The organism is Thermanaeromonas sp. DSM 22490, from assembly GCF_056378755.1.
This window is the reverse complement of the sequence record NZ_JBJHHE010000001.1, coordinates 227501-285171: the sequence shown is the minus strand read 5'-3', so window position 1 is coordinate 285171 and position 57671 is coordinate 227501. Positions and strand designations below refer to the sequence as shown.

Here is a 57671-nt window from a genome sequence, read left to right as displayed (position 1 = left end):
ATGCCCTGGCTACCAACCTTTCCGACTTGCTGCGTTACCAAAATATGCTTTGCCGTTATGACCCTTATGCTTTAAAATCCCTGGATATTTTCTCCGTCCATGGCTTCCCTGTAGGATTAATTCAGTGTGAATCTAACTTGCTAGGTATTACAGCTGGACAATCTGGAGTCAATATTGGCAGCGGTGGCTGGACCAATATTGTCGACAAATATTTAAAAGCTAAACTGTATTGCCAGCATCCCTTTGAAATTAAACATGTTAATGGTCGCAAACGTCAGGTATGGATTACCGGAGAATGGATCGGGGAACGCCGGCCCGGAACAATGGAACAGCGAGAAGTAGATCTCCGGTGTGCTAGCTCTACCCAGGCCCAGCTAGCTTCCCAATCCCTGGATGCTGTTTTGACTGATCCACCCTATTTTGCCAATGTCCAGTATGCCGAACTGATGGATTTTTGTTATGTCTGGTTAAGGCGCCTCTTAAGTGGTTGTAATCCTGTGTTTGCATCCCCAACAACCCGCAATCCGGAGGAGCTTACCGGTAACAATACTATGTCCCGAGGCCTCGATTATTTCACTGAGGGACTAACACGGGTGTTTATGAATATGGCAGCTGCATTGAAACCGGGCGCGCCTTTTGTATTTACTTATCACCATAATAGAATTGAAGCTTACTATCCGGTAGCCGTGGCCCTGCTTGATGCAGGTTTGGTCTGTACGGCCTCATTACCTTGTCCGGCTGAAATGGCGGCGTCCATTCACATTAACGGTACCGGTTCCTCAATCATTGATACAGTCTTCGTCTGCCGAACTACAGGTATAATATCCCGGCGCCTTTTAGTTAGAGAGCCAGCTAAAATTGCCCTACTCATAATGGAGGATCTCCACGGGTTAAAGAAAGGCGGTATACCCGTCACCAGAGGCGATATACGCTGTATTATTTACGGGCATTTGATCCGGCTGGCCGTATGGTATCTACGTCAAGGCTGGGATAGGAATTTAAGCTGGGAGACAAAGTTCCAGCTAATTGCTAAAATGATTAATGACTTGGGTGGGCTCGACGCGGTAGAGGCCCAACTACAGCAAAATGGTGTCGAGTTTACAAATCTACGTGAAGGCATAGTTTGTGAGGATGAAACTGGATATGGAGACCACCTCTATGAAATATCCTTTTGAAGCCACCTTTTCAGAGTTACAAGCCAATCTCGATACGTATGTAACTGTTGTTTTTTCATGTTTGGAATCCGAATTTATGGTTATACCAAAAGGTCGAGGTTTCATTGAATACCCGGATTTTGCTAGGGCTTATGAAGCCCTTAAACAAGCTACTAGCGGGTTCCTTTATCTAAACCCTGGTGTAGTTTTGCCGGTGGTAAAGCAAATACCACTTTCACTGATAGTTCTGAGGACTATCTTGGGGTTTACACCACCAGAATGGGCTTATATAACCACCCAGAGAACCGGTATAGTGGTTTCCCAAGGATTTAGCCGGGCCCTCGACCGTCATATACGATTGGCTCCCTTTACTCCGCTGAAACTTTCCCCTCTAACACAACGGCGAGTAGTTGCCATGCTGGAAACCGCCTGCGAACTGCTCACCACTGGCGCTCCTGAAGTTGAAGGTAATAAACTTCATCGCCTGGACAAAGCTGATACCCGGGAAGGACTGGTAGGTATCAGACACTTGGCCAGTATGGGTGTCCCTTATCCCATGCTCCTTTATGAACGTTTTCTTGGCCGTCCCTTTGCTGGTCACCGCGATTCTGTTTCGGAGCTTGTGGGCAACGTACTTGAAGTTGCTATTGAAGAAATTCTGGTAACAGCGGGTATTAGCTACCGGAAGACTAAAAGGGCCGAAAAAGTCCCGGGTTTCGACCAGGCGCCGGATTTTATTATCCCCGATGAATTTAACCCTCAAGTGATTATTGAAGCTAAAATTACCGAAGACGACGGTACAGCCCGCGATAAAGTTACCCGGATTCAACATCTGGGGGAACTAAGTATGGCTGGACAGTCTAATGGAATACCCAGATTTGAAGTAATTGCCTGTATTGGTGGGCGAGGTTTTGGTGTTCGGAAAGAAGATATGAAAAAGTTGCTCTTGGCAACCCGGGGTAAGGTTTTTACCTTGAAAACCCTTGACCGCATGTTAGAATGTACACGGTTACGGGAGTTTAAAACTAAATAGTTTTCCATGAAAAACGTTCTCTGACAAAATAACTGGTCTAACCCTAAATGAGTCATTGTTCCGCTCGTCGCAGATTTTGGTGGTGGCCGTTTTCTCGATTTTGAGCTGTTTTCACCTTGCTGAGTGATTTTGTAACCCATTTTCCGCGCCCTTTAAGTAAGAGAAAATAATTTTTACAGAGGTCTGCAAGAAAAATTTATAAATTTCACTGTGGCTTCACAAAAGCCACAATATTTACGAAGACCCTGTTCGCTGCGGCTTAACTAGAAGGGGAGTTGAAGCGGCGATGATGTGGAGATGGTCTGGGAAGTCCAGCGAAATGGATTTAGCGAAAAGCTGGTGTTAGTCTTCCCTTTCTGTTATAATTTTACTGTAATTTAAGTTGCCAAACATTACAGGTGGTTAGAATGCCCTCATTAGTTAGAATCAACCTAGACCAGGTGGTGGCCCTGGTTCAAACCGTGCTGAAGAATTTTCCTCAAGTGGCTGGAGCCTATTTATTCGGTTCCAGCCTGGGTCTTTGTCGCCCTGACAGCGATATCGATTTAGGTCTTATCCTGGAACCTGAGATAAAACCGGATAGTAAAGAGGGTGACAAATTAGAAGCAGATATCGCCCTTTATCTGCCACCCGTAGATGGACATCCTTTTGACATAGTTCTCTTGGACCCCGATAAACCTCTATTCACTTTTCGCGTCGTTAAAAAAGGGAAGCTGATTTACTGTCGTAACATGGAGCGAGTCACTGATGTAGTGGAATACGTGAGCCGCAGGTATGCTGATTTGTATCCTCGATATATTCGAGCCCTGGACGAGGTTATCTCCGAGGTGATGGAAAGTGGCTCTGGATCGCCAGCGCATACTATCTAAGATTAGTTATATCCGTGAGCAAGTGACCGGAATTAATGAATTGCTGGAGAAAAAGACAAAGGAAGAGATACTGGAAGATCCTTGGTTAATAAGGGGCTTAAAATATTCCTTACAAACAGCCATAGAGGCTATGATCGATTTAGCCTATCACATCTCGGCTAAAAAGTACGGTCATGCTCCTACTGACGCCCGGGACGCCATGCGGGTACTTCTCGAACAAGGTGTAATTTCCCGGTCTAATTGGCGAACTTATTCCTCCATGATCGGATTTCGTAATCGCGTGGTACACGTCTATCAGGAAGTATCTCCCGAACGGGTATATGAAATGGCCAGAAACGAGCTAGGCGATTTCGAAAAGTTTATTCAGGAGATCAAAGCCGTTCTCTCCTCTGAACGTTCGACTTAAATTATTTTTAAACTTCATCTGTCAACCAAACATTATCCTGCAAATGGCCACGGCGGCCAAAAGGCTGGAAACATCTGCTATCAATCCCAAGGCCAAGGCATAGCGATAGCGCCGGATGCCGACGGAACCAAAATACACCGTCAACACGTAAAAGGTAGTGTCAGTGCTGCCCTGCATTACCGAAGCCAGGCGCCCGATGAAGGAATCCGGGCCATAGTTGCTGATGAGCTCGGCTGCTACGCCTAAGGCACCGCCGCCCGAAAGCGGGCGCAAAATAGCCAAGGGCAGGACTTCCCCCGGCACTCCTACTAGGCGCAATACAGGGTCTAGCAGGCGGGCCAAGAGGTCCATGGCTCCTGAGGCCCGGAAGACACCAATGGCCACCAGCATGCCCACCAGGAAGGGGATTATTTTCACCGCCACCCTAAACCCGTCCTCCGCCCCGGCCACGAATACTTCATACACCCGAACTCCCCTAAGGTAACCGCAGGCAGGGATAAAAAAAAGAAGAGCCGGAATGGCCCAACGAGAGATTTCAATTATTATGTCGGTCATTTTTTCACCCCCGTGGACCATAAAGGTGGCGGAAAAGTCGGTCGGCAATTATGGCCGCTATCATACTGGTTCCGGTGGCCAAAATGGTGGGCCCCACAACAATGGTGGGGTCAGAAGAATTAGCGGCTGCGCGGATGCCTATAATAGTGGCCGGTATGAGGGTAAGGCAGCCGGTATTTAACCCCAAAAAAGTACACATGGCAGGAGTTGCTTCCTCGCGGGACTGGTTCAGCTGCTGGAGCTCTTCCATGGCTTTGAGGCCAAAGGGTGTGGCGGCATTGCCCAGTCCCAATATATTAGCGCTTAAATTCATTAAGATAGCTCCGATGGCCGGATGATCCTCGGGTATTTCAGGGAAAAGATAGCGGGTTAAAGGTCGGAGCGCGCGGGCCAAAAGTGTCACCAACCCGGCTTCCTCGGCAATTTTTAACAGACCCAACCAGAGGGCCATAAGGCCTATAAGCTCCAAGGCGAGGTTTACGGCCATCTGGGCCGCCTCCAGCGCTGCCTCAGTTACTACTTCAATTTTGCCCTGGCTAGCCGCCACAGCTATGCCGCTTAAGAGCATCAAGATCCAGATAAAATTAACCATGAAAAATCCCTCCATAAGCCACCTTGCTAGTAAACTTATGAAGGGCTGGCAAAAGATAGAACTAGCTTTAATTTAAGCGGAGCCAAGGGAAATTGAAAATACCCACAAAAGCCTGAAGAAAAGTAACCCACCAGGGTCTCCGGGCTACATCCTGGCCCGCAACCAGGTCCACCGTTATCTTTTGGTCCCGCCAGGTAAAAATGAGCCTGCCTACTTTGTCACCCCGCTTTATAGGGGCCTTAAGTTCAGGAAATAGTTCTATCCTCCTCTGCCACTCGACTCTGGCTTCCTTAGGGATGGCTGCTACTGCCTCGCTGGCCGTGACAGCAGGTACCGTAGCCTTAAGTCCCTTTTTAAGGGGAACCAGGGTGACGAGTTCTCCCTCCGGCATTAAAACCTGGCGGGTAAAATGATCAAAGCCGTAGTCCAGGAGCAGACTGGCTTCCCGGTACATATTGGGCGAGTCCATGACTACAGCAATCAGCTGCCGGCCTTCTCGGGTAGCGGAAGCCACCAGGACCTGCCCCGCCTCTCTAGTATAACCGTTTTTAACCCCATCAGCTCCTGGATAAGCGTAATAGCCCCAGAGAAGCCGATTATTATTGACCAAAAAGCGGTCCCACGGCTTTCCCGGCCAGGGAATTATCCGCTCTTTAGTAGCTACTATCTCGCGAAATTTAGGAATTTGCAAGGCATAGCGGGCTATAAGGGCCAGGTCATAGGCGGAAGAATAGTGATTAGGTGCAGACAAACCGTGGGGATTGGCATAATGGGTATCCCGAGCTCCTAGTTCTTGCGCCTTTTCATTCATGAGGGCCACAAAATTTTCTTCCGTGCCGGCTATATGTTCGGCAATGGCTACCGCCGCGTCGTTGGCGGAACGGAGCATCAGAGCATACAGCATTTCTTCTAAAGTGAGGGTTTCGCCTTCCTCCAGGTAAATGGCCGCCTCCCCTACTTCCGCTGCTTTCTTGCTGGCCCTCACCATATCCTTCAGGTTGCCCCGTTCTAAGGCCAGGATGGCTGTGGTAATCTTGGTGGTACTGGCCTGGGGCAGTCGCTGGTGCGGATTCTTGCTCCAGAGGACTTGTCCCGTCAAGGCATCCATCAGGACAGCGCTCCTGCCCTGGATCTCGGGCTCCATGGCCCAGACGTTCCCGGGAAAAAGTAAAGAAAACAATAAAAAGACCCCGGCAGTCAACACCCAGGGGTTCAATTTACCGAATACCTTGCTAAACACCATTTCTGTAAACCCCCCGGCTTTTTTATTCGCCGGAGAGGGCTAATTTCCTTCTACTGGGGTCGCAATATGGTTTCCGAACGCATTACCGGTTGCTCTTCCCTCTTGGTTTCTTTTTTGCCCCGGCCCAGCAATTCTTGTATACGCTCCAAAACCTGAGGCGTCAAGTCGATCAAGCGGTCCACTACAGCATTACCATCTACCGGCAGCAGGCGTATCTGGTTTTTTCCTACTACCAGAAAGCCCACCGGTTGTACGGAAACACCGGCACCGCTGCCACCGCCAAAGGGTAAACCCTTACCGCCTTCGCCCCCCTTTTCCTCCTGACCTAATTCATATTCTGAACCGCCGGCAGCAAAACCAGCGGTTACACGGGAGACGGGAACGATTACCATACCATCAGCCGTCTCAATGGGATCGCCTACTACTGTATTTACGTCCACCATTTGTTTAATGCTTTCCATGGCTGTCTTCATCAGTGCTTCGATGGGATGGTCGCTCAATTTCATCTTGCGCCCCCTTTTGTTTGCGGCATAACCTCGTGTATGCCTTATAAGCCAATAATTGCCTAGTTCAAGTTCGGTGCTAATAATATGGCTCAAGAAAAAGGCAAATATGCATTTCCTGTAATTCCCCGGTTAAGATCTCAGGCCAGACAGCAGCAGATATCGCGACAGGCAATTTTAAGCCCCCTTTTTTCGGCCAACCGCATAAGCAGCGCTGAAGGGTAGGCCACGGCGTTAACTCCGGCCAAAAGTGCGTAGATCTCCATGCGCTGCGCATACGATCCCCCGGGCCTGGCGCAACCCAGACGCAAATTGGCTTCTGGTGCGATAATCCTGGCAGCAGCCACTACCTTTATGGCGGAAGCCGGTTCTGGCGGAGTAACCCCCTCCATGGGAGTGCCCGGAAGGGGTTTGAGCACCACGAACACCACATCCTTGAGGCCTCGGTTCAAAACCCCGCATACCGCCTCTAACTCTCCCTTTAGCCCTCCAAAGTGCAGGCCCAGGATCACGTGGGGAACAACCTTGAGCCCCTGCTCAAGAAGGACATCCAGAGTGTTCCAGTAGGGTACTGCTCCCCGGGCGACCCCGCAGACACTGCGGGCAGTCTCGTCATCGCCGATGACGTCCACCAAAACCCGGTCAATGCCGCAAGACCTCAGGGCCGCTGCAGTCTCTGAGTCGACAATCCCAGTATGAACTACAACCGCTAACCCCAGATCTTTTAATCTAGAGAAGGCCTCAAAAAACGCTGTAAGGGGAACCCTTCCTCCATGGTCGGACCCGCCGCTCACCAGTAAACCCATGCATCCCCGTTCGGTTAACCGCTCCCCCAGTTCTACAAGCTCTCCGGGAGAGGATACATGATACATATCCTCCAGGATCTTTGCCCGGCAGTGGAGGCACTGGAGTTCACACTTAGTACCGGTGAGACTGACCGCTGGAAAAATATATCTGTTATTCCGGTGCAAGCCGTTATCGAAGTGTTTGGCCCCGGGAGCGGCTACCACGAGCTCTGGGGGGAAATTGGTCTCGCGAACTCGCCAGGCCGCGGCAAGAAGTTCTTTAAGGGGCAGGCGGATAAGCTCGGTAAAAAGTTGGCGTAGTTCCAATCCGACTGTCAGCTCTCCTTTCCCCTTTCCTGGTTCCTTTTGCTGACGCATAAGCCGTAGCCTTAGCGCCATGACCTCTACGACCACAATTGTCTACGGATGAGGAACAGGTCCCGTTCCTCGGGCGGGAAGGGAAAATTGCGTATCAGTCTGGACGGCCGCTCGTTACCGTAAGGACGGTTACAGGCGACGGTACGGCCATCCCTGCCGGGGCAACCTGAGGTCATGAACGGCACGCCTGTATTTATAACCTCTTCCAGCAGTCCTTCCCCTATCCCGAAGTCCACCAGGCGCCCCGTGGAACTAAAGCGCATACCCTCGAGCTTCGCTAGGCCCTCGTTGATGAGGTAACGGGCGAGCTGAATTCGGCGATACCGCCCCAAGGAAGGCGGCCTGTGCCCTTGCATGAGGCTCCCCGGTTCGGGGAAAAAGCTGAAAAGATGCGTACGGGCACCCAGGTCCTGGGCCCGCTGGATGGCGGCTACCAGCTCATATTCTGTTTCCCCCAGCCCTACGATCAGGTGAACCCCTACGCGCCCTGCGCCAAAAACACTAACTGCCTCTTCCACACCCGCCCAGTACCGCTCCCAGCGGTGCGGACCTCCTGCTTTTCTGCCCCGCAAGGCCTCAAAAAGTTCCTTTGTAGCACAGTCCACGGCGATGCCCGCCATATCTACACCGGCTGCCTTGAGCTCTTCAAGCTCTTTTCTGCCCACACAAGTAGGAGTTATGAGGGCGCTGACCGGCAGGTCAGTCTCTCCTCTCATACGGCCGGCAATATACAGTAGGTCCCCTATAGCGCGCCGGTGCGTCTGCATGGCCACGCACACCCTTTCTAAACCCCGACCATCCGCTTTCACCCGGGCAATTACCTGGTCCAGGGGAACAACAGGCCAATCGACCCGGATGAATGATGGGTCCCCAGCCGACTGCCTATTGCCGGCCAGGCCGCAGTAGGCGCAGCGACCGGCGCAACGCTCATCGTAGGTCAAAAGAAGGTTTAGGCCCCGAAGCCTCGCCTCACGGTGAAAAGACCCTTTAGCAAATCCCAAGGTGATGGCAGCAGCGGTACTGATCCTGACCCAGCAGGGACTCGTGCGGCTCACGCGTAACTTCCCCCTTCCCTCCCACGAACCTGTAGAATTTCTTAAGCCGGTTGGCAATCCGTGTGCGAAACGACCTTGGAGTGAAGTGTCCCCAGTTCGCTAACAAACGTGAAAGTATAAGAAATCGGTGCGGTTTACTTCCTCAACCGTAAAATAGCCCATCAAGCTTGCTTCCCTCACAACTGCCACGCCTCCCTCAAGAGTGAAGTAAGCGCCTGCGCATCCTCACTCCATCCGGCCTCCATGCGCCTGCGGTGGCTTACAGCCCGGATCAACGGGGGCCTAAAGAATTCTCGCCACTCCTCATCGTAGCTGGACAGCGGGGTTGCATCGCGGAAATACCGCACCGCTGCCCGGCCCGCGAGTTCTCCGCTCTGCACGGCGGACAGGATACCCGCCCCGGTCACCGGGTGCGTAAACCCGCCGGCATCGCCGCACAGGATAATCCCGCCTGAACAGCAGCTCCGGTACGGCCCGCTTACGGGTATGAAACCTCCCGTGCGCCTGGCGATCCTTCTCTTCTCCCACCCCAGAAAGACAAGAAACCGACCCAGAAGACCGCCAAGGTCCGGCCAACGCCCGTCCGCCCCGCCCCCGGTCACCCCCACCCCAACATTAGCCGTAGGTCCTTTGGGGAACACCCAGGCGTAGCCGCCGCAAAAGGCGGGGTCAAAATATACCCGGGTTACTCTCAGCGGTTCCGGCAGCTCTACCTCAACCTGGTAGGCCACCGCCAGCCTGTGGGGCCGGTAACCCACGGCCCTGGCCACGATCGATCGCGGGCCATCGGCCCCCACGACTACCCGCCCCTTTACAGTCAGAATCCTGCCTTTTTTTCTTACTATAACCTCGTCTTCGGCTAAAGCCAGGACGCAGGTGCCCGTCCACACCTCCGCCCCAGCCTCTACCGCCTGCTGGGCCAGGGTAGCATCAAACACTTCGCGATGGAGAAGATATCCCGGGGCGCGCACAGTAAAAGTCGTGCCATCGGGAAAACGGGCTTCCATTCCTTCTACCCTCAGGGCCACCGCTTCCCCCGGGATTTCGACCTCTAGGTTCATAAGGGCCGGCACGTATTCGGCACATTGGACCGGGAAACCCGGCCGCGTCTTTCGCTCGACGATGAGGACCTTAAGACCTGCATTGGCTGCTGTCCGCGCAGCAGTACTGCCAGCCGGTCCCGCTCCCACTACTATAACATCGTACTCCCGCATCTAACCTCTCGCCCTTATATTCTCGCTGCGCTACGTGAAGGGTCGCGCTTATATATTGGGAGTGGTCACCCCGCTCGGATACGGCGCAAGCCTCGCCATAAGAAGCTCAAGGAGGTCCAGCTTAAGTCCCGTCTGGTTCTCAAAGCGCCCGGCATGGGCAGCGCCTTCCTGTTTCAATTCGTAGCAAGTAGAACTGTCCAGGTCTACCAGGACGCCGGGGAGCCCTATGCGCTCGAAGTCACGGCGGTGCTTAGTGAGGAAGGCCTCGCAGCAGCTCCCGAGAAAGGCGGGAATGCCTTCGCTTTTTAGGCGCCGCAGGACCCGGGAAAGCATCTCGTAGTTCTGGATAGTCACCGGCTTTAGGCCGTATTCAAGGGCCAGGCGGTAGGCCTCCCCCACGTCGCAGCGGCCGCAGAGGCTACACCCCTGGCGAAAGCGGTAACGGCAGGTGACCAGCTTGGCGCAGTACGGAAGGAGCACTACCGGCGCGGCGGTGATGCCCGCAAGGGTCCCTACCACGGTGCTCACGTCATTTACCCGGTCGGCCGGGATCCCCCAGGCAGGGTAATCCTTCTTGCTTAATGCGTCGCGGAGCACGGAGGTAAAGTCGGCAACGGTTATGCCCGGGAGGCGTGCCCGGCTCCTGTGAAAAAACTCCCGCACTGCGTCGGCCGCCGCGTCCGCGGAGGCCTCTATCCCTCTGAGGCTCGCTTCCAGATCGTAGATCGCTCGGCGGGGGTGGGCGAAGAAATCGCCGGTGAAATAGACAGCCTCGACTCGTTCCTTATCGGCAGTCAATACCAGGGAGCAACGTAGGAAGCCGCCACGGGTCTTACGTCCTGCTTTAAGTACCAGCTTGTCCCCCGGCGTCCTCACCGCGTTGATCCACTCGTCGGATTTAAAATAGGGCAGGCGACGGGCTAGCAGCGCTTCCTCGTACTCAGTGAGCCCCGCGGGGACCAGGTTCATCTTGAGCTCCCTGGCCAGTTCCTCCGCGATGGCCTCCTTTATGGTGTTCAAGGGTGGTACCCGGCCCAGCTCCCATTTGAGGCAGGTAACCCGCTCTTTAAGAGAATTTATCTCCTTGGCCTTGAGCTTCTCGGTAGGGATCTTGAGGACCTTAAGCATGGTCTCTACGTCGAAGTCCACCAGGAGCGTTCCCTGGTAAAGAAGAGCGCCGTGCAGTTCGGTACCACCGGTCCCCGAGATCTTCCGTCCCCTGACCTCAATGTCGTTTCGTGGGCGATAGGCGGCCGGTGCCCCCAGTTTCATCAAGGCCCTGGCCACCGCGCCGCAAACTTGTGCGTACAGGCGCTCTATCTTACGCTCAAGGCGGGGGTTATCCCAGGTGGTAACTATCTCCCAGCCGAGCTGCAGCGAGTCCCAGTAAAGGGCGCCACCTCCCGTCAGGCGCCGGTTTATCTCTATGCCGTGGCGGTCGCAGAACTCCAGCCTTACTTCCTGCTCCACTACCTGGTGATAACCGACCAGGACACAGGGCGGGTCGAACTGCAGAAAGCGGAGGGTGTCCGGGATGGCCCCCTCGGACCTGGCGATGAGCAGCACCTCGTCCAAGGCCATGTTCTCGGCCGCCGTCCTCACACCCGTGTCCAGAAGCCGCCATTCCGAATGCATGGTCACCAACCTGCCTTATCCGCCGTCTCGAGCTGCGCCAGAAAACCCTGCACCTCCCGGATAAGCTCTCCTGGATTGCAGGGACCGGCGGCGGCAAACTTTATCTTGCGCGAATCAAGTCCGGCTTCGGCAAGTCTCTGACGTAACCCTTCCACCCGTTTGGCGGCCCGAACAGTTCCGTACACATGCTGGCAGGCGCGGCGGCGGCAGCCCAGCACCATAACCCCGGAAGCTCCCCGCTCTAGCATAGCCAGCACCGTCTCCATATCCACAGAGCCAGCGCAAGGAACCGGCACCCACGCGATATTTTGGGGTAAAGCCAGGGCCCTTTCTTTCGCTTCTTTGAGCGAACGCCAGGCTGAGTGCTGGCACAGAAAGGCTATCGCGCCTTTCCCGTTGCTCCCGATGGCTTCCATAAGGCCTGCGGGTGTCATATCGCCGGAGGCCTCCAGACCCCTGGCGGGGCATTCGGCTGCGCAAAGGCCGCAGCCCCAGCAGGACTTCTGGTAGACCAGAGCCTTGCCCTCCACCGTCACAGCTCCGTGAGGGCAGGTACGCGCGCAGGTAAGGCAGGCGGCGCAGTAACCGGCCTCACGTCGGCTTGCGGCACACTTAAGGTCACTCTGGGCTCCATACGCCGTGCCAGAGGCAACCGCCAGCGCGGCCCGTGCAGCCAGCAGAGCCTGCTCCCGGGCGACCTCCTGGTTCTCGGGAGCAAGGCCAGCTCCCGCCAGGAAGACCCCACGCCGGGAAGTAACGACGCCTCCTCCCGAGACTGCTTCGTCCACGTCCGCCGAAACACGTGAGAACACCGCCCGCCAGATCTGCTGGGCTTCCGGAGGCAGGGACAGCTCTTCCCCCACAATAAGCGCTGAAGGGAAAAGCTTAACCTCCTCTGGCCGGCCTTCCACGGAGGTGGTGGGGTCGGCGAAAAGGAGGTTTTTCCCATCCCAGGCGGGACGACCTGCGGGCTTAACGAAAACCACTCCTGCCTCCCGCAGCCTCCCGTACAGGGCTTCCAGGTGAGGAGCCGCCCCTACTTTCACCTGCCGGGCCAGGTAGTAGATTTTCACCTTTGATCCCAGGTTCTCCCGTACAGCCCGGGCGTTTTCCAGGGCCAGGGCGTGTACGGCCGGAGGGGAACCGCTATTTACATCCAACCAGAACACCACCGGCCCGCCCGTCTCCGGAACGGAAAACGACCCGGTGACAAGGTCCTTGGCGAGCTCCGCCTGGGTCGTTGCCGGTACCGGCGCGCGGCTTACAAAGCGCGGGGCTAGGATAACGGCCTTAAGTTTAACCACCCTAACTCCCTGACCCGGTACCTTAACCCAGGCCTCAAAGTTCTCCGGCTCTCCGTTAAGCTTAATTAACTCCGCACCCTCCCACAACAGGAGAAAGCCCTCTCGTCCCCCTGCTTCCCGCCAAAGCTCCTTGGCCATGAGGCCTGTAGGGTCGGCCGGGTCCCAATTGCCGCTGTCGGCAAGCATGAGGACGGAACACCCCGCGGCGAGCACCTCACGGGCAACGAGCAACCCTGAGGATCCGCTTCCCCAGACCAGCACGTCAGCGGCATGCTCCCGGGACTGGGCGATTCCGCCACTTGCGCCGGACCGGAGAACGCTTTCGGCCGCCTGCTCACCAGCCGCGCGCCCGTCCAGCACCGCTGTCTTGATGTCCATGGGACCGCGGCAAGAGCCGGCCAGGAAAACCCCTTCGCGAGCTTGCTGCCAGAAACCGCTAATATAGTGCGCCCCAAGCATGCCGGGAAGGGGATTGTCAAGGGACGGAGCCAGGCCCACACTAAGCACTATGTGATCGAACTCGGCAGCCTCGATCCTGCCGACCTCGAGGTCTTCAAAGCGGAGAAGAAGGCCGGCCTCCCCTTTTCTCACTTCTGCAGGAAGGCCGCGCACGAAGCGGAGGCCATAAGTTCTAAGCTCCTCGAACACCTCCTCGTCCCGCTGGCTATTGAACTGCAGGTCCATATAAAAGATCGCGGCCTCATCCACGAGCCCCAAGGTATACAGGCGCAAGAGCAGGCGAAGGCTTACCCCGCAGCAGAAGCGCGAGCAGTAGTCCCGTCCGAGCCTTCGAGAGCGCGAACCGGCGCACTGGACAAAGGCCCACCGCCTGCCTGTAAGGGCTTGCCAATCCTCGGCGGCAAGAAACCGCTCCAGCTCCAGGGTGGTCAGGACCTCTGGATAACGGCCCCAGCCGTACTCGGGAAGAAGGTCAGGCTCGGGTGAGGAAGCGCCGGTCGCCACCACAATGGCTTTCGCTTCCACGGTTCCGACTTCATCTGCCCCCACCTTTACGGCACCCTGGGGGCACACTTCGGCACAGGCCCGGCAGCCTCCATTGTATGCCCTGCACCTGTGTCGCCGGATGATGAGGCCCTGGCGGGTACGCCGCGGGAGCATACTGATAGCCTTCTCCGGGCAGGCATCAATGCACCTGCCGCAGAAGGTACAGAGTCGGGGGTCTATGGAAGGAGAGGTTCGTATTAGGCGAATCTTAAAGTCGCCCGCCGTACCAAGTGCCTCACCGGCATAAGAACCGGTCAGCACCTGGACGCGGCTTTCGGACTCAAGCTCCTCTAGAAGCTCGAACCCCAGGCATATATTGCAGGAACTGCACTCTTGACCTGCCTTGCAGGCGTATTCAGCCCAACGGCCGCCGATAAAAGCCTCTTTTTCCACCAGAAGGACTCTAACACCGCGAGAGGCGGCGCTTACTGCCGCGGCCATACCGGCCGGCCCGCCGCCGAGCACCAGAACATCGCAGGTATAACGCAAGGGCTTTACACCCCCAGTTTTTCCAGCACGCTGTCCGCAGGAACCTGGTTTAGCTCCAGGCCCAGCTCCTCATCAGGGTTAAGTCCCAAACTTAAGCCCAGGAGCTGGGGCAAATAGAGCACGGGCAGTTCAGCTTCGCCCTGCCCAGCGCAGAGCGCGATCCCGCAGGCCGGACAGGCCACCACCATGCAGTCCGCACCTGCACGCCAGGCCTGTTCTACCTTGGCCGCTGACATCTTTGCCATAAGGTCCGGCCTTAGAGCCATTAATCCTCCCCCGCAGCAGTCCTCTTTTCCCTCATAATCAATGCTCTCCGCTCCGGTGGCCACCACCAGCCGGTCAAGGATCCCCTGGTTACCAGACCACCCGTAGCCCTCCAGCCCGTAGGCGCGGTATGCTTCCGAAGGCCGGGCGAAGTGGCAGCCCTCGTGTACGGCCACCTTAAGCCCTGCTAGGGGCCGCCGCACCAGCTTCTCGAAATCAAATCCCGCCAGGACCCGCAACAAATGCAGCACGCGGGTCCCGCCTCGGTAGCTAAAACCTGCCATTTCTAACTTCTGCCGTACCTCGCGTCCGAGGCCCCCATCATCCGCCAGTAACAGGTCCGCCTCCATAAGGTTGGAAGCGCAAGCGTTGCACAGGGTCATGATAGGGATGCCCTCGTCTCCAACCTGAGCGAGGTTATAGGCCGCGATCAAGAGGGCCGCGTTCCTGTCCAGGCTCTTAATGGGATAACCACAACAACGAAAACCGGCTACTTCTACGAGTTCTACCCCCAGGAAATCCATGAGCTTCCTGGCCGCCAGCTCATACCCCAGGGCCCTGACCGGGGCACTGCAGCCGGGGAAAAAGGCGAAGCGCTTCACCCCTACTCACTCCCCGCCAGGCCCGCGGCCCTTATGATGTCGGCAAGTCTCCCAACTTCCTCATCCAGGGGTGGCAGTCCCAGTTCCTGACGGTACTCGTTGTGAAACTCATCCACCGGGTAGATCCGCCCCTCATCAACCAGTACCTGAATAACCTGTTCCAGACCCTCCGGGGCGAATCCTCTTCTAAAGGCCAGGTTTCTAAGCTCCAGGATAACCTCGGCCGTCTTGACGTCCTCCGGGCACCTTTCCTGGCAGGTCAAGCACCCCAGGCAGTACCAGAGCTTCGGCTCCCGCGCGGCTTCCTCCTCCCGCCCCGTCTGTATCAGCCTGATGTACCGCCGCGGATTATAACCGGCGTCCAGGGCGGCTACCGGACAGCCGGAGGTGCACTTGGCACACTGATAGCAAACCATCTTGCCTTCATCCCCATGCCCTCTGCTTATATATTCGGAAAATCGCGGCCTGATGGTCTATCCACAGAGGGGGTACTAGCACCGGCACCCCCGGAGCCTATTTCTTATGCTTGGCCGCCTCCTTCTCGATGAAGGGAACAAGCGTTTCCCCCTGCATGAGCGTTGTAAGCTCTGAGGGATCATCAATCTTGAGCCTCACCATCCAGCCGGACCCGTACGGGTCCTCATTCAACAGGCGAGGGGCGGTCTTCAAGGCCTCGTTCACGGCCACCACCTCACCGCCGACCGGGGCGTAAACCCTGCCTACCCACTTGGCCGACTCCACCGAAGCCAGGGGTTGCCCCTTTTTGACCTTCTTGCCTACCTTGGGTAGCATCACATGCAAGAAGTTGCCGGCGAGCTTCTGGGTGAAGTCCGTCAGCCCCACTACGACCTCCTGTCCCTCGACCTTAGCCCAGCCGTGCTTCTCGTCGTAGTACAGTTCATCTGGGAAATAAAATTCGCCTATCTGCATTCCCTGATGCCTCCAACCTATTTACAAGTTGCCGAAAAAGGCGTCACCGCTCTTACCGCCCAGTCCCGGATGGGCGTCGAACCGGACTGCTCCCACGACGGCCTTCCCTCCTACCGCCCGGACCACCCGGGCCACTCCCTCGTGTCCGAACCCGCCACAGAGCTCGATGGCCGCCACTCCTTCCGCTACCAGGTCCTTGGCCACCTTCTCGGCCGCGGCGTAATCCGCAACACCTATCACCACAAGCTCAACTTCAGGGGTGTCCACGCTAGCCCGGTGAACCGCCGGGTCGGCGCCAGGTGCCACAAACACGAAAGCAGCTTTGAGGGCCATGCGTCCAACCTCCTTTTATTCTTCTTCAAAGGCATCCAGGCAGTCCTGGACAAGGGTAGCGCAGTAGGCCGTGGCCGGGGAGCCTCCGAAGGCTATGGCCTCCGCGGCCGCCTCCAGGATCTCCTCCCTGGTGGCACCCGCCTCCAGAGCCTTTTTAGCGTGATAGGCAATACAGTACTCGCAGCGGGCATAAACTCCTATGGCCACAGCTATCAGCTCTTTGTACTTAGCCGGAATAGCCCCTTCAGCAAAACACCAATTAGTGAGCCTCACAAAGGCGTCAGCCACTTCGGGGAGGTCGTCACCCAGACGGCCGAGGCCAGAAGTAAAATCTTCTAAGAGCTTATTGGGGTCCTTACCGTTCATCTGCCACTTCCTCCCAGCTGCCGTTATTGGTCTTAATACTACCTGATATCGGCACTATATATGCCGCCAATGCTTGACGCACTATAACCCGACCAGGGTATTATTCAAAGGTCAGATGAAGATCTTATGGGGCTTTTCAAGGATTTCTTTGAGATAGGTCAAGAAAGCTGCAGCAGGGGCGCCGTCCACCAGACGATGGTCGAAGGAAAGGCTCAAGGTGCAGAGCGGCCTTATGCAGATCTGCCCCCGGTAAACAGCAGGCGTGTCCACCGTGCGTCCTACACCCAGAATGGCCGTCTCCGGCGGATTAATTATAGGGGTAAAAGCGTCCACCTCGTACATCCCCAGGTTAGATAGGGTAAACGTACCGCCGCCCATGTCGTCAGGGGTGAGCTTCCCCCGCCGGGCCTTGCGGGCGAGCTGCTTCACCTCAGCGCTTATCTGCATAAGGGTCTTGCGATTGGCTTCCCTCACCACCGGCACGAACAGGCCTGCTTCAGTAGCCACGGCCACGCCTATGTTGATCTCCTCCAGCTCCTTCACACCCTGAGAACAGAGCACGGCATTCATATAAGGGTAACGCTCCAGGGCGAAGGCCACTGCCTTGACCATAAAATCAGTCACCGAAACTCTCTCCCGTTCCGAGAGCCCCTCGTTGACCTTGGCCCGATACTCCTGAAGCTCTCCCATATCCACGGCAGTAGTGATGGTAACCTGGGCATTGGTGAGGTGGCTCCTCACCATGTTTTCGGCGATTATGCGGCGCACCCCTTCAAAGGGTGTAACCAGTCTAGCCGGCCGTTCGTCTACCGGTACCTCGAAGGCCTGGGCAAAAGAAGAGAGAGCGCCGCCAGTCGCAATCTGAGGCCCTTCCGCTGCGGGTGCTTGAGTCGCCTGCCGTTTCTTCTCTTCAATATACCGCTCCACGTCTTCCCTGGTGATGCGGCCTTCAGGACCGGTGCCGGTAAGTTCGGCGAGGTCGATACCGTGCTCTTCGGCAAGCTTCCGCGCAATGGGCGAGGCCTTAAGCCGTTCTCCGCTCGCCGCGCGGCCAGCGGGCACCGGCGCCGCACCTCCTGCCTTTTCAGCCATGGGCGCAAGCGGTCTTACCTCGGCCAGCAAGGGTTCAATGTTTTCCTCCGCCCCCGCGATTATTCCCAGCACCGTCCCTACCGGGACGGTGAAACCCTCGCCTACCAGGATTTTTCGCAGCAGTCCGTCGGCCTTCGCCTCCACCTTAGCGATAATCTTGTCGGTGATGATCTCGACAATAACCTCGCCCTTCTTGACCGCCTCGCCTTCCTTCTTAAACCACCTGCCCACCTTACCCTGCTTCATAGTCAAACCCAATTTAGGCATGAGCACTTTTTCAGCCATTAGCTTCGTCCTCCTTGGTTTGTCGACCGCTTCCAGTCCTCAGCACCATCCCTACATCCACCACCCAGGGGCCGTCGTCGCGTAGCTTCACCGCATACTCCCGACCGCGTAGTTCTATCTCCCGCTCGCCGTCTAAAGCCAGCACCCCGCGGTCGGCCTTCACCTCAACCTCCTCCCCCGGCCGGAGGAGGCGCCAGCGCCGCACCGTCACCGGCACCACTAGACCGGGAGCTATAGGGGCCAGGACTTCCTCCCCCGGCGCTCCCACCTCTACCTCCATTCCCATAGGTTCAAAGGCGTCTATGGGAAATAACCGTGCCCCTATAGAGGAAAGCCCAATATTCATGGCCTCCGAGCGGGTGAGAACGAGCTGGCGGAGCTTTCCCGGGTCCCAGACAGCGCGGCTGCCAATAAAGCTGTCGGTTATGACAGCCACGTCCACCAGGGCCATATCAACCTCCAACCCGTTTTTGAGCACGACCAGGCGCTTGCACCTTTTCACCAGCCCCTTGCCGAAGGCTTTGCGCGTGGCCATCAAGCCGGCCGCCAGACCGGCGATGGTACCTTCCAGCATCTGGGGAAACACGTTATTGGTGCCAGTAGAAAGAGGGATGAGCGGCACCTCCTCGCATCCCTTGGCCACCACGCGATTGGTGCCGTCGCCCCCCAGGGTGATAATGCACCTTACCCCCAGGCGTGCCATCTCCTCGGCTGCCCGACGCGAATCCTCCGGGGTACAGGTTAAGGAAAGGGGCAGCGGGACGACCCTCAGGTTCAGGCGGTGCTGGGAATAGACGCTCTCCTGGGCTCGCGGTACGATACCGAAGTATTCGGGCATATACCACACTTCTTGGACACCAACGGCCGCCAGGCCCAGGAGGATACGCTTGACGATGTTAACTTTTTCCATATTATCAAAAACAGTACCGTAGGCCACCAGGCGGCGGATATCCTTACCCGCCGCCGGGTTGGCGATTATGCCTACCGAGCCCAAAATGTCCGCGCTCCCCTCCTGTCGGAAGTAAGCTCCTGATCCGGTTATCTGTTGACCACCGCTTGGACCGCCGCTATGATCTTGGCCTCGTTGGGGAGGTAGGCGTCTTCCAGGCGCGGGCTGAAGGGTACCGGCGTGTCAGGAGCCGTCACCCGTTTTATAGGTGCATCGAGGTAGTCGAAGGCTTCTTCGGCCACTATGGCAGCGATCTCTCCTCCAAAACCGCCGGTGCGGACGGCCTCGTGCACAATTACCAGGCGGTTGGTCTTCTTCACCGACCTGATAATGGTTTCCTTATCGAGGGGTACCAGGGTCCTTAAGTCAACAACTTCTACCTCAATGCCTTCCCCAGCCAGGACCTCGGCCGCAGCCAAGGCCTTGTGCACCATCCAACTCCAGGTAACGATGGTAACATCTTTGCCCTCCCGAACCACCGCAGCCTGGCCCAGGGGTACGGTGTACTCACCCTCAGGGCATTCGCCGGTCAGGCCATAGAGCTGTTTGTGCTCGATAAATATTACCGGATTATCATCACGAATGGAGCTTATAAGGAGGCCCTTAGCATCGGCCGGGGTAGACGGCATAACCACCTTGAGGCCAGGAATATGCGCGAAGAGCGCCTCCAGCGACTGGGAATGCTGGGCAGCGGCCCGCATGCCCGCGCCTGCCGGCGTGCGGATTACTATAGGTAGTTTCGCTTTGCCGCCAAACATATAGCGCATCTTAGCTGCCTGGTTTAAGATTTCATCCATACATACTCCCATAAAGTCGATAAACATTATTTCTACACAGGGCCTTAGGCCCGCCGCCGCTGCCCCCACGGCGTGCCCAACGATGGCCGTTTCACTTATGGGGGTATCCTTTACTCTGGCGGGGCCGAATTCCTGGTATAGTCCGTGAGTCACTCCAAAAACTCCGCCGAAAATTCCCACATCCTCTCCCGCAATATAGACGGTGGGATCCCGGCGCATCTCCCAAGCCAGCGCCTCGCGAATGGCTTCGGCATAGGTAATCTGCCTCATGTTCTATCTCCCCTCCTTTTTATGCATATACATCCTCTAATAATTCGCTCTCTTCGGGCTCCGGACTGCTTTCCGCAAACTCTACCGCTGCTTCTATCCGGGCTTTAGCTTCAGCCTCAATAGCGTCCAGTTCCTCCCGGGTGGCGTAATTCTTCTCTATAATCTGTCTGGCCAGTCGCGTGATAGGATCTTTAGCCAGCCACTCTTCTTGCTCCTTGAGATCCTTATAAACCTGCTGGTCGCCTTCGAAGTGGCCGCGATGCCGCCAGGTCTTGGCTTCTATGAGGCTGGGCCCGTCGCCGTGCCTGGCCCGGGCAATGGCTTCGGCAGCAGCCTCGTAGACGGCCAGCACATCGTTCCCGTCTATGCTCACCCCGGGGATGTTGTAGCCCCCGGCCCGGTCGGCAATATCCGCTACGGCGGTGCTATTGCGCTGGTAATTGGATATGCCATACATATTGTTTTCACAGACATAGACTACCGGAAGCTTCCAGATAGCAGCTAGATTAAGGGCCTCGTGGAAGGTCCCGCGGTTAGCCGCTCCGTCTCCAAAAAAGCACACGCTGACCGCTCCCTCGCCCCTCGTTTGGCAGGCCAGGGCGGCGCCGGCAGCTATGGGCTGGCCCGCGCCCACGATACCGTTAGCGCCCAGGATCCCCAGGGATACGTCGGCTATGTGCATGGACCCGCCTTTGCCCTTGCAGTAGCCGGTCTTCTTGCCGAAGAGTTCGGCCATCATCAATTTCACGTCACCGCCCTTGGCAATAAGGTGACCGTGGCCCCGGTGGGTACTGGTTATAAAGTCTTTGGGCGTTAGATTAGCGCATACACCCGTGGCCACCGCTTCCTCCCCTACATACAGGTGGACAAATCCCGGAATCCGCCCTGCCGCGAAAAGTTCCGCTGCTTTGAGCTCAAAATTGCGGATGGTTACCATGGTCCGGTAAAAACTTAAAAGAAGTTCCTTAGTTATTTCCATAGCTTCTTAAATCCCTCCTTAAACTTAAGTTGTGGAACTACTTTGAACATACTAGCAAAAAATATGCCAGCACTTCGTCTGAGGCAGTGCTGGCTTTTGTAGTTGGCTTTACCTTAATTTAAAGCGCATGCTCGTTGTTCTACTGTAACGATTTGGAACGTTAGATTTTGGAACACATTTATCTGCTAATCTCAATCATCTAACCCCGTGAAGCGCTGCCTGGCAGCGTAAGCCGCCGCCTGAGCCCGGTTGCTGAGGTTTAGCTTGGCCAGGATGCTGCTAACATAATTCCTTACGGTCTTCTCGCTCAGGTGGAGCTCAGCAGCAATCTCCCGGTTGGTCTTGCCTTCCCCTATAAGGGCCAGGATCTTTTTCTCTTGCTCATTTAACTTCTCTTGGAACACCGTACCCTTGGCCATCGCCCTCATCTTATTGAGCACTTTGCCAGTGACTGCCGGATCCAAAAGCGATCCACCACGGCCTACTGTTATTATAGCCTCGACCAAAGCCCGGCAACCTATCTCTTTTAAAACGTAACCCGAGGCTCCAGCCAAAATAGAAGCAAACAACGCCTCTTCGTCGGCATAGGAGGTAAGCATGATAACTTTAATCTGGGGGGCAATTTCCCTAATCTCCCGGCACGCCTCGATGCCGCTTTTGTCCGGCATTCTTATATCCATAATCACTACATGGGGCAAAAGCAGCCGGGCCTTTTCCACAGCCTCTCTGGCCGTCCCGGCTTCCCCCACGATCTCCAGTTCTTGTTGCCGGGACAAAAGCGTGGAGAGCCCCAGGCGTACCACTTCGTGATCGTCCACTATCAAAACTCTAATCCGGTCCACCTTCCTCAACCCCATAAGGAATAGTTACCGTGACCGTGGTGCCCCTGCCCGGCCGGCTGTTAATGTGCAAGCTACCGCCACACCAGGCGGCCCGCTCCGTCATATTGAGCAGTCCATGCTTGGTCCCGGTTTGTTGGGCTAGTCGTACCTTGACCGGATCAAAACCGATGCCGTTATCATTTATGATAACACAAATTTCTCGCTCTTGAAATTGTACGTAAACCTGTACCTCCGTGGCCTGGGCATGGCGCAAGGTATTGTTCAGCGCTTCGCGAATGATCTGGCACAAATTCTGGGCGTAACAGGGATCGAAACTGACAGGGGGAATACCGGTAAAGTTTAGGGTTACCGCCAGGGAAGATGAGCTGGTAAAATGATCCACCAGTTGGGAAATCTCGTCCACAATATCCACTCCGCCGGCCTTAACAGGCTTCAAATTCATAATATAATTGCGTAATTCAGCAATTATCGCGTTGAGCCTGCCCAGGGTCTCTCTAATATACTGTTTTGCCCGGCCTTTATCTTCGTCCACCAAGTAGAGGCAGTTTTCCAGATTCAGCCCTATGGCGTAAATGGACTGGATAATAGTATCGTGAAGGTCCTGGGCTATCCTGGTCCTTTCCTGCAAAACAGCCTGGTATTTTTCGGCTTCTTCCAGGCGTCGGCGGTTTTCCAGGTCAAAAATCTCCAGGGTACGTATAATGGCATAGGCCATGATAAAGCCGGAAACCGCCCGGAAAACCTGGACGGGTATCCCGGTAACCCGGAAGAAATTTTCCATATTGACAACAGCAGCTGGCAGGAAGCTAGCGCGGGGAACTATGAAGCCGCCTGCCAGGGCATAAATGGCTAAGGAAGTTGCAGCCAGTACCAGATTTTTAACCACGTGAGGCATCCGTAGCTTCTCCACCTCACGGATTTGCTGGAAAAGGGCATAAGAGCTTAAAAGAGAACCGGGTAAAGCCAGCAGGTACCTAGCCCAAATATCGCTGGCTGTCAACCACCACTCACCATCTGTTCTGGCTATAATCAGGCGGAAGAGAATGAAGTTAATAAACCAAACCCCGAAAATTACTGTGGGAATCCACCTCAACCATGACAAATTTTCCTTAGCTCGTTCCAGGAGGCGAGAGCCGAACAGGAAAAGGAAGTAATAAGAAAGCGCTGTCAAAAACATCTGCCAGGCCCTTAGATATAATATCACCCCTTCGGAAAATGTCTGGGCATGTAAAGGTATAAAGATAAACCCCCACTCCACCAGCCCATGAGTTAGTCCGAAGGCTGCCAGAAGCCAAAGGCTCCCGGCCAGGGTAAACTGGCTGGAGCGAAAAGCGTGGGCCTGCAGGGCTATGCCAAAACCCATCAGAAAAAAAGACAAGCCATAAACAAAATAAAGCTGGACGTAGTTATCGCGGAAAAAACCATAAAGAGCCAGATTCAGAAAAAACACCTCACTAGCAACCCGGAATACCTTAGTGAAATATACTTCGGCGGACAAGTTGATTTTCCCTCTAGGAAAAGGCAAAAAAGGGTATCGCTTTTCTAGCGACACCCTTTGGTTTTGGGGAAACTGCTCTTAATTATCCCTCCAGAAGCCACAGGAAAGGTGGATAGAGGATAAGGGTGGCTAGCGCTGCCAGTACCAGCAAAGTGATCAGGGCGTTTCTTAAGGAAAAAGTGGGTTTCAAGGTTGCCGACAAAATAGCCCAGCTCACCAGCCAGACTACCGCTGCAATTAACATTTTGCCCGAATAGGGGCCGATTCCCTGGTGCAACGTAATGGCATCACTGAAGGCCTTATTGAATTCCGATATCAGCTGGGCTAGAGCCAGAGCCAGCATCCCCAGGCCGCTGCCAACGAGGGCAGCCGCGATCTTAGTTTCTTTTGCAGTCCCAGTTCCCATACCTAGCTCACCGCCTTTACTTTAGTAATAGCGGCCCCCAGCCCAAAGGCTGCAGCTACATAGATAAAAGCTAGGGCCACGCACGCTAATAAGGCATATCTCGCATACTTGTTTTCTATCAGTTCTTCTCCCATGGTCCAGACAATATAGGCAGCAGTCACTGCTAGGGGCAAGGAAAACAACGCTATGAATTCCTTAAATTCCATACCAAACTTATGGACGTAAGGCGCATTTTTGAGCAGCCAGGCCCGCGCATTATCTGGCAAGCGATAACCGATGTAAAGCCAGGTACCCCATACAATAGTTAGAAACGAAGCCACGGACATCACTATGGTACCTATCTTCAGACGGCGGATGGAAGCAGGGCTGATCCCAATAATAGCTTCAAAGGACCAGGCGAAAGAAATTAGTAGAACAAAAGCAAATAAACCGTGAAATGCGGCCTTCCAGCCCCAGGGACTGGTGCCGATAAACTGTTGTAGCACACACATTCCCTCCTCCTAGGTATTGTACTTGTTTACACTATAATTTTTTCACGAATAACAGAATATTGCATGAGGCATTTGTCCCAAGAAGATAGGATAAATGTCCTGAAAAATTTCCCCTAATTTGCTGCTTCAATCGCCAGGCTGAGAGCCCCCAGGCTTTTCACCGCCATAACTGCGATGCCCTTCACCTTTTATTCTCCAGGAAGCGCTGCGTTAGGAATCGAGCTTGGTGCACAATCGAGTAGGAAAACGTGGTATATTGAACCCCAGCAACTGTAGTCTTTGGGATAGCTCCACCCGCCTAAAACCGGGGTCAGCTAAAATTATAGCTTTATTCCAGGATCATCGAACCGGGGGTTTCTCAGCTTACAAACCCCCTTGACGTAACTGTCGTTACATGATATAAACTTCTTGTAACTACTGTTACTCAAGGAGGAGGCCATGGCCGGATTTTCCAGTTGGTTGCTCCTTATCTACAAGATTCCGCCAGAACCCTCGCGCTACCGGGTGGCGGTCTGGCGGCGGTTAAAGGGTGCAGGGGCCGTTTACCTACAGAACTCCGTCTGCATCCTGCCGGATTCCGCTGCCAACAGGGAATTATTTCAGAGCATTTCCCGGGAGATCGAGGAATCCGGTGGAGAAAGCCTGCTCCTCGAAGCTCGGGCCCTAGGTGCACCAGAGCAAGAGAAGATAGTCGACCGGTTTAATGCCGAACGCGATGAGGAATACTGCGAGTTCCTGGAACAGTGCGGGGCGTTTCTGGCCGAAATCAAGCGGGAGACAGAACGCCAAAATTTCACCTTTGGTGAACTGGAGGAAAATGAGGAGGGTTGGCAGCGGCTGATCGCCTGGCTCCAAAAGATAGAGGGACGGGACTTTTTCGGCGCAGCCAAAGCAGAGCAAGCGCGAAGGCGGCTGGCTGAATGTCAAGCAGCTCTAGAAACCTTTGCCGCGCAAGTTTTTGCGGCCAGCGAAGTACACCAGAATGGAGGTAAAAAACATGACCGAGAGTAACCGCCAAAGAAAAAAGGCTCTTCGTTTTATCTTTCTGATGGGCATAGTAAGCCTGCTGGCCGATGTCACTTATGAAGGCGGCCGCAGCATTACAGGACCTTTTTTGTTCATGCTGGGAGCCAGCGCCACGGCCGTGGGCTTTGTGGGCGGGCTGGGGGAGCTACTAGGGTATGGCCTGCGCCTGCTTTCGGGTTATATAGCCGACCGTACCCGACGCTACTGGCTGTTTACCATCCTGGGATATAGCCTGAATCTACTGGCTATACCTTTGCTGGCCCTGGCTGGCCGCTGGGAAGTAGCCGGCTTCTTAATTGTTGCAGAGCGCCTTGGCAAGGCCATCCGCACCCCGTCCCGGGATGCCATGCTATCCTATGCCACACGCCAGGTAGGGACCGGGTGGGGCTTTGGCCTACACGAACTCATGGACCAGATCGGGGCGGTGTCCGGGCCGCTCATCGTTGCTGCTGTTCTCTTCTTTAGGAGTGGAAATTATCGGGCAGCGTTCCTAATTCTCTTCCTACCGGCCGCTTTAGGGTTGCTCGCAGTCTTCATTTCCCGGGTCCTATACCCCGATCCCCAGGTGTTGGAGACCACCGCCAGAAAGGCAGCTAGCCTTCCTCACCAGGTAAAACCTCCCCGGGTCTTCTGGCTTTACATCCTCTTTACGACCTTTAGCATTGCCGGCTTCGTGCATTTTCAGCTTATATCCTATCACTTCAAGCTCCAAGGGGTGGTCCCCGATGCCCAGATACCCATCCTTTTCGCTTTAGCCATGGGAGTTGATGCCCTGGTCGCCCTCCCCATCGGATGGCTGTTTGACCGGAAAAGCCTTTCTACCCTTGCTTTGCTCCCTCTATGTACTGTCCTTATCCCCTTCCTGGTTTTCTCATCCAATTACTCGGTAGCCCTTCTGGGAATGATCCTCTGGGGTGCCGCCATGGGAATCCAGGAAACCATCATGCGAGCGGCCCTGGCCGAAATCACTCCTATGGAGCGGCGCGGCCTGGCTTACGGCATATTCAACACAGGCTTCGGGCTCGCATGGTTTTTGGGCAGCACCTTAATGGGTGTACTGTACAGTTTCTCCCCTACTTATGTGATCCTTGCAGCAGTAGCTTTAGAGTTGGTTTCTCTACCCTGGCTGTATTGGGTAAAGGGACAGGTGAGGCCTCAGGACAATTTTTAAGAGGACACAAATCCCCCCTGAAAGGGGTTTACCGTCCTTGTAACCCATACTTATGTAGCTTGCGGTAAAGGGTATTCCTGGCAATGCCCAGGGCCGCAGCTACTTTTGTTATATTCCCTTCGTAGTATTCGAGCAGTCGCTTGATTTCTTTCTTTTCTAGCTCCGCGAGAGATTGTAATACTTGAACGTCATTTTCACCCTGGCCGCTTTCGATTGAACTAAGTAAATACGGTGGCAAATGTTCTGCCAAAAGGATGTTCCCGTCTACTATGTTAACCGCCCATTCCGCGCAGTTGCGCAATTCTCTTACATTTCCAGGCCAATGGTATTTCTGTAAGAGAGGCCAGACGTCGGGGTCTATCCGGTCTATACTTTTATTAAGCTTAAGGCAGGCTTCCCGCACAAAATGTTCAAAAAGAAGGGGGATATCCTCTTGGCGCTCGCGCAAAGGACATATATTAATCGTTAAGACTCTGAGGCGAAAGTATAAGTCTTCCCTGAACTTGCCTTCCTTTACTAACTGGCCGAGATCGCGGTTGGTAGCAGCGATAATCCGCACATCCACCGGGATTTCTTTATGACCGCCTATACGAACCACATGCTTGTCCTCCAAGACCCTTAAAAGATATACTTGCATTTCCGGGGACATCTCACTAATTTCATCCAAGAAAAGGGTCCCTCCTTTAGCCTGTTCAAATTTGCCCGGCCTGCCTTCCGGCCTGGCTCCGGTAAAGGCGCCTCCAACGTAGCCGAAAAGTTCGCTGCCGATGAGTTCGCGAGGAATGGCCCCGCAGTTAACGGCCACAAAAGGACCCTGGCGCCCGCTAGCCCGGTGTATAGCACGGGCAAACATCTCCTTGCCTGTTCCTGTTTCTCCCACCAGGAGTACATGGGAAGAGCTCCGGGCGGCAATAGAGGCTAAATGCACGCTCTCGAGAAAACGAGGATTTTTCCCCAGGAGGCCGCCGAAATTAGGGGGACTTGCGTAAGCCTGCTTTTTTCCTGGTTGTTCCAAGGTAATCAAAGTACCGATGGTTTCATTGCGTTCACCGGTTACAGGAGAGAGGTTGATCCTGCAGGTCAAGGGTCCCCGGCGGCTTTCTATTACTACCTCTTTATCTTTTATACCCAGCCGGGTTCCGATTATTGATAAGATATCCCAGGACTCCCGGAACAGCTCTACTACCGGGCGCCCTATTAAGTCCTGCGGCTCCCAACCTAAAACTCTTCCACAGAGCCGATTGGCTTGCAGTAACTTCCCTTTTTTGTCAACTAGTAATATGGCCTGTTCCGCGTTTTCGAGTAAATGTTGCAAAAAATACTGATTGCGTATAGCTTTTTGCTGGGCCTTATTCTGTCTCAGGCTATTCTCAATGGCCATGGCTGCTGCCACTACAGTAGATAAGGTATACCTGTTTTCTTGCTGCCAGGGGCCGGATAAATCTATTACACCCACGATCTGCCCTTCTGGCCCAAAAATGGGGGAACCGCAGCAGGTCCAGTAATGGTGACCGGTACAGAAATGCTCGGCAGCAGTAACCTGCAAGGCTCGTCCCAGGGTTAGGGCCGTCCCGATACCGTTGGTACCCACTGTATCTTCGCGCCAGCAGGCCCCTGGAACAAAGTTGATCTTTTTAGCCATGTCTAAAGTTTCCCGGTAGCTACCCAGCATTTCTAGAATATAACCATCTTCTCCCACCAGGACGACCAGGAAACCTAAGTTTCCGTTCAATTGCCATAATTTTTGCATTACCGGCAAAGCAGCGTGCAGCAGTTCCTCTTGCCTTTCTCTAGCCTCTTTTAAGGCCTGGCCTTCGATCACTTTATATCCTTTACCATCATAAGGGTCCAGTCCAACGTTCAGACACCTGCGCCAAGAATCGCGAATCTCGGTTCTCACGGTCTCTTCGGAACATGTACTGGCTGTGATGAATTTATTCCATTCCCGCCATACTGTGTGGTAGATGCCATAAAAATCCCCGGACATGCGCCTCCTCCCCCCACTTTTTTATTAATTTTTTATTAATTCGTTATAAACGTCCTATATCCCTTCTGCTTGAGAAACAATTTTTAAAATTCGGCTAAAGCTACAGCACTATCCGCGCTTAATCGAAAGACACGAGCGAATTCCGTAACAATGCGCTTCTTAACTTCCGACATCTGCACGGGAAAGCCTAGGAGGCGCTGTAGAGAAGTTACTTCGTATTCCCGGATGCCGCAGGGTACGATTAAAAAAAAGTGTTCCAGATCTGGATTAACGTTAAAAGCAAAGCCATGATAAGTAACCCAGCGTTTAACCGCCATGCCAATAGCGCCGATTTTTTTCTTATCTACCCAGGTACCTGTGAGCCCCTCCATGCGGTGGCCGATGAGCCCGTAACTTTCCACCGTCCTTAGCATCACTTCTTCATAAAGGCGCAAGGTTAAGTGCAGGTCCCGCCCATGCTGGTTTAAGTCTAAAATAGGATACACCACTAACTGGCCGGGGCCGTGATAGGTAATATCTCCTCCTCTGTCCGTTTCCACCAACTCTATGCCGCGCCTCTCTAACTCTTCCCTGCTGGCCAGAAGATGCTCGCGCTTAGCGCTGCGGCCCAAGGTGATGACTCCCGGCGCGTGTTCTACCAAGATCAATGTATCCTCTATCTCGCCCTTGATCCGCTTCTCTACTAATTCCAATTGTAACCCATAAGTAGAGGAATAATTTCTAAAGCCGAGATCAATGATCTTGAGTTTTCGCATACCTACCACCACTTTTTCACTCTTTACTGCCAAGTCCCTTTCAACCCCCGTATAGCCTGCCCTACTAACCTCATGCTTTTAAGCCCGGCGATAATAATATGGCCCAAGGCAAAGCTAAAGGTGCAATGAAAAACGGTCTGGCAACGGGAACCATTAAAATAGGGGATAATCTTTAGTTCCGGCCAGCCCTTTTGCCGGGTTTGGCGGTGTAAATTCATGCAGATTAGAGCTCCAGTACTCCACAGCAGACCCGTTGCTAGGCCCGTAGCCGCGGGGTCCCCTGTACCTACTTCCATTATCCAGCGAAAGCGCTCGCACTTCATCTTCCCCAGAAACTGCCCCCACAAACCAGCCAGCTTTCGCCAGGACCTTAAGCCCAAGGACAACAAACGCCGGTAGCTGATACTCCTGCCGGCCGACCAATACCGTTTCTCGTTACATAGCGAACTACCGCCCAGCTCTGGTGTAGCCGATATTATTTCTATAACTCTGGACCAGCTAACCAAAGAAGGCCCTTGCCAGCCCCAGGAATAACTTTTGAAGGGCAGGCTTACATCAAAATACAGGGTCTCACCTTCTCCTTCCAGGCGTCCATAAAACACCCTTACTTTTACCGGTACAAAAAGTAGCAAGAAAAGGCCGCAAAGTACACCTAAAGCTAGGTACAGGCTACTCACTCCACCTCCTAGCGGTATCCCTGTTTATTTTTCCCCGATCTTGTAGACCTATCCGGAAAATGTCCTATACTACTGGGTCCTGGTGGTAGCCACCTCTTCTCTCCCCTGTACTTCTTCTAGAGGTGGGAGATCGGCCAGGCTGGCCAAACCGAAATGCTCCAAAAAGCGTGAAGTGGTGCCGTACAGGATAGGGCGCCCGGGCACTTCTTTCCGGCCTACTTCAGCTACCAGTCCCCGAGAAAGCAAGGTATTTAATACGCCATCCACTTTTACTCCCCGCAGGTGCTCAATCTCCGCTTTGGTAACCGGCTGCCGGTAAGCAATAATGGCCAGGGTTTCCAGGGCAGCGCGGGAAAGGGCGGGAATTTCAGGTTTAAGGAAATCCTCTACATATGCTGCATACTCGGGCTTGGTGCACAGCTTATAACCCCCGGCCACTTTTCTTATCTGGAGGCCGTGCCCATGAGCCTCATATAGTTGCTGCAATTCCTGGATTATCTCCACCACTTCTTCCTCTGCCAGTTTCAGGCTGCGGGCCAGGGCTGAAGCCTCCACTGGGCCCCCAGCCACGAAAAGCAGGCACTCCAGGGCAGCCCTCTTTTCCGGATTGGGTTTCTGGGACAAGGCCCTCACTCCCTCCGCCAGACCTCTATTTCGGCAAAAGCTTCCGGTTGGTAGATGAACACTCGCCCCTGCCTTACCAGTTCTAACAAGGCTATAAAGGTAGTGGCCACTTCCAGGCGGGTAGGCTGAGGTTGCAAAAAAGCCCTGAATTTAAGTTTCCCTTTAACCCGGCCCAGGAGGCGGAGGATAAGCCGCTGCTGACCTAGTAGAGTTATGGATACTCGCCTGACGGAATGAACTTGCTGTTTACTCTCTTGATTAGCCTGGTGACGCTTGAGCACTGCCCGGAAGGCTCCTTGCAGGTCGGCCAGGGCGACACCTGCCAGGGGATCTACCCGGGCCAGGGCTCTGGCTACCGCCTCTGCCTCCAAAGGCCGACCATAGCTTAGGAAAGCCCTTTCTTCCAGTAGCGCCAATTTTTCTGCAGCTTGTTTGTACTGCCTGTATTCTTCCAGTCGCCTGGACAGCTCTAAGTAAGATTCTTCCTCTGGGGGCTCTTGCTCGCCTCCTGTGTTTTCTTCCGGACCCTGGAGAAGCAGCCGGGCTTTAAGGGCCAGGAGTTCTGCTCCCAGGAGCAAAAATTCTTCAATGGCTTCCAGGTCGATTTCGTCCATCTGCCTTAAAAATTCCCAGTAACGAGTCGTTACCTCGGCCACCGGTATATGGTAAACATCGATCTCCTGTTGCTCGAGGAGGTAGAGCAACAAATCTAGAGGCCCCTGGAAAACATCCAGTTCTACATAATAGTCCACGACATTCCTATACCCCCATGGCAGCCCGTACTTGGGTCATGGTCGCCGTAGCTACCTCCCTGGCCCTGGCCGCTCCTGTAGCTAAAATATCTTCCAGCAAGTCCGGCCGTTTTGAGAAAGCCTGGCGCCTTTCTCGCAGAGGTTCCAAGACGTTGTTTATTTTATCCGCCAGGCGCTGTTTACAGGGCACACAGCCAATAGCCCCTGCCCGGCAGCTTTGTCTAGTCTCCTCCACTTCGGCTTGATTATAAATTTCGTGGTAAGTATGGACCACACATACCTCAGGATGGCCTGGATCGGTCTTGTGGATGCGGGCAGGATCGGTAACCATGAGGCGAACCTTTTCCCTCACCTCTTCCGGCGTAGCGGATATGGGGATGTCATTACCATAACTCTTGCTCATCTTCCGGCCATCTATTCCCGGGAGCAGAGGCACCTTGGAGAGGATGGCCTGGGGCTCGGGAAAAACCCGAGTTTTATACAAGTGATTAAACCGGCGGGCTACTTCCCGGCAAAACTCCAGGTGGGGTAACTGGTCCTCCCCTACTGGCACCGCCGTCGCTTTATAAATCAAAATATCCGCTGCCTGAAGGAGGGGGTAGCCGAGGAAGCCATAAGTAGATACATCCTTTCCCTCCTGGCCCAGCTGCTGTATTTGGTCCTTATAAGTGGGGACCCTTTCCAGCCAGGAAAGGGGTGTGAACATGGAAAACAGAAGGTGCAGTTCAGCATGCTCTTTCACATGGGATTGGACAAAGATGGTACTGCGTTCCGGGTCCAGACCGGCGCTCAACCAGTCCAACAGCATCTCCCGGATATTGCTTTTTAACTCTGCTGTATCGTCGAAGGAAGTGGTTAAAGCGTGCCAGTCGGCAATAAAATAGTAACACTCATATTCTTCCTGTAAGCGTACCCAGTTTTCCAGCACGCTCAAATGTCCGATGTGTAATCTTCCTGTAGGTCGCATACCGCTTAAAACCCTGTCACGTGCCATTTGATTCTACCCTCCATTTTCTTTCACATGACGCTTAATCTGCTGGCTGCCAGAATAAACTGCAGCACTTCAGTTACCAGGGGCCGCATGAGTCTCCCTATTAGGCCAGTAGCAATAAGCAAAAGCAAGATGAAAGGTCCTATATTTTCTAATTGGTAAAGGTAACCCGCGCTCTCACGGGAAATAATCCCGGCCAGCACCCGGGAACCATCTAGCGGGGGTACGGGGATCAGATTGAAAACAGCCAGGACCACGTTGTAGATTACCAGCAAGTTTAAAAAAGATAAGAGAAAATCTATCCTCAAGCCCCGGTGAAAGAAAACCTGCCAGACCACTGCTGCCAAATAGGCTATTACTAGATTCATTAGAGGCCCCGCCAGGGCCACCAGCATCATCCCTTTACGCCGGTCCATTTGAAAATAAAAAGGATTAACCTGGACTGGCTTGGCCCAGCCAAAACCGGCCACAATTAAAAGGAGGGTACCCAAAATGTCTAAATGAGCCAGGGGGTTTAAGGTTAAACGGCCCTGGTACTTGGGAGTGGGATCCCCCAGGAGATAAGCCACTTTACCGTGGGCGTACTCATGGAAGGAAAGGGCCAGGAGTATGGCGGGAATTCCCGCTAGAAACTCGGCTAGATTGTGTAGGTACAAGTTTTAACCCTCCTTATCTTAACCTCGCCGGTAAAACATCGCAGCGTAGCAAATCCTCGTAGGTTTCCCTTCTTAGAATTAGGTCAGCTTGGCCGTCTTTAACCAGGACTCCCGCCGGCCGACCTAAACGGTTATAATTGCTGGCCATGGCATATCCATAGGCACCAGTGCAGGGCGTAACTAAGATATCTCCCGGCTCTACCGGAGGCAGGGAAATGTCCCATATTAGCATGTCCCCGGACTCACAGCATTTTCCGGTAATAGAAACAACCTCGGCAGCCGGAGCTGTAGCCTTGTTGGCCAGGATAGCTTCATAGCGGGCGCCATAAAGGGCCGGGCGGATATTATCCGCCATTCCCCCGTCCACCGCCACATATTTGCGTACGCCAGGAATCTCTTTAACCGAACCAACCGTATAGGCAGTGCTCCCGGCCGGACCTATGATAGCTCGCCCGGGTTCCACCAGAACTTTAGGAACTTTAAGCCCCCTTTTCTCTGCCTCATCATACACACCAGCCATAATGGCTTCAGCATAGGCCTCGATGGGTCGGGGTTTATCTCCTTCTACATAGGCTATGCCAAAACCGCCCCCCAGATCCAGTTCTTCGGTTACCAATCCTGTTTCTTTCCTCACTTCGTCAATAAAGGCCATCATAATTTCGGCAGCATGGTAGTAAGGCTCTATTTCAAAAATCTGGGAACCAATGTGGCAGTGCAAACCCTTATATTCCAACCAGGTGATTTCTTTTACCCTTTTTATGGCAGCTAGAGCTTGCCCGTTGGGTAAAGTAAACCCAAATTTAGAATCGATTTGACCTGTCCTAATGTATTCATGGGTATGCGCTTCAATGCCGGGTGTAACCCGTAAAAGGATGGGTACCTTCTCTCCGCGTTCACCGGCCAGGCGACCCAAAGTTTCCAGCTCAAAAAAGTTATCTACTATTATGCGGCCCACCCCGGCTTTGAGGGCCAGGAGCAGCTCATCTGGGCTTTTATTATTGCCATGAAAATAAATACGTTCAGGTGGAAAACCTGCCTGCAAAGCTGTATAGAGCTCTCCTCCTGATACTACATCCAGTCCCAGCCCTTCCTGCTCAATTATCCGGCAAAGGGCCATTGTTAAAAAGGCTTTGCCGGCATAGATTACTTCGGCATTGCCATACTGATACACGAAGGCCCTGTAAAACCTTTGGCAGTTAGCACGGATGAGGGCTTCGTCAAAGATGTAAAGGGGTGTACCGAACTCCCGGGCCAGGGCTACGACATCACAGCCTCCAATTTCCAGGTGGCCCAGTTCATTGATGCGCATGGTTCCGTGAAACTGCATCCTCTTGGTTTCTCCTTTCCTCAAGTATATCTACATTTTACCTGAGGCAAGCGCTGCTGTCCAGAAAGGCATAAACCCTTGGCAGGAAAGTTCCAGCTATCGTCGAAATTTATGCCCATACGCCATCCCGCGTTGGAGCCCAAGGTGAGGAGGTATCCATGGTGTCAGAGCCTCAATTTGATCTACGTGTAGCTCCTTGTGAAATAGAACCGGTAACCGAAGTTCTGAAAGAAGGAAATACATTTGTTGTTTCTTTACCGACCGGCGAAATTACCGCGAGGAGCCTGGGCAGTCTGGGGTTATATCACGCCGATACCCGCTATCTGGATTGCCTGGAGCTGTTCCTTCAAGAGCGCAAACCCATCTTCCTTTCTTCAGCCATTCGCGATAGCCATTTTGCCCAGATTGAATTGACCAATCCTGAGTTTACCCTTCCCTCGGGACAGGTGGTCCCTCTTCAAACTATTCATATCCGCCTTTTAAGGCTAATAAAAGACGCCTTTTTCCAACGTTTGCGCCTTATAAATTTTAATTCTTTCCCCGTAACCCTTAACCTGGAGATGATCTTTGGTGCGGACTACAGAGATATCTTTGAAGTCCGGGGCACTAAAAGACCGCACCGGGGGGAATTGCTGACGCCAGAGGTTAAACGCTGGGGAGTTAGGCTGGCCTACCGGGGTCTGGACGGCATAGTTCGCACCACAGCCATCTCTTTGGACCCCGCTCCGGCCAGCATCACAGCTGAATCCGGCCGGGCTCGCGTGCAGTACAAGATTACTTTACCTCCGCAAAAGAAACTTTATCTCCACGTCCGCATCGATTTAGATAAGGAAATCATGAAAGATCCAGGCCTTATCAGCACGGGATTCTCGGCCGCAGCCATTATGCTGGCAGGCCGCTACCACCAGTGGGAACGAGAATGTACCCAAATTTCCACTGACAATACTCTTTTAAACAACATGCTGCAAACAGCGGTCACCGACCTAGCCGCCCTGCAGACCGAGTATCCAGGAGAGGGTAAAATCATTGAGGCCGGCATACCGTGGTATGCCGCCCCCTTTGGCCGTGATTCCTTAATTACTTCCTGGCAGACCTTGATCTTAAACCCTGATATTGCCAAGAATACTCTGCGTTTTCTGGCGCGCTATCAGGGAAAACGCGAGGACAGGTGGCGGGAAGAAAGGCCGGGTAAAATTTTTCATGAGCTGCGCCGGGGGGAAATGACACGGTGTAGAGAAGTACCCCACAGCCCTTACTATGGTTCCATAGATTCCACTCTATGGTTTGTTATCCTGCTGGGTGCCGTTTACCGGTGGACCCTGGACAAAGAATTCTTGCAAGAGATGGCTGATCCTTTGGTCCGCTGCCTCCGCTGGTGCTTCTGGTATGGTGATCTGGATAATGATGGTTACCTGGAATACCTGCGAGAATCCCCTATGGGATTATCCAATCAAGGTTGGAAAGACTCCTGGGACGCAGTTGTGGATCCTGAAGGCCATATCCCGCCAGGGCCCATTGCTCTGGTAGAGGTCCAAGCTTATTATTACCTCGCCCTTCAAGAGGCAGCTGCCCTGTTGCGGGTCCTGGGAGAGGAAATTATGGCCACCAATCTCCTCCGGCGGGCCAATAGGCTTAAGCAGCGCTTTATCCGGGATTTCTGGCTAGAAGACGAAGGGTATCTGATTTTCGCCCTGGACGGCCAAAAACGGCCCATCCCCACCATGGTTTCCAATGGCGGCCAGTGCCTTTTTACCGGCATTTTATCCCCGGAGCAGGCCCGGCGGGTAGCTCGCCGCTTGCTAGCCGATGATTTTTATTCCGGTTGGGGTATTCGAACCATGAGCAAAAAAGAAAAGGCCTATAATCCCATGAGTTATCATAACGGCTCGGTATGGCCCCATGACAATGCCATTATCGCCGCGGGCCTCCGCCGCTACGATTGCCTGGCCGAACTATACAAAGTAGCTTCCGGCCTCTTTGAGGCCAGCACCTTTTTCCCTTATAACCGCTGGCCCGAGCTATTCTGCGGCTTTACGCGACGGGGATTAACCGGTCCGGTACGCTATCCCATCGCTTGCGATCCCCAGGCCTGGGCTGTTGGCAGTCTTTTTTCTTTTTTGCAAAGTTTACTAGGTTTAGATTGCCGCGATAACACCATATATATTAATCGGCCGCTTCTTTTACCAGGAGCCAAGAGGTTGGATATGCGCAACCTGGCTGTGGGCCAAGGTCGCATCGATCTGGCTTTTGAAGAAAAGGAAGGGCAAGTTTTCTGCCACGTTTTACGAAAGGAGGGCAGTGTGAGGGTTATCATTGAAGCTTAAAAAGTCCCCTGAGTCATCCCCTTTAAGGTCTTTCGGCGGCCTCAAGGGGGGAAGAGGGGGTCCTGCCTTTCCTTGACTTTCCTTGCGCTCCTGGATTATAATTAAAAGTGTTAAACTATTCCATTAAAGGGGAGGAATAGGATATGCGCATTGCCATGTTGCACTGGGCTTTTCCCCCCATTATAGGCGGGGTAGAGTCTCACTTGGCCCTCCTTTGTCCCAGGTTGGTCCAGCAGGGTCACGCGGTAAGCCTGCTCACGGGTACGGCTCCGGGTGCCTTGACCCATGAAACCTGGCGGGGAGTGACCATCCGGCGCTCTCCTCTCCTGGATCTCAACTCGCTAACTCCCGAGCTTATCGAAGCCAAATCCTCAGAAATCCGTCAGGTCATGGAAAACTTCCTGCTGGATTTCCGGCCTGATGTGGTTCATGCTCATAACTTCCACTACTTCAGTTTCGTACATGCTTCCGCTTTACAGGAAATCTGCCGCCGCCATGGTTGGCCTTTGATACTCACGGCCCATAATGTATGGTATGACGAATTGTGGAGGCAGATGAACACCTTAGCCCGCGGTTGGGATCGGGTCATTGCCGTCAGCCATTATATACGCCAGGAATTAATCGTAGACGGTTATCCGCCTGAGCGCATTGAAGTCGTACACCACGGCATCGATCATAATGTCTTCCAGCCTCCTACGGCTTTAGAGCTGCAGAATACTTACCACGCTTATCCTACTTTGCGCAGCCGTCGGGTTGTTTTTCACCCGGCGCGCATGAGCAAAGCCAAGGGTTGTGACGTGAGCATCCGCGCCCTAGATCTTATAAGACGTGAAATACCCGAGGTCCTGCTGGTCATGGCAGGAACCGCCAATACGGTAGACTGGGGTCAAAAACAACCGGCGGAAATAGCCTATATGTACCAGCTCATAGAAGAACTGGGGCTTAAGGAACATGTTTTTGTCCGTTTCTTCCCGTGGTCGGAAATGCCGAAAGTCTACAAAGTAGCCGAGGTTTGCTGGTATCCTTCTTCTTTCCAAGAACCTTTCGGCCTGGTCATGCTGGAAGCCATGGCCACCGCCAAGCCCATTATTGTCAGCCGGGCGGGAGGCATGCCGGAAGTTATTCGCCCAGGTTATAACGGTTTCCTGGTATCCCCGATGGACCACGAGGAACTTGCTCGTTACACCGTTTTCCTGCTCCGCAACCCGAGCATTGGAGCGGTCATAGGTCAGAACGGCCGCCGTCTGGTAGAACAGTATTACACGGTTGAGGTTATGACGCGAGCCACCCTTGACGTTTACCAGGAGGCACTGGCCCTTCCTCAGGCTCAGGCAGGTTAATACTGGTACAAAAAGGGGGGCGCAAAATATGGGCGTGGAAGCCAAAATTGTATTAGTCTCTAACCGTGGTTCCTATAACCTAAAAGAAGTAAACGGTAAAGTGGAGGCTATACCGGCCATTAGCGGTCTGGTTTCAGCCGTAGAACCCATTCTTAAAGAAAAAGGCGGGGTTTGGGTAGCTTGGGGTGGCCGCGAGGCAGCCGCTGCCGAAGCCCCTGCCATGAGGATAATGGTACCACCTGAAAAGCCGTCTTATTGTTTTTGCGAAGTCCCTCTCACCGCCGAGGAAATACAACTGTATTACCATGGTTTCACCAACGGTGCTTTATGGCCCTTGTGTCACTATTTTTTGGAAAAATGTCGCTATAACCCCATGGAATGGGCGGCCTATCGCCAGGTAAATACCAAATTTGCTTTGGCCGCCCTAGCCGAAGCCGAAGCCCAAGATACTGTCTGGGTGAACGATTATCACCTGGCCCTCGTTCCGGCTATTTTGAGGCGGCATCGCCCTGAGCTACGGCAGGTCTTTTTTTGGCATATACCTTTCCCCCATTACGATCTTTTTGCCACCCTTCCGTGGGCCAGGGCTGTCTTGCGGGGTTTACTAGGCAGCGATATTATTGCTTTCCATTTGCCAGATTATAGCTATAATTTCTTGCAAGCAGTCAACAAATTGTTGGAAGCCCCTGTGGACTATAACACTTTCTCTATTAGGTGGCAGGGCCGGAAAATTATAGCTCCCGCCTGGCCCATGGGTATCGACTTCGAATCCTTTCAAAAATTAGCCTGTGATCCTAAAATTAGGCAACAAGCTGAAAAGCTACGCCGGCATATCGGTACCGAGCGAATAGCCCTGGCCATCGAACGGTTAGATTATACTAAAGGTATTCTGGAACGGCTTCTAGCCTTTGAGCGTTTCCTGGAAGAAAATCCCGAATGGCTCGGACGCCTAGCTCTAGTACAAGTAGCTGTACCTAGCCGTACAGCTGTCCCCGCTTACCAGAAGCTCCGCAGCCAGGTGGAAGAAGCAGTCGGTCGCATTAACGGCCGTTTCAGTGAGGGAAGTTATCGCCCGGTCCACTATTTCTGGCGGGGACTGCCGCGGCAGGAGTTAGTAGCTTACTATTTGGCTGCTGACTTGATGTTAGTCACGCCTTTGCGCGACGGGCTAAATCTGGTAGCCAAAGAGTACATTGCCAGTCGCGTAGATGGTACAGGCATTCTTATTTTAAGCCGCTTCGCGGGGGCAGCTCGCGAATTGAAAGAAGCCGTGATAATCAATCCTTACGACATCGAAGGAACAGTTGCTGCCTTAAAAGCTGCTCTGGCCATGCCTGTATCCCAGCAGAAACAGCGCCTGCGCCGGTTACAAGAGCAGGTCAGGCGCCACGATATTCACTGGTGGCTCAGCAACTTCCAGCGTGCCCTGGTTGAACGCGAGGTCAAGGAAGATGAAGGCTTACGTCGACCCTTACGCCTTGGTAACTATGGTGCAATCTCACCCACAAGCTTTATTGATGTTTGATTATGATGGCACCCTGGTCCCACTGGCTCCCCGACCCGACCAAGCTAAGCCCAGTCCCAAGCTTTTAAGGCTGCTCGACAACTTAAGCTTAAAGCCCTGTTTAAAGCTGGCCATTATTAGTGGTCGTGCCCTGAACGACCTCTTATCCCTATGGCCTCTTCCCCGCGTTTTTTTGGCAGGTTGCCACGGCAGGGTAATGGCCCTGCCGGCTGCAGGCAAGGCAGGCCTTCGCCTCCAGATAAAGCTGGGTCAGCCGGGGCCGGACCGGGAAGTGTGGGAGCGCATTAGCTCGCTGGCCCAGCGGCTGGCCGCCGGTGTTTCCGGCCTTTGGCTGGAAGATAAGGAGGAGGCTATAGCTTTGCACTACCGCCAGGCCAAACCCTCGGAAGCGGATTTAGTTATTGATAGCTTCGTCCGGGAAATAGAACCCTTACTGCACGCTCATGGACTAGAATTGTTAAGAGGCGATAAAGTTTTAGAAGTACGGCCCCGGGGCGTGCACAAGGGGCTGGCCGTAGAGTATCTTTTAAATCTTCACCCGGAGGCCTTCCCAGTTTATATGGGTGACGACCTCACCGACGAAGATGCCTTTCGGGCCTTGGAGGGCAAGGGCTTGACGGTGCTGGTGGGTTCCAAGCGACCTTCCCTGGCTACTTTCGGCTTACCCTCACCGGTAGCTGTAGAACAGTTCCTGTCGTTGTTGTCGGTCCAGAAGGCCACAATCCGGAATTTAAGTGGAGAAAATTAAGTGAGGAGGTTTTGATGTAAGCCATGCTCGAGATTCGCAAAGCTGTTATTCCTGCTGCCGGCTGGGGAACTCGCTTCCTACCAGCTACTAAGGCGCAACCCAAAGAAATGCTTCCCCTTGTTGATAAGCCGGCTATTCAGTACATAGTGGAGGAAGCAGTCCATTCGGGCGTAAATTCCCTTTTGATCATTACCGGTAAACACAAGCGAGCCATTGAAGATCACTTCGACCATTCTTTAGAATTAGTAACTCTTCTCCGGGAAAAGAATAATCAAGAACTGTTACAGTTAGTAGAAGAGGTAACTAATCTAGCTGATATTCACTATATTCGCCAGAAGGAACAGTTGGGCCTAGGGCACGCGGTTTATTGTGCCCGCCAATTTGTGGGAGAGGAACCCTTCGCCGTTTTATTAGGCGATGATATTATCCTGCACCATACCCCTTGCCTGTTGCAGATGATCGAGACCTACCGGGAAGTTCGAGCCGCTATCGTAGCTGTGCAAGAAGTTTCTCCCGATGAGGTAAAACGTTACGGCATAGTGGAACCAGCTACCAGCAGCGAGGAGAAGCTTTTCCGGGTGAAAAGCTTGGTAGAAAAGCCTCGCCCGGAAGAGGCGCCGTCCAACCTGGCTGTTATCGGCCGGTATATCCTCTTGCCAGACGTTTTTCCCATCCTGGCCGAACTCCAGCCCGGAGCGGGAGGCGAGATTCAGCTGACCGATGCCCTGCAAGTGTTGGCCCAGGAAGGCAAGGTTTACGCTTACCGCTTTGACGGCCGGCGCTACGATGTCGGTGACAAGCTAGGCTTCCTCCAGGCTACGGTAGAATTCGCCCTGCAAAGGCCCGACCTGGCCGAGCCGTTCAGGCGTTATTTGCTAGATCTTTTGTTCCCCCACCTGGAAATGACGGAAGCAGCGGCAGGGCGGGAGGTATAAAGAGCAACTCAATTCCAAGGCCTAGAAGCGTTGCCCACCAAAGGCAGGAAGCTTAAAGGTGAACAAATCCAGGGTAAGGGCGGGAGCTTAAAATTCATCGCCCTTATTGCTTCCCTTCTCCCCCTTTTTCAAACGGTCGATGAGGGTTTCTTCCCCTTGGGTAAGAAAAGGTTTGTAAGCCGGGGCCGGCTGGCGATCCTCATCCCGAGTCTTAAGCGCCGGTGGACGCAGGTTTTGCAGCGGGACCGGTGAACGTATAAGGATGGATTTAAAGGATCGCCAGTCCCAAGGTATTAACGGCCAGAGATAAGGTACACCGAAGGATTTGGTGGTCAGCAACAATAAAAAGGTCCCCAGAAGTATTATAACTAACCCCGGCAGCCCCCAAAGACCTACCCCTATAATCGCCGCTATCCGCACCAGAGTATTGGCCATTCCCAGCTCATAGCTGGGCGTGGCAAAAATACCTACGGCAGCTATGGCCATATACAGGATTATCTCCGGGTTGAAAAAACCTACTGCTACTGCTACTTCTCCGATGAGGACAGCAGCTATCAGGCCTAAGGCTGTGGCTAGAGCAGTAGGGGTGTGGATAGCTGCCATACGCATAAGGTCTATGCCGCCTTCAGCCAGCAAAAACTGCCAGGCAAGGGGAATAGCGGCTATCTTTTTAGGTCCCACCCATTCCAGGCCCGGAGGGATAAGCCTCCGATCCAGGGCCAGTAAAAGCCAGATTGGAGGTAATAATACAGAAACTGCTATACCTAAAAAGCGCACCCAGCGCAAAAAAGCTCCTACCAGCGGCACCTGCCTGTACTCTTCGGCATGTTGCAGGTGATGGAAGAAGGTGGCTGGCAAAATCATAACGCTGGGCGAAGTGTCCACCATCACCAGCACGTGCCCCTCCAGCAGGTGGGTAGCCGCCACATCCGGCCTTTCAGTATAACGAACGCGCGGGAAAGGATTCCACCAATTTCCCGGGGTTATAAGCTCTTCCACCGATTTTTCGGCCATAGGCAAGCCGTCGATTTTAATAGCCTTGATTCTCTTTTTTACCATTTCCACCAACCGGGGATTAGCTATGTCTTTGATATATATAACAGCAATGTCCGTTTTGGAACGGCTGCCGGCCTGTAAAATCTCCATGCGCAGCCGGGGGTCGCGCAGGCGGCGGCGCAAAAGGTTGGTGTTAAACAGGAGGGTTTCCACAAACCCATCCCGTGAACCTCTGACCACCCTTTCCAGGTCGGGTTCGTCGGGATTCCTGGCGGGATACTGGCGGGCATCGATTAAAATAACCTGATCAAAGCCATCAACCACCATAGCTACCCCGCCGGACAAAACTTTGTCCACTACTTTATGCAGGTCATCCAAGGTTTCTACTTCAATATAGTTAATGTATTGCTGCAATACTTTTTTAAAAGCGTCAGTAGCCAGGTCCTCACGCGTAAGAAGGGAAAGGCTGCGCAGGATGTACATCATAATGTGGTCTTTGGCAAAGCCATCAATGTAAAAGAGGCTGGCCTGACGGCCAGCAAACATAACATCCCGCCGGATAACATCAAAGCTTTCGTTAACTCCCAACTCTTTGTTCAACCAGTCAACGTTAACTTCTAGTTTGCGGTTCACCTTGACCCCTTCACCTGTGATGGTCATGGATTTACCCCCTATGTGGAGAGTATCCGCTTAACCGCGGGGATTAAACAAAACTGCCATTACATAGCCGAAAAGGATAGCCGCAGTGAGCCCTACGGCCGTGGCCTGCAAGCCACCAGCAAAGGCTCCCAGCAACCCTTTAGTCTGAACCGCCCCCAAGGCTCCTTGGGCCAACAGGTGACCGAAACCGCTCAAAGGAATGGTCGCGCCTGCTCCGCCAATCTTTATCAAGGGCTGATACAAGCCCAAGGCGCTTAAGATCGCGCCTCCCACCACAAAGCCCACCAAAACATGACCCGGTGTCACTTTGTAGGGAGTCAAATCCATGATAAGCTGGCCTACTGCACAAATAGTCCCGCCGATCAGAAAAGCCAGAATAACGCTCATAACCTCACCCCTTCTCGATTACTACGGCATGCCCAATACCGGGTATAGATTCCCCCTGGTAGGTGGAAATAGGGCTCAGCAGGGCGCCGGTGCCTATCCCTAGGATACGCTTATAAGTACCGTCGTTCAGCTTTCCCATAAGATAGCCGGCAAAAACTACCGCCGAGCAGGCGCAGCCGCTTCCTCCGGCATGGGTACCCTGGCGCTCGGAATCATAAATGAGGAGGCCGCAGTCAGTATACTTGTTGGCCAGGTTATAGCCTTGTTGTTCCATCAATTTGGTGGCCAGCGCGTGTCCCACCCGAGCCAGATCTCCGGTAATGATAAGATCGTAATCATTGGGGGTACGGCCAGTATCCTGAAAATGGCGTACCATGGTATCCACTGCTGCTGGAGCCATGGCCGAACCCATATCATTGGGGTCCTTCATACCGAGATCTAAAACCCGGCCTATGGTAGCCTGGGTTATCCGCGGCCCATTGCCCGCCGGTGCCAGAAGAACAGCCCCAGCACCGGTAACCGTCCACTGGGCAGTAGGTGGTTTCTGCACCCCTTGTTCATTAGGATAGCGATACTGGCGCTCAGCCGTGTCATAATGGCTGCTGCAGGCGGCCACTACATGGGTGGCAAAACCGCCATCAATCAAAATGCTGGCCAGGGCCATGCCTTCATACATGGTAGAGCAGGCGCCGTACAGACCCAGAAAAGGAATGCCCAGGTTACGGGCAGCATAGTTGGCCGAAATGGTTTGATTTAAAAGATCGCCGGCCAGGAGGAAATCAATGTCCTGCCACTGTAGCTTAGCTTTGGCGATGACCATCTTGACTGCTTCTTCTAGCATCTTCCGCTCAGCCTTTTCCCAGCTTTCTTCTCCAAAGTAGGTATCGTCAATGACCATATCAAAGGTATTGCCTAGTGGGCCTTCCCCTTCCTTTGGACCCACCACCGAGGCAGTAGCCACTATTACCGGCGGATTGGCGAACTGGATAGTATGTTTCCCCACTCGTTTGGTAGCGGAGCTCAATAGTCTTTCACCTCTGCCTATCAAAAAATAAAACCCCGGCTATATTATCCGCCAGGCTCCGCAAAGTTTATGCACAAATTTGGACCGCCACCGCAAACCGGTAGCCGCGAGTCTATCCTGCTGGCCTACCAAAAGCGCGACGTCCCTAAAATAATTTACACAAATAACGGCAGGGTTTACTTCACGGGACATAACCCTACCAAAACACCATAAAAGCGGCCATCGGCATAAGATGATTTTAAAGAGAACCTGGAGGTAGTCTTCCGATGAATAACGGTTCTAAGGCATCGAACTCGTTATTGACGGTCAGGGTAAAAGAAGTGGGTACGGGCTTACCTATTCCCAACTTCAAGTTCATTGTCAACGAGGATAATGTGGGCAATCCCCTGGATCCTGACCCGGCCAACTGGCCTTCCCTTAGGGCGGGACCCAGCCACAGCCCGGTGGTGGCCACCGGAGACCATTCAAACCCCACAGTGAGAGTGCCTGACGGAAAATACCTGGTATCCGTACTGGCTCCGGGCCACAAGATGGGTGGTAACTGGGTAACGGTTAAAGGTGATACTGAAGTCACGGTGGAGTTGGTGTCCCATCCTCTGCCGCTATCTAAAATCCGCGTCCACGTTTTCCACGACAACCAGCCGGTCAACGGCGAACTTGACATCCCGGTGGAAGCCGGGCTGGCCGGATTCCGCATCGTAATACACGATACGGTTGGTGAAGTTCAGGTCGATTACTTCGGCAACCCCCTAGGCACCCTGTACCGGCGGGACCAACAGGGGAATTTCCTTCTCGACGCCGAGGGCAACCCCATTCCGGTCCCGGGAACCGGCGGGGTGATCCTTACCGACGCCAACGGCGACGCCGTCATTGAAAACCTTGCGCCAGGAAAGTACGCGGTTCAGGCCATCCCGCCTGACGGCACCGACTGGATCCAGACTACCACCATTGAAGGCACTCCGGTCATAGACGCCTGGATTGAAGAGGGCAACGACGGCTACAGCGCCGAAGAGGGCTTCCGTTTACCTCTAGTGTGGATCGGGTTTGTCAGGCCCATGGATTGGGGCGAGGTTAAGGAACCGGGGACGGGCACCATCAGGGGGACAATCAGGACTATCGTTGAGGGTCAACCGCAAGGCCCGCCGGTAGACCGGCCCTGGATCGCCTTGACCGACATAGGCGGCAACGACCAGCAGGTCTGGACGGGCCGGGGCGACCCCGACGGAACCTTCGTAATTAACAATGTGCCCGACGGCGTTTATCAGATGGCCATCTGGGATGAGCCCCTGGACCACATCATATCCTTCCGCACGGTGCAAATCTCGGGAGGAGTCCTGGTCGATTTGGGCGACATCCACATCCCCAGGTGGTTCGGCCGGATCGAGGGAGCGGTCTTCCGGGATGCCAACGAAAACGGCGTCCGTGACCCCGGCGAAGAGGGTGTCCCCAACGTGGAGGTGGGAACCCGCTTCAAGGACGGCAGCATCCAGTATAGAACTGTCACCGACATGGACGGTAATTACTCCCTGGAGGAAGTATTCGAACTAGAGCGTTTTGCCGTAGCCCAGGTCGCCTTCACCCGCTGGGGGCAGACCGTGGCGGCAGCCGTACCCCACCCCGGTTTGCCGTTCCCGCCCGCTATTGTTCCCGGCGGCTTAACCATTGCCGAGATGACCGGCGCCGGCATGACCACCAGAATCGATTGGGGCAAAAAAGAATACCCTCTGGCGGACGGCACGAAGAACGGCGGCATTTCCGGCATGGTATACTATGCCACTATGCGCAACGAAATAGACCCGCGCTACGCGGCCGCGGAAGACTACGAGCCAGGGATCCCTAAGGTGACCATCAATCTTTATGCCACCGCCGTTGACCAGAACGGGAACCTCGTCCAGGGCGCCAAGATTAACTCGGTGATTACCGACGCCTGGGAGCATCCTAAGCGTCCTGACGGTACCATTGTTACCGAAATCCCCTTGAACAGCGGCTATGTCGCACCGGGGGTCTACGACGGCGGATTTTCTTTTACCACCTATTTTGAGCCCTATTACGGCGCGCCGGAGGCCGTGGAAAAACCTCTTCCGGCCGGCACCTACATTGTAGAGGTGGTGCCCCCGGAGGGTTACCGGGCCGTAGACGAGAACTCCGTAAACACGGATCAGGGCGACGAATACGTCATGGCGCGCAATGCTTCGGTCCAGAAAAAGAGTAAGTCAAATACCGGCAGGGTGGGCGCCGATCAGATTTCCATCAACGTTATACCTCCCGGCTATTACGGAGACTCCCGTACTAAAAAGGTGGTTACCCTCCGGAATGGCCAAAACGCGGCAGTAGACTTTTTTCTGTACACCGACGTCCCCATCCCCGGCCGCATCGTAGGAGGGATGTGGGATGATCTCAACTTGGAGACCAACCCCACCTCCCCCTTCTACCGTGAAAAACGGGGTATAGCCCATACCCCGGTGGGCATCCGCGACTACCAGGGAAGGCTTCTGACTACCGTCTATACCGACCAGTACGGCATTTTCGAGGTGCTGCTTCCCTCCACCTATACGGCCAATGTGCCCACCCCGTCTGGCGTGGCTCCGGCCATGTATCAGGTCATAGGCAATGACCCGGGAGATCCGGAAAGACCCAATGCCAACTACAACCCCGACTACCAGACCCTGAAACTGGTGTTTGACGTCTGGCCGGGGAAAACCACTTACGCGGACGTGGCCCTTTTCCCGGTTTCGAACCTGGTGGAAACCCCGGACGGGGATTTGGTCCCGCCCTACGACGTTACACCGGGTACCTCTCTTATTTACCAGGTAGACCGGGTTTACGTAACGCTTCGGGGTATGAGAACTATCAACATCACAGGGATTAATTTTGGGGATATTCGAGGACAGGTAACGCTGGGCGGGAAGCCTATCCCGGTGCTCACCTGGACGGATACGGCCATCAGAGTGAGGGTACCCTTATATTTCAGCCCGGGCCCCGCGCAGTTGCTGGTAAGAAAAAGGGATGGTAAGGTGAGCCCGACGGGAATCACGATCCATGTGTTAGGTGACACCTATAACCCTACCGTTGTCACTTTAACCCCCGGCACCTCCATCCAGCAGGCCATTGATGCGGCAGACGACAATACCCTTATTATAGTTCCACCCGGTACCTACTACGAAAGCCCCATCCTTTATAAGAACGTAAAGCTGCAGGGAATGGGGCCTAAAGCCACGGTGATCGACGGTCGTTTCTTCGCCTCTTACCGGCAGGCATGGCTGGAAAAAATCAACTCCCTTGATTTTGACGGGCCTCAAAACATTTCCCAGGGGCAGGCCCTGACGGTGGTGGCCAAGGCCGGCGCCTTTAACTCGGCCTTCAATCCGCAAATCGATGGGTTTACCATTACCGGGGCCCGGGGTAGCGAAGCGGGGGGCATACTGGTACACGCCTTCGCCTGCTACCTGGAGATTAGCAACAACGTCATCGAAGGAAACGGCGGCGGGTTCGGGGGCGGCATCACCATTGGTAAACCCTATGCCGGCGACCTCCATAACGAGTTAATCCACATCCACCACAACCGCATTATTAGAAACGGCGGGGTGAGCCTGGCCGGCGGGATCGGCATCTTTAACGGCGCTCATTACTACAACATCCACCACAATGAGATTATCGGCAACTACTCCGCCGAGTACGGAGGTGGCTTGTCCCATTTCGGTTTGAGCCACGGAGGGCAAATCCACCACAACCGGGTGCTGTTTAACTCCTCCTTTGACGAGGGGGGCGGGATTTTGGTCGGGGGCGAGCAACCAATACCGCCGCAAACCTTTTCCGCCGGCTCCGGCGAGGTAGACATCTTTAACAACCTGATCCAGGGAAATCTGGCCAACGACGACGGCGGCGGCATCCGCCTGCTGCAGCCGGGAACCTACCGCATCAGGATCTACAATAACATGATAGTAAACAACGTATCCACCGACCTGGGGGGCGGTATCGCCCTGGACGACGCCTCCAATGTAATCATCTGCAACAACACCATTGCCAAGAACACCACAACCGCCACCGCCGAGGACAGCGACGGCCAACCCCACGGGGCCGGCCTGGTGAGCGAGGCTCACAGTGCGGCCTTCCAGGCCCTGCTGCCGCCCGGCTCGCCCAATTTCAGCGACCCGGTACTGTTTAATAACATCTTCTGGGATAACCGGGCCTATCACTTCGACCCGGTGGCAGGTAAACTGTCGGAAGACTACTTGCTTATGGACATGGAAGTGTTCGGTACCCCCGAGCCGGAGTACTTTCGCCCTTACTACTGTAGCCTTTCAACACCTTACGGCCCTCCCCATCCCACCAACCTTATCACCGACCCCGCCTTTGTCCTGGAATACGATACCAGGATTAGGGTGGGGACATTGCGGGGCCAGCCGGATTTCAAGAGCACCAAGATCGTTATCCCTGCGCCGGGCGTGGAAGGGAATTACCACCTGAAACCGCTCTCCCCGGTAGTGAATAGGGGGACGGCGGGGTTAACTTTGAACCAGATCTATTATCCGGCTCCCCTTACCGACTACGACGATCAGCCTCGTCGCCGGTGGCCAGGCGTGGATATTGGAGCCGATGAGGCGGGCTAACGGCAAAGTTTCTCTGAAAGGAGTAGGCGCCATGGGACAAAAAAGAGAGGCCCGTTTAGGGGCCACCGACGGATGGATTAGAACGCCCGACGGTACCACCCACTATATTTTCGGTTTTGCGGATATTACCGGGGTGCCCGCCGAACAGATCTTCACCTACCGGGGGAAGGCCCAACTACCGGCACCCTTGATTGAAATATACGAAGACGACGAGCTGTACCTCACCCTGACCAACCTGGGGATGCCCCAGCGTCCCGACCTGGATGACCCCCACACCGTCCACTGGCACGGGTTTCCCAACCAGATCCCGGTCTACGACGGCGTGCCGGAGGTATCGATTATGGTTCCCGTGGGACGGGATTTTACCTACTATTACCGTCCCCTGCACCCCGGGACCTACATGTACCACTGCCACGTGGAGCCGGTCGAGCACATCCAGATGGGCATGGTGGGCCCCCTCATCGTGCGGCCGCGGTTAGAGAAAGATCCGGACTACGAGGGGCGGAAGTTCGCTTACAACGATCCGTCAACGGAGTTTGACCGCGAATACCTTATCTTCCTTACAGAATTGGACGCCACCGCCCACCACATGATAGCCACTGTCCAGGTATTTGACTGGACGGAATACCGGCCTGCCTACTGGCTGCTCAACGGGCGTTCCTATCCCGACACCCTCGACTTAAACGGCGGCGAGGAGTTTTCCTTCCAGCCTTATGCAGCTTTAATCAGGGCCAATGAGGGCGAAAGGGTCCTGCTCCGGTTTATTAATCTCGGGTACCAGGAGCACTCCCTGCAAATTCTGGGTATTTCCCTCAAGGTGGTGGGTCAGGACGCGCGGCAGCTCCGAGGGCTCAACGGAGAAGACCTTTCCTACTGGAAGAATGCTCTTTACTTCGCGCCCGGGCAGACGGTAGACGCCATCTTTACGGCACCGGCACCAGGTATCTACCCCCTGTTTAACCGTAATTATTACAAAAACACCAATGCCGGTGCCACGCCCGGGGGCATGGTTTCCGAAGTGCAGATATTCCCCGCCGGCACTCTGCCGCCCCAAACGGCCCCCAACCGCTAGAAGGGTATAAGGAGAGGAAAATTATGCCATCTAACATGCCTGCCATTAACCAGACGCGCACCATTAATCTGTGGGCCACCGATGGCTATATATCTATGCCGGATGGCAACAGCATCTACATCTGGGGGTTCACCGACAAAGAGGGCGCTTTAGCCCAACTGCCCGGGCCCCACCTGGTGGTGAACCAGGGAGAAACCGTCGTCATTAACTTAACCAACACCTTGGAGGAAAATGTCTCCATCCGCTTCCCCGGCGTGGAAAAGGTTATGGTGGTCCACCCGGACGGTTCGGAATTCCTAGCCCAGCCCCAGTACGAGGGAGGAAAGCTGGTGTCCCTGGTAGATTCTGCACCGCCGGGAGAATCGATAACCTACAAGTTCTTAGCCCATCATCCCGGGACATATCTTTACGAAAGCGGTACTAACCCCACCAAACAGGTACCCATGGGATTGTATGGTGCCATGGTGGTCCGCCCGGCGGATTACCACCCGGTCACCAACAAGACTGCCTACGGAGCCGGCACCGGTACAGAGTTTGACCGGGAATACCTGCTGATAATAGGGGAAATCGACCCTGCTCTCCACTATGCAGTGGAAAGGGGCCAACCCTACAACCCTCGGGATCGCAAGCCCAGGTACTGGACCATCAACGGCCGGGCCGCCCTGGACACCATGCTGCCGGACCGGGCGGGTTACCTTCCTGCCCAGCCCTATGGGTGCCTGATTATGGCCGAGCCGGGGGAAAGGGTGCTGCTCCGGTACGCAGGGGCCGGGGTAGATAACCACCCCCTCCACCCTCACGGTAACCATACGCGGGTGGTGGCGGTGGACGGCCGGTTGCTGAGAAATGGACCGGTAGACCTTTCCTTCGAGAGGTTCACGGTACTCGTAGGGCCCGGGCAGACGTACGACCAGATCTTTACGTGGGTGGGGCTGGGCTTTACCCCGGAAAACCCTATCCCCACTACCATGCCTAACCTGCGCAACCTGGCCGTGGGCCACTTCGGCTGGACCATGTGGAGCGGTAGCCCGTACCTGGGGACAAAAGGGGATATTCCGGTCGGCACTACTTCCTTTAACCGGGTGGGCGAGTACTACTTTATGCTCCACTCCCATGAAGAGCCCCAGATGACCAACTGGGGGCAATTCCCCGGAGGCATAATGACCATGATGGCTATTTATCCTGAAGGTACTCTGGGCCCGGATGTAGGGGTCCTGGCATAATTGGAAAACTTTTGAGATAAGGAGTCAGAAACTATGATTGTCAAAGAATTATGGGCCAAGGCAGGAACGGTGACGATGGTGGGTCCGGAGGGACCGGTGGAAATCCCCTTTTGGGGCTTTACCGATTCGGCAACCGGCACGCCCCAACTCCCCGGCCCGCTGATCGAAGCCACCGCGGGAGAGGTCATTCAGGTCGTCCTGCATAACACTTTAGACGAACCGGTCTGCCTCATGTTTCCCGGTCAGGACAGGACCCCCCGTCCGGTCAAAGGCGAAAGCGGCCGGTTTATATCTTATGACACTCCGGCAGGACCCAATGGGGGAACGGCGACCTACATCTTTACCACCTCCCGCCCGGGTACCTACCTTTACGAGAGCGGCTGCCAGCCGGAGAAGCAGGTGCCCATGGGCCTGTACGGGGCGATGATCATTCGCCCGGTTGATTATGATCCTGGAGACCCGCCCCGGAAAACCGCGTATGGAGCGGGCACCGGTACGGAATTTGACGTGGAACAAGTCCTGGTACTGGGAGAAATAGATAGTAGTATGAACCGCCACCTAGCGGCGGGATTACCTTTTGATATATCCAAGTATAGTCCTGACTATTGGCTCATCAACGGGCGGGCCTTTCCCGCTACCATTGCCCCGGATACCTTTACCAGCCAGCCCTACGGGTCCGGGTTGAGCGCTGCCGTGGGCCAACGGGTGCTGATCCGGTGCCTTAATGCAGGATGCCTAAACCACTCCCTGCACTTAAGCGGCGGTCTATTCCGGGTGCTGGCCGGCGATGCCAAGCCGCTCAAGATTCAGGCACGGGATGCCACTTACCGGAGGCACACCCTTATTATAGGGTCCGGCCAAACCTATGATTTGCTTTTCATCAGCAATTTTCCCGGACAGTATTACGTATTTGACCGGGAACTGCACCACCTGGTGAGCCAGGGCCAGTTTCCGGGAGGAATGATGACCAGAATTGATGTCTTCCCGGCCGTACCCACCGCTCCCCCGCCGGCTCCCACGGACCTAACCAGCGTAGCGGTGGCGCCCACCAGGGTAGTACTGGCCTGGACGGACGTGGATACCGGTAAGGACGGTCTCACAATAGAGCGCAAAACAGGCGTTAACGGGCGCTATGTGGAAATTGCAGTCCTGCTGGGCACCCAGGTAAACAGTTACGTCGATGAGACCGTATCGGCTGAAACTACCTACGCCTACAGGGTGCGCGCCTTTAACACCGCCGGTTTTTCCGCCTACTCCAACGAAGCAGTAGTCACCACACCGTAAGAGTTCGCATTGCTTCTGCCCAGTCAGCCGCGTTCTTGAGCCACTGGGGGCCCCTAATCTTTAAAAACGCCGCAAACCCGGCTATAACCGCTAAAGATCCGGTCGGCAGATCCTCAGAGTCAATCCACCTGTCTAGGCGATCACTGCGTTTTCGGAGCCAACTGGAATTCGCCGTTGTAAACTTAATCGGCCAATCGATGCCCTCTAACTACCTAGAACCTCGAGCCCCCTGGCTTCCCTTTCATCCCATTTAGGCATAACACAGGCCACAAGTTATTTTAATACACAACAATACACAACCAAAGTAAAAACGAGGCAGAAACGGATATATCACTCGTTTCAAAAGGGCACAAACAATTTCTATCTTAAAACCCACAAGGCTCCTATAGCACGATAAATCCACATACTTCCTAATGTTACGCTTAAGCCTCCCAGCAGAGTCCGGCTAATTAATGTCCACTTATTTGACCTATCCATAAATTGCAGGACCCTAGCTACTGTCATGCCATAGGCTGACATGAACACGGTGACTCCCGCTCCATACAACAGTATGTAAACTACAGTAGCCAATAACGTAGGGGCACTCGCTATAGGCCCCAGAAGCATCACCGAAGCCGAGCCAGCTAGCCCTGTCGCCACACCGGTCAAAATAGGGCCATAAGAAAATATCCTCGCATCCAGGGAGGGCGTGGAGTGAGGTGCGTGGCTGTGGTGGTCGCCAAGGAAAGAATAGGGCATGTCTAATCTTTGCACACGGAACCAAGTGCGGCTTATAGCCCAGAAGCCGAGGGCTACCAGCAACAACCCAGAAATCATTTCAAAGGAAGTACTAAAAGCATCCGGTAAAGCTCTTTTGAACAACTGAACCGCGAGGCCTGCTAAAAGTACAGTCAAGGTGTGGCCTCCACCGAACTTCAGGGCAAAACCTAATACCCGTGGGGTTCGGGGATCCTGGCTAACGAAATCGGTCATCTCGACCACGTGGTCAGGGTCCGCCCCATGTAAAACCCCAAGGAAAACAGAGCTAATGGCCAACAGTACTTCATTATACAATTAAACAACACCTCCTGAAAAAAATAACCACGGAGGGACCCTTTTACTAGGGCCATCAACCTCCGTGGTTACGTTACTCCATATACACTTTAACTTCGAAAATCAGCAATAAGTCTCCTACCATCCATTGGTAGGTTCTTTTTTGCCATCCCTGTGCACTAATATTTTAATACCCCAATAGGGTATCTGTCAAGAATTTGGTTTCCAACGCTGATTTGTCCTGGGGAAAATGTGCCAGTGGGATCAGCCCATAGGGGCGGGTTGCTCTATTACTTTTCGCCAGATTATTATTGCTGAATTTATCAACCAGGCTGCCGAGACCCACATTGCTCCCTAAATTGACCGCGTAAAGCAAAAAAATGGTATTCCCCATTGTACCGTCCTCATAAGCAAGACTGTGCCTCCAGCCGACGGCTGCGAACCCTCTGTTGAGCTACAATCTCTTTCCCGCGAAATCTTACTGCTCCAGGCTCGTCTCCCTATACTCAAAAACTCGGCAGAGCCCCTGCCACTAGCTCTGCCAGGTGTTGAACCTTTACCGGACTACGAGCCTCCTCGAGCCCATGCTTTAACTGCATCATGCAGGAGGGACACTGCGTGACTAGCACGCAAGGCCCAGCCGCCAGCACCGCGGCTATCTTTCTCTTTCCCACTTCCCTCGCCATATCGTAATGCAGGAAGCAGTAAGAGCCTGCCGCCCCGCAGCAGGAATCCGCCTCCTCCATCTCCACATACCGTACACCTGGCAGGCTCTTTATAATCCGCCTAGGCGGCTCGATCACACCCAACGCCTTGCGCAAGTGGCAGGGATCGTGATAGGTAACCACCGTTAGTCTCCCCTCGCCCCTACAGGTAACTGACGTCAACTTCTGTAACCAATCCTCTGCTTCCCGCATCAAGAAAGATGAAAAGTCCAGTACCCTGGCAGATAATATAGCCGCCGCTTCTCCTTCTACCCACTGGCTGTAAAGCTGCCAGGTGGATGTGCAGGATGCACAGTCGGTAACTACGTAGTCAACCGCATCCTTGCTGAAGCTTTCTAAGTTTTTGCAGGCGAGCTTTAAGAAAGTCTCCACATCGCCGTGGCTTAGCGCAGGTATACCGCAGCAGACCTGATCCGGAACAATGATTTCAAAGCCGAAGGAATTGAGCACTTTGACTACCGCCTCACCTACATGTGGGAAGAACAGGTTGGTCATGCAACCGGTAAAATAGGCTACCCTTCCCCTGGGAGTACCGGTAGGACTGTAGACAGTCCGGTTTACAGTTCGGAAAGGTACTGCCGCCGGTAAAGGCAGGAGCCTTTCCGGCCGGGATAAGCGTGAGGGGAAAACCTTAGCCATACCCAGCTTCCTGCCCAGGCGTAGCATCCGGGCAAGTATGGTCAGTTTCCGGTTGTCGGGCAATATATGGCGAAAACCTATACTTTTCCAAAGGGGCAGGCCCCGCTCCCTGACCATAGCGGCTCTTACCGCCATGACCACAGCATCAACTTCTACCCCGTTGGGACAAGCAGCGCTGCAGGTCTTACACAGAAGGCAGTGCTCAAAAACCTCCGCCAGGCGGCGGGAAAAGGCAATCTCTTCCTTGAGGTAGGAGCGAGCCAGCCTCACCTTGCCCCGAGCTACATAGGGTTCCTCCCCCAATACTTTAAACACGGGGCAATGCGCACGACAGGTACCACACTTGGAACATTTTTCTAGCTGAAGGTCTATCGTCTTAAGCATATCCATACGTCATCACTCAGCGAAAATCTTGCCGGGATTAAGAATATTGTCCGGGTCCAGGGTCTTCTTGATGGCGCGCATAACCTCGTAGGCTGGCCCCAATTCGCGCCTCAAATAGGGGGCTTTGAGTATTCCTATCCCATGTTCGCCAGAAAGGGTGCCCCCCAGCTCCAGGGCAGCCTCGAATATCTCCCCAATAGCCTTTTCCACCTTCTCCATCTCCGCTGGATCGGACCGATCGCAGGCGATATTGGGGTGAAGATTGCCGTCACCCGCATGTCCGAAGATAACCAGGTCTATGCCGTACTTCTGGCGTATCTGTCCCAGGCGCTCTATCATCTCCGCTACCCGGCTGCGCGGTACGGTAGCGTCTTCTGAGATCTTTGTCGGCTTGATTTTCGCTATGGCAGGAGATATGGATTTCCTAGCCTTCCACAGCTCCTGGGCCTCCCTCGCATCTGCTGCCAGGCGGATGTTTTGAGCCCCAACTTCCCGCAGTAGCCTTACTATTAGCTCGGCTTCCTCAGTGGCTTCCTGCTCGCTCCCGTCCGTCTCTATTAGCAGCACGGCTGCGGCATCCAGCGGCAGGCCGCAGGAGGCAAACCGCTCCACCAAGGAAATAGAGACCGAATCCATTATCTCCAGGGTCCTTGGAACCACTCCCGCGCTCAAAATCGCGGTAACCGCCTCACCGGTCCGTACCAAATCTTTGAAAGAGGCCAGCAGGGTGCGCACATGTGAAGGCCGGGGAATAAGCCGGACGATAATCTCAGTAACTACCCCCAGGGTTCCCTCTGACCCGACAAAAAGCCGGGTCAGGTCGTAACCCGTCACGTTCTTTATGGTCCTGCCGCCGGTGCGGATAATGCGGCCGTCAGCCAGCACCACCTCAAGACCCAGGACGTAATCGCGAGTAACGCCGTACTTTAAACCACGCGGTCCGCCTGCGCATTCAGCTACGTTACCCCCCATGGTGCAGAAATCTGAGCTGCTCGGATCCGGAGGATAAAAAAGCCCCCGAGCCTCCACTTCACGATGCAGGTTACCGGTAATGACCCCAGGGCCTACTACTGCCAGCATGTCTTCGTGGCTTATTTCGTAAATCCTATCCATGGCGGTCAAATCCAGGACTATCCCCGCCCTCAAGGGTACGGCACCACCGCTCAAACCCGTTGCCGCCCCGCGGGGATACACAGGTACGCCTTCCTTGTGGGCCAGAGCCAATACCCCTGCTACCTGCTCGGTGCTTACAGGCCTTACCACCAGGTCAGGGGTTTTCTCTACAAAAGTCCCATCGTAGGCATGGCATAATAAATCCACTTCGTGGTAAAATACCCGCTCAGGCCCTACCAGCCGCTCCAACTCTTTTACCAAGGATGATCGCTTTATCATCATGCCGCTGTCGCCTCCAGACCCCAGGGGCACCTACCCGAACAACCTTTACATTAGGACCCCGTCGAATTTCCCGGGGTTCACACCAGGCGCCCTAGTCCAGGTGCTACCTCATTTACCACTATATTACCACCACAAGAGGCCTCTGCGGTAGCCCATTACGTCAGCACCACTTTCCTTATTTTGCGACCCTCTTACAAGGTTTAACCTCGGAGCTACATAAGGTAATATTTTCGCTTAAAAGGCTAATTTCCCTCTTGTGAGAACTAGAGGTCAGGCCCTGCTTCGAGAGCAGGGTTGGTTAAATATTACTTTATGATGTTATAGTTCAAAAAGCGGAGATAAAGCGGTGTGAAAGCGGAGGGATCCCGGCCAGATTGTTTAAATGTAGTTTAAGGGGTAACCCTTAGCCGGGTAAATGGATAAAAGTCCCCGCAAACTTCCCCAAAATAAAAAATTACCCGCTGGCTGAGGCAGCCGGGTAAGACACAAGTTTTTTGTTTGTTTTGTTTCCCTGGTGAGATTCTAATCCGGCGGAATTAGCGCTCTGCTACCGCCCGCAAGCCTTAAAGGGAAAAATTAGACTTAGCGCACAAAATAGGCGATCAAACCGATAAGCACCGAGGTAACCAGGCCGTAAATTATCACCGGACCAGCAACAGTAAACAGACGTGCTCCGACACCATAAATGAAGCCTTCCCTCTTAAACTCCATGGCCGGTGAAACAATGGAATTGGCAAAGCCGGTAATGGGGACAATAGAACCCGCTCCGGCTATCTTCCCGATCTCGTCGTAGAGGCCTAAGCCTGTGAGGAAGGCTCCCAAGAAGACCATCACCATAGTCGTGGCATTGGCAGCGTCTTGCGTATTTAAACCTGCTCCGCGAAAGGCTAAAGTAATTATCTGGGCAATGGCACAAATCGTTCCACCCACCCAGAAGGCATTTAGAGCATTTACCGCTACCTTCGGTCTAGGCTTCACCCGATCCACCAAGTTTTGATAAGCTTGTTGCTCATAAGCCTGTTTCTGCTGATTAATCTGCTCAGCTAGGCTCAAAGGTTTTTTAGGTGGCCCCGGTTGT

Annotated in this window: 52 protein-coding genes (2 of these 52 running past the window's edge); 15 read left to right on the top strand and 37 right to left on the bottom strand. The window is 54.1% G+C overall.

Annotated features, from left to right (window positions below):
- From AC1BI1_RS01455 to hepT, 4 genes are all read left to right on the top strand, one after another.
- Positions 1 to 1175: the 3' portion of a DUF1156 domain-containing protein gene (locus AC1BI1_RS01455; RefSeq protein WP_476715475.1), read on the top strand. 1033 nt of this gene lie to the left of the window's left edge; 1175 of the gene's 2208 nt are visible here — the last part of the coding sequence; the start codon falls outside the window, past its left edge; it ends in the stop codon at positions 1173 to 1175.
- On the top strand, positions 1159 to 2187 hold the full coding sequence (locus tag AC1BI1_RS01450) for a hypothetical protein (RefSeq protein ID WP_476715474.1): 1029 nt from the start codon (positions 1159 to 1161) through the stop codon (positions 2185 to 2187). The genes AC1BI1_RS01455 and AC1BI1_RS01450 overlap by 17 nt, the downstream gene beginning before the upstream one ends.
- A gap of 407 nt (positions 2188 to 2594) precedes the next feature.
- The gene (locus tag AC1BI1_RS01445; RefSeq protein ID WP_476715473.1) at positions 2595 to 3056 is read left to right on the top strand and encodes a nucleotidyltransferase domain-containing protein; all 462 of its coding nucleotides are present in this window, start codon (positions 2595 to 2597) and stop codon (positions 3054 to 3056) included.
- Positions 3025 to 3462: a type VII toxin-antitoxin system HepT family RNase toxin gene (gene hepT, locus AC1BI1_RS01440; RefSeq protein WP_476715472.1), complete on the top strand. Its 438-nt coding sequence runs from the start codon at positions 3025 to 3027 to the stop codon at positions 3460 to 3462. The genes AC1BI1_RS01445 and hepT overlap by 32 nt, the downstream gene beginning before the upstream one ends.
- A gap of 21 nt (positions 3463 to 3483) precedes the next feature.
- Here the strand turns inward: hepT and AC1BI1_RS01435 are convergent, their stop codons facing one another.
- From AC1BI1_RS01435 to AC1BI1_RS01330, 22 genes are all read right to left on the bottom strand, one after another.
- Entirely contained in the window at positions 3484 to 4017 is a 534-nt protein-coding gene (locus AC1BI1_RS01435; protein ID WP_476715471.1) for a spore maturation protein, read from the bottom strand.
- Positions 4018 to 4021: 4 nt separating this feature from the next.
- Positions 4022 to 4609 (bottom strand): nucleoside recognition domain-containing protein, encoded by a 588-nt coding sequence (locus AC1BI1_RS01430; protein WP_476715470.1) that lies wholly within the window; start codon positions 4607 to 4609, stop codon positions 4022 to 4024.
- Between the two features lie 67 nt (positions 4610 to 4676).
- Positions 4677 to 5852 (bottom strand): D-alanyl-D-alanine carboxypeptidase family protein, encoded by a 1176-nt coding sequence (locus AC1BI1_RS01425; protein WP_476715469.1) that lies wholly within the window; start codon positions 5850 to 5852, stop codon positions 4677 to 4679.
- Between the two features lie 50 nt (positions 5853 to 5902).
- A complete protein-coding gene (gene ytfJ, locus AC1BI1_RS01420; RefSeq protein ID WP_476715505.1) occupies positions 5903 to 6352 on the bottom strand; it encodes a GerW family sporulation protein in 450 nt (149 codons plus the stop codon).
- 143 nt (positions 6353 to 6495) lie between these two features.
- Complete coding sequence (locus AC1BI1_RS01415; protein ID WP_476715468.1) at positions 6496 to 7467, bottom strand: radical SAM protein; 972 nt, start codon at positions 7465 to 7467, stop codon at positions 6496 to 6498.
- A 77-nt stretch (positions 7468 to 7544) separates the two neighbouring features.
- Positions 7545 to 8573 (bottom strand): radical SAM protein, encoded by a 1029-nt coding sequence (locus AC1BI1_RS01410; protein ID WP_476715467.1) that lies wholly within the window; start codon positions 8571 to 8573, stop codon positions 7545 to 7547.
- 176 nt (positions 8574 to 8749) lie between these two features.
- Positions 8750 to 9787: an NAD(P)/FAD-dependent oxidoreductase gene (locus AC1BI1_RS01405; protein WP_476715466.1), complete on the bottom strand. Its 1038-nt coding sequence runs from the start codon at positions 9785 to 9787 to the stop codon at positions 8750 to 8752.
- 48 nt (positions 9788 to 9835) lie between these two features.
- Positions 9836 to 11422, bottom strand: a complete 1587-nt coding sequence (locus tag AC1BI1_RS01400) for a lipoyl protein ligase domain-containing protein (protein WP_476715465.1) — start codon at positions 11420 to 11422, stop codon at positions 9836 to 9838.
- Between the two features lie 2 nt (positions 11423 to 11424).
- Positions 11425 to 14220: a hydrogenase iron-sulfur subunit gene (locus AC1BI1_RS01395; RefSeq protein WP_476715464.1), complete on the bottom strand. Its 2796-nt coding sequence runs from the start codon at positions 14218 to 14220 to the stop codon at positions 11425 to 11427.
- A 5-nt stretch (positions 14221 to 14225) separates the two neighbouring features.
- On the bottom strand, positions 14226 to 15086 hold the full coding sequence (locus AC1BI1_RS01390) for a CoB--CoM heterodisulfide reductase iron-sulfur subunit B family protein (protein WP_476715463.1): 861 nt from the start codon (positions 15084 to 15086) through the stop codon (positions 14226 to 14228).
- 2 nt (positions 15087 to 15088) lie between these two features.
- Positions 15089 to 15502 (bottom strand): 4Fe-4S dicluster domain-containing protein, encoded by a 414-nt coding sequence (locus AC1BI1_RS01385; RefSeq protein ID WP_476715462.1) that lies wholly within the window; start codon positions 15500 to 15502, stop codon positions 15089 to 15091.
- A 97-nt stretch (positions 15503 to 15599) separates the two neighbouring features.
- Positions 15600 to 16016 (bottom strand): glycine cleavage system protein GcvH, encoded by a 417-nt coding sequence (gene gcvH / locus AC1BI1_RS01380; RefSeq protein ID WP_476715461.1) that lies wholly within the window; start codon positions 16014 to 16016, stop codon positions 15600 to 15602.
- 21 nt (positions 16017 to 16037) lie between these two features.
- Complete coding sequence (locus AC1BI1_RS01375) at positions 16038 to 16349, bottom strand: DUF6506 family protein (protein WP_476715460.1); 312 nt, start codon at positions 16347 to 16349, stop codon at positions 16038 to 16040.
- A gap of 15 nt (positions 16350 to 16364) precedes the next feature.
- Positions 16365 to 16715: a carboxymuconolactone decarboxylase family protein gene (locus AC1BI1_RS01370; RefSeq protein ID WP_476715459.1), complete on the bottom strand. Its 351-nt coding sequence runs from the start codon at positions 16713 to 16715 to the stop codon at positions 16365 to 16367.
- Between the two features lie 111 nt (positions 16716 to 16826).
- Positions 16827 to 18092 carry a dihydrolipoamide acetyltransferase family protein gene (locus AC1BI1_RS01365; protein ID WP_476715458.1) on the bottom strand — a complete coding sequence of 422 codons (1266 nt, stop codon included), beginning with the start codon at positions 18090 to 18092 and terminating at the stop codon, positions 16827 to 16829.
- A complete protein-coding gene (locus AC1BI1_RS01360) occupies positions 18085 to 19086 on the bottom strand; it encodes an ATP-NAD kinase family protein (protein WP_476715457.1) in 1002 nt (333 codons plus the stop codon). Before AC1BI1_RS01360 ends, AC1BI1_RS01365 begins: the two co-directional genes overlap by 8 nt.
- Before the next feature lie 44 nt (positions 19087 to 19130).
- On the bottom strand, positions 19131 to 20108 hold the full coding sequence (locus AC1BI1_RS01355) for an alpha-ketoacid dehydrogenase subunit beta (RefSeq protein WP_476715456.1): 978 nt from the start codon (positions 20106 to 20108) through the stop codon (positions 19131 to 19133).
- Positions 20109 to 20127: 19 nt separating this feature from the next.
- Positions 20128 to 21087, bottom strand: a complete 960-nt coding sequence (locus tag AC1BI1_RS01350) for a thiamine pyrophosphate-dependent dehydrogenase E1 component subunit alpha (RefSeq protein ID WP_476715455.1) — start codon at positions 21085 to 21087, stop codon at positions 20128 to 20130.
- A 191-nt stretch (positions 21088 to 21278) separates the two neighbouring features.
- On the bottom strand, positions 21279 to 21938 hold the full coding sequence (locus AC1BI1_RS01345) for a response regulator transcription factor (protein WP_476715504.1): 660 nt from the start codon (positions 21936 to 21938) through the stop codon (positions 21279 to 21281).
- Complete coding sequence (locus tag AC1BI1_RS01340) at positions 21916 to 23427, bottom strand: ATP-binding protein (RefSeq protein WP_476715454.1); 1512 nt, start codon at positions 23425 to 23427, stop codon at positions 21916 to 21918. Before AC1BI1_RS01340 ends, AC1BI1_RS01345 begins: the two co-directional genes overlap by 23 nt.
- An 82-nt stretch (positions 23428 to 23509) precedes the next feature.
- Entirely contained in the window at positions 23510 to 23833 is a 324-nt protein-coding gene (locus AC1BI1_RS01335; RefSeq protein ID WP_476715453.1) for a hypothetical protein, read from the bottom strand.
- A 2-nt stretch (positions 23834 to 23835) separates the two neighbouring features.
- Entirely contained in the window at positions 23836 to 24318 is a 483-nt protein-coding gene (locus AC1BI1_RS01330) for a hypothetical protein (RefSeq protein ID WP_476715452.1), read from the bottom strand.
- Between the two features lie 444 nt (positions 24319 to 24762).
- On the opposite strand from AC1BI1_RS01330, the gene AC1BI1_RS01325 reads away from it, so the two are divergent.
- Together AC1BI1_RS01325 and AC1BI1_RS01320 are read left to right on the top strand one after the other, a co-directional pair.
- Entirely contained in the window at positions 24763 to 25335 is a 573-nt protein-coding gene (locus AC1BI1_RS01325) for a Chromate resistance protein ChrB (RefSeq protein ID WP_476715451.1), read from the top strand.
- Entirely contained in the window at positions 25322 to 26521 is a 1200-nt protein-coding gene (locus AC1BI1_RS01320) for an MFS transporter (RefSeq protein ID WP_476715450.1), read from the top strand. The genes AC1BI1_RS01325 and AC1BI1_RS01320 overlap by 14 nt, the downstream gene beginning before the upstream one ends.
- A gap of 28 nt (positions 26522 to 26549) precedes the next feature.
- Here AC1BI1_RS01320 and AC1BI1_RS01315 read toward each other — a convergent pair whose 3' ends face one another.
- The 8 genes from AC1BI1_RS01315 to lysA all read right to left on the bottom strand — a co-directional run bounded on the left by AC1BI1_RS01315 (position 26550) and on the right by lysA (position 34290).
- Complete coding sequence (locus AC1BI1_RS01315; RefSeq protein ID WP_476715449.1) at positions 26550 to 28508, bottom strand: sigma-54-dependent Fis family transcriptional regulator; 1959 nt, start codon at positions 28506 to 28508, stop codon at positions 26550 to 26552.
- Positions 28509 to 28591: 83 nt separating this feature from the next.
- Entirely contained in the window at positions 28592 to 29296 is a 705-nt protein-coding gene (lipB, locus tag AC1BI1_RS01310) for a lipoyl(octanoyl) transferase LipB (protein WP_476715448.1), read from the bottom strand.
- Positions 29287 to 29940, bottom strand: coding sequence for a DUF2953 domain-containing protein (locus tag AC1BI1_RS01305; protein WP_476715447.1), 654 nt, complete (start codon positions 29938 to 29940; stop codon positions 29287 to 29289). Before AC1BI1_RS01305 ends, lipB begins: the two co-directional genes overlap by 10 nt.
- A gap of 69 nt (positions 29941 to 30009) precedes the next feature.
- The gene (gene scpB, locus AC1BI1_RS01300) at positions 30010 to 30564 is read right to left on the bottom strand and encodes an SMC-Scp complex subunit ScpB (RefSeq protein ID WP_476715446.1); all 555 of its coding nucleotides are present in this window, start codon (positions 30562 to 30564) and stop codon (positions 30010 to 30012) included.
- 5 nt (positions 30565 to 30569) lie between these two features.
- A complete protein-coding gene (locus tag AC1BI1_RS01295) occupies positions 30570 to 31316 on the bottom strand; it encodes a segregation and condensation protein A (RefSeq protein WP_476715445.1) in 747 nt (248 codons plus the stop codon).
- 7 nt (positions 31317 to 31323) lie between these two features.
- Positions 31324 to 32310, bottom strand: a complete 987-nt coding sequence (trpS, locus tag AC1BI1_RS01290; protein WP_476715444.1) for a tryptophan--tRNA ligase — start codon at positions 32308 to 32310, stop codon at positions 31324 to 31326.
- Between the two features lie 23 nt (positions 32311 to 32333).
- Positions 32334 to 32963, bottom strand: a complete 630-nt coding sequence (locus tag AC1BI1_RS01285) for a site-2 protease family protein (RefSeq protein ID WP_476715443.1) — start codon at positions 32961 to 32963, stop codon at positions 32334 to 32336.
- 13 nt (positions 32964 to 32976) lie between these two features.
- Positions 32977 to 34290: a diaminopimelate decarboxylase gene (gene lysA / locus AC1BI1_RS01280; RefSeq protein ID WP_476715442.1), complete on the bottom strand. Its 1314-nt coding sequence runs from the start codon at positions 34288 to 34290 to the stop codon at positions 32977 to 32979.
- A gap of 158 nt (positions 34291 to 34448) precedes the next feature.
- Between lysA and AC1BI1_RS01275 the strand changes: the two genes are divergently transcribed.
- From AC1BI1_RS01275 to galU, 5 genes are all read left to right on the top strand, one after another.
- Positions 34449 to 36614, top strand: coding sequence for an amylo-alpha-1,6-glucosidase (locus AC1BI1_RS01275; RefSeq protein ID WP_476715441.1), 2166 nt, complete (start codon positions 34449 to 34451; stop codon positions 36612 to 36614).
- Between the two features lie 143 nt (positions 36615 to 36757).
- Complete coding sequence (locus AC1BI1_RS01270) at positions 36758 to 37954, top strand: glycosyltransferase family 4 protein (protein ID WP_476715440.1); 1197 nt, start codon at positions 36758 to 36760, stop codon at positions 37952 to 37954.
- Positions 37955 to 37982: 28 nt separating this feature from the next.
- Positions 37983 to 39479, top strand: a complete 1497-nt coding sequence (locus AC1BI1_RS01265) for an alpha,alpha-trehalose-phosphate synthase (UDP-forming) (protein ID WP_476715439.1) — start codon at positions 37983 to 37985, stop codon at positions 39477 to 39479.
- Complete coding sequence (otsB, locus tag AC1BI1_RS01260; protein ID WP_476715438.1) at positions 39406 to 40227, top strand: trehalose-phosphatase; 822 nt, start codon at positions 39406 to 39408, stop codon at positions 40225 to 40227. The genes AC1BI1_RS01265 and otsB overlap by 74 nt, the downstream gene beginning before the upstream one ends.
- Before the next feature lie 23 nt (positions 40228 to 40250).
- Complete coding sequence (gene galU / locus AC1BI1_RS01255) at positions 40251 to 41162, top strand: UTP--glucose-1-phosphate uridylyltransferase GalU (protein WP_476715437.1); 912 nt, start codon at positions 40251 to 40253, stop codon at positions 41160 to 41162.
- Positions 41163 to 41249: 87 nt separating this feature from the next.
- Here galU and AC1BI1_RS01250 read toward each other — a convergent pair whose 3' ends face one another.
- The 3 genes from AC1BI1_RS01250 to spoVAD are packed head-to-tail and all read right to left on the bottom strand — an operon-like array spanning position 41250 to position 44253.
- On the bottom strand, positions 41250 to 42818 hold the full coding sequence (locus tag AC1BI1_RS01250; protein ID WP_476715436.1) for a spore germination protein: 1569 nt from the start codon (positions 42816 to 42818) through the stop codon (positions 41250 to 41252).
- Between the two features lie 30 nt (positions 42819 to 42848).
- Positions 42849 to 43205 carry a stage V sporulation protein AE gene (spoVAE, locus tag AC1BI1_RS01245; RefSeq protein ID WP_476715435.1) on the bottom strand — a complete coding sequence of 119 codons (357 nt, stop codon included), beginning with the start codon at positions 43203 to 43205 and terminating at the stop codon, positions 42849 to 42851.
- Between the two features lie 4 nt (positions 43206 to 43209).
- Complete coding sequence (gene spoVAD / locus AC1BI1_RS01240) at positions 43210 to 44253, bottom strand: stage V sporulation protein AD (protein WP_476715434.1); 1044 nt, start codon at positions 44251 to 44253, stop codon at positions 43210 to 43212.
- 242 nt (positions 44254 to 44495) lie between these two features.
- Here spoVAD and AC1BI1_RS01235 point away from each other — a divergent pair, with 242 nt between their 5' ends.
- The 4 genes from AC1BI1_RS01235 to AC1BI1_RS01220 are packed head-to-tail and all read left to right on the top strand — an operon-like array spanning position 44496 to position 52418.
- On the top strand, positions 44496 to 48839 hold the full coding sequence (locus tag AC1BI1_RS01235; RefSeq protein WP_476715433.1) for an SdrD B-like domain-containing protein: 4344 nt from the start codon (positions 44496 to 44498) through the stop codon (positions 48837 to 48839).
- Positions 48840 to 48870: 31 nt separating this feature from the next.
- The gene (locus AC1BI1_RS01230; RefSeq protein ID WP_476715432.1) at positions 48871 to 49911 is read left to right on the top strand and encodes a multicopper oxidase domain-containing protein; all 1041 of its coding nucleotides are present in this window, start codon (positions 48871 to 48873) and stop codon (positions 49909 to 49911) included.
- Positions 49912 to 49934: 23 nt separating this feature from the next.
- Entirely contained in the window at positions 49935 to 51134 is a 1200-nt protein-coding gene (locus tag AC1BI1_RS01225; protein WP_476715431.1) for a multicopper oxidase domain-containing protein, read from the top strand.
- A 33-nt stretch (positions 51135 to 51167) separates the two neighbouring features.
- The gene (locus AC1BI1_RS01220; protein ID WP_476715430.1) at positions 51168 to 52418 is read left to right on the top strand and encodes a multicopper oxidase domain-containing protein; all 1251 of its coding nucleotides are present in this window, start codon (positions 51168 to 51170) and stop codon (positions 52416 to 52418) included.
- 360 nt (positions 52419 to 52778) lie between these two features.
- Here AC1BI1_RS01220 and AC1BI1_RS01215 read toward each other — a convergent pair whose 3' ends face one another.
- The 4 genes from AC1BI1_RS01215 to spoVAC form a co-directional block, all read right to left on the bottom strand.
- Positions 52779 to 53471, bottom strand: coding sequence for a hypothetical protein (locus AC1BI1_RS01215; RefSeq protein WP_476715429.1), 693 nt, complete (start codon positions 53469 to 53471; stop codon positions 52779 to 52781).
- Positions 53472 to 53956: 485 nt separating this feature from the next.
- Positions 53957 to 55198 carry a (Fe-S)-binding protein gene (locus tag AC1BI1_RS01210; RefSeq protein WP_476715428.1) on the bottom strand — a complete coding sequence of 414 codons (1242 nt, stop codon included), beginning with the start codon at positions 55196 to 55198 and terminating at the stop codon, positions 53957 to 53959.
- 12 nt (positions 55199 to 55210) lie between these two features.
- Entirely contained in the window at positions 55211 to 56593 is a 1383-nt protein-coding gene (locus tag AC1BI1_RS01205) for an FAD-binding oxidoreductase (RefSeq protein ID WP_476715427.1), read from the bottom strand.
- Between the two features lie 582 nt (positions 56594 to 57175).
- A protein-coding gene (gene spoVAC, locus AC1BI1_RS01200) for a stage V sporulation protein AC (RefSeq protein WP_476715426.1) crosses the window boundary here: on the bottom strand, positions 57176 to 57671 show its 3' portion. 17 nt of this gene lie beyond the right edge of the window; 496 of the gene's 513 nt are visible here — the last part of the coding sequence; its start codon lies off the right edge, out of view; its stop codon occupies positions 57176 to 57178.

Bases quoted from the DNA above. Each gene is read 5' to 3' on its own strand.
- AC1BI1_RS01325 (WP_476715451.1), top strand. From the start codon at position 24,763: ATGGCCGGATTTTCCAGTTGGTTGCTCCTTATCTACAAGATTCCGCCA.
- AC1BI1_RS01275 (WP_476715441.1), top strand. From the start codon at position 34,449: ATGGTGTCAGAGCCTCAATTTGATCTACGTGTAGCTCCTTGTGAAATA.
- trpS (WP_476715444.1), bottom strand. From the start codon at position 32,310: ATGGCACGTGACAGGGTTTTAAGCGGTATGCGACCTACAGGAAGATTA.
- AC1BI1_RS01375 (WP_476715460.1), bottom strand. From the start codon at position 16,349: ATGGCCCTCAAAGCTGCTTTCGTGTTTGTGGCACCTGGCGCCGACCCG.
- AC1BI1_RS01230 (WP_476715432.1), top strand. From the start codon at position 48,871: ATGGGACAAAAAAGAGAGGCCCGTTTAGGGGCCACCGACGGATGGATT.
- AC1BI1_RS01350 (WP_476715455.1), bottom strand. From the start codon at position 21,087: ATGGAAATAACTAAGGAACTTCTTTTAAGTTTTTACCGGACCATGGTA.
- AC1BI1_RS01370 (WP_476715459.1), bottom strand. From the start codon at position 16,715: ATGAACGGTAAGGACCCCAATAAGCTCTTAGAAGATTTTACTTCTGGC.
- AC1BI1_RS01450 (WP_476715474.1), top strand. From the start codon at position 1,159: ATGAAATATCCTTTTGAAGCCACCTTTTCAGAGTTACAAGCCAATCTC.
- AC1BI1_RS01320 (WP_476715450.1), top strand. From the start codon at position 25,322: ATGACCGAGAGTAACCGCCAAAGAAAAAAGGCTCTTCGTTTTATCTTT.
- AC1BI1_RS01335 (WP_476715453.1), bottom strand. From the start codon at position 23,833: ATGGGAACTGGGACTGCAAAAGAAACTAAGATCGCGGCTGCCCTCGTT.
- AC1BI1_RS01250 (WP_476715436.1), bottom strand. From the start codon at position 42,818: ATGACCATCACAGGTGAAGGGGTCAAGGTGAACCGCAAACTAGAAGTT.
- AC1BI1_RS01430 (WP_476715470.1), bottom strand. From the start codon at position 4,609: ATGGTTAATTTTATCTGGATCTTGATGCTCTTAAGCGGCATAGCTGTG.
- AC1BI1_RS01225 (WP_476715431.1), top strand. From the start codon at position 49,935: ATGCCATCTAACATGCCTGCCATTAACCAGACGCGCACCATTAATCTG.
- AC1BI1_RS01405 (WP_476715466.1), bottom strand. From the start codon at position 9,787: ATGCGGGAGTACGATGTTATAGTAGTGGGAGCGGGACCGGCTGGCAGT.
- AC1BI1_RS01315 (WP_476715449.1), bottom strand. From the start codon at position 28,508: ATGTCCGGGGATTTTTATGGCATCTACCACACAGTATGGCGGGAATGG.
- otsB (WP_476715438.1), top strand. From the start codon at position 39,406: ATGAAGGCTTACGTCGACCCTTACGCCTTGGTAACTATGGTGCAATCT.
- spoVAE (WP_476715435.1), bottom strand. From the start codon at position 43,205: ATGAGCGTTATTCTGGCTTTTCTGATCGGCGGGACTATTTGTGCAGTA.
- AC1BI1_RS01355 (WP_476715456.1), bottom strand. From the start codon at position 20,108: ATGAGGCAGATTACCTATGCCGAAGCCATTCGCGAGGCGCTGGCTTGG.
- AC1BI1_RS01365 (WP_476715458.1), bottom strand. From the start codon at position 18,092: ATGGCTGAAAAAGTGCTCATGCCTAAATTGGGTTTGACTATGAAGCAG.
- AC1BI1_RS01205 (WP_476715427.1), bottom strand. From the start codon at position 56,593: ATGATGATAAAGCGATCATCCTTGGTAAAAGAGTTGGAGCGGCTGGTA.
- AC1BI1_RS01445 (WP_476715473.1), top strand. From the start codon at position 2,595: ATGCCCTCATTAGTTAGAATCAACCTAGACCAGGTGGTGGCCCTGGTT.
- AC1BI1_RS01235 (WP_476715433.1), top strand. From the start codon at position 44,496: ATGAATAACGGTTCTAAGGCATCGAACTCGTTATTGACGGTCAGGGTA.
- AC1BI1_RS01210 (WP_476715428.1), bottom strand. From the start codon at position 55,198: ATGCTTAAGACGATAGACCTTCAGCTAGAAAAATGTTCCAAGTGTGGT.
- AC1BI1_RS01425 (WP_476715469.1), bottom strand. From the start codon at position 5,852: ATGGTGTTTAGCAAGGTATTCGGTAAATTGAACCCCTGGGTGTTGACT.
- gcvH (WP_476715461.1), bottom strand. From the start codon at position 16,016: ATGCAGATAGGCGAATTTTATTTCCCAGATGAACTGTACTACGACGAG.
- AC1BI1_RS01220 (WP_476715430.1), top strand. From the start codon at position 51,168: ATGATTGTCAAAGAATTATGGGCCAAGGCAGGAACGGTGACGATGGTG.
- AC1BI1_RS01270 (WP_476715440.1), top strand. From the start codon at position 36,758: ATGCGCATTGCCATGTTGCACTGGGCTTTTCCCCCCATTATAGGCGGG.
- AC1BI1_RS01385 (WP_476715462.1), bottom strand. From the start codon at position 15,502: ATGGTTTGCTATCAGTGTGCCAAGTGCACCTCCGGCTGTCCGGTAGCC.
- AC1BI1_RS01435 (WP_476715471.1), bottom strand. From the start codon at position 4,017: ATGACCGACATAATAATTGAAATCTCTCGTTGGGCCATTCCGGCTCTT.
- AC1BI1_RS01265 (WP_476715439.1), top strand. From the start codon at position 37,983: ATGGGCGTGGAAGCCAAAATTGTATTAGTCTCTAACCGTGGTTCCTAT.
- galU (WP_476715437.1), top strand. From the start codon at position 40,251: ATGCTCGAGATTCGCAAAGCTGTTATTCCTGCTGCCGGCTGGGGAACT.
- lysA (WP_476715442.1), bottom strand. From the start codon at position 34,290: ATGCAGTTTCACGGAACCATGCGCATCAATGAACTGGGCCACCTGGAA.
- AC1BI1_RS01400 (WP_476715465.1), bottom strand. From the start codon at position 11,422: ATGCATTCGGAATGGCGGCTTCTGGACACGGGTGTGAGGACGGCGGCC.